General features: G+C 69.2%; 47 protein-coding genes and 9 pseudogenes (1 of these 56 running past the window's edge). 34 read left to right on the top strand and 22 right to left on the bottom strand.

Annotation, left to right across the window (positions count from 1 at the left end):
- Both ACWDVG_RS25565 and ACWDVG_RS25560 read right to left on the bottom strand, forming a co-directional pair.
- A protein-coding gene (locus tag ACWDVG_RS25565; protein WP_451702216.1) for an IS5 family transposase occupies positions 1–861 on the bottom strand; the annotation gives its coding sequence in 2 pieces (ribosomal slippage) (positions 1–523 and positions 526–861; 930 coding nt in all); it reaches 71 nt to the left of the window's first position.
- An 89-nt stretch (positions 862–950) separates the two neighbouring features.
- Positions 951–1,280, bottom strand: a complete 330-nt coding sequence (locus ACWDVG_RS25560; protein WP_451702215.1) for a hypothetical protein — start codon at positions 1,278–1,280, stop codon at positions 951–953.
- Between the two features lie 524 nt (positions 1,281–1,804).
- On the opposite strand from ACWDVG_RS25560, the gene ACWDVG_RS25555 reads away from it, so the two are divergent.
- From ACWDVG_RS25555 to ACWDVG_RS25540, 4 genes and pseudogenes are all read left to right on the top strand, one after another.
- A complete protein-coding gene (locus tag ACWDVG_RS25555) occupies positions 1,805–2,395 on the top strand; it encodes a TIGR02391 family protein (protein ID WP_451702213.1) in 591 nt (196 codons plus the stop codon).
- Positions 2,396–3,045: 650 nt separating this feature from the next.
- A pseudogene (locus ACWDVG_RS25550) lies at positions 3,046–3,714 on the top strand (hypothetical protein); the annotation flags it as partial.
- 242 nt (positions 3,715–3,956) lie between these two features.
- A complete protein-coding gene (locus tag ACWDVG_RS25545; RefSeq protein ID WP_451702211.1) occupies positions 3,957–4,358 on the top strand; it encodes a cupredoxin domain-containing protein in 402 nt (133 codons plus the stop codon).
- Positions 4,359–4,398: 40 nt separating this feature from the next.
- Positions 4,399–4,836 (top strand): hypothetical protein, encoded by a 438-nt coding sequence (locus ACWDVG_RS25540; protein WP_451702210.1) that lies wholly within the window; start codon positions 4,399–4,401, stop codon positions 4,834–4,836.
- Here ACWDVG_RS25540 and ACWDVG_RS25535 read toward each other — a convergent pair.
- The 10 genes from ACWDVG_RS25535 to sigK all read right to left on the bottom strand — a co-directional run bounded on the left by ACWDVG_RS25535 (position 4,805) and on the right by sigK (position 13,454).
- The gene (locus tag ACWDVG_RS25535) at positions 4,805–5,200 is read right to left on the bottom strand and encodes a DoxX family protein (RefSeq protein ID WP_451702209.1); all 396 of its coding nucleotides are present in this window, start codon (positions 5,198–5,200) and stop codon (positions 4,805–4,807) included. The two genes, ACWDVG_RS25540 and ACWDVG_RS25535, sit on opposite strands and share 32 nt — an antisense overlap.
- A 48-nt stretch (positions 5,201–5,248) precedes the next feature.
- Positions 5,249–5,860: an alpha/beta fold hydrolase gene (locus ACWDVG_RS25530; RefSeq protein WP_451702208.1), complete on the bottom strand. Its 612-nt coding sequence runs from the start codon at positions 5,858–5,860 to the stop codon at positions 5,249–5,251.
- Between the two features lie 146 nt (positions 5,861–6,006).
- Positions 6,007–6,837, bottom strand: coding sequence for a DUF1295 domain-containing protein (locus ACWDVG_RS25525; RefSeq protein ID WP_451702206.1), 831 nt, complete (start codon positions 6,835–6,837; stop codon positions 6,007–6,009).
- Entirely contained in the window at positions 6,834–8,120 is a 1,287-nt protein-coding gene (locus ACWDVG_RS25520; RefSeq protein ID WP_451702204.1) for a class I SAM-dependent methyltransferase, read from the bottom strand. The genes ACWDVG_RS25525 and ACWDVG_RS25520 overlap by 4 nt, the downstream gene beginning before the upstream one ends.
- Positions 8,117–9,451, bottom strand: a complete 1,335-nt coding sequence (locus ACWDVG_RS25515; RefSeq protein WP_451702203.1) for a class I SAM-dependent methyltransferase — start codon at positions 9,449–9,451, stop codon at positions 8,117–8,119. The genes ACWDVG_RS25520 and ACWDVG_RS25515 overlap by 4 nt, the downstream gene beginning before the upstream one ends.
- On the bottom strand, positions 9,448–10,206 hold the full coding sequence (locus ACWDVG_RS25510) for a DUF1365 domain-containing protein (RefSeq protein ID WP_451702201.1): 759 nt from the start codon (positions 10,204–10,206) through the stop codon (positions 9,448–9,450). The genes ACWDVG_RS25515 and ACWDVG_RS25510 overlap by 4 nt, the downstream gene beginning before the upstream one ends.
- Positions 10,203–11,468 (bottom strand): NAD(P)/FAD-dependent oxidoreductase, encoded by a 1,266-nt coding sequence (locus ACWDVG_RS25505; protein ID WP_451702199.1) that lies wholly within the window; start codon positions 11,466–11,468, stop codon positions 10,203–10,205. The genes ACWDVG_RS25510 and ACWDVG_RS25505 overlap by 4 nt, the downstream gene beginning before the upstream one ends.
- A gap of 126 nt (positions 11,469–11,594) precedes the next feature.
- Positions 11,595–12,077 carry a peroxiredoxin gene (locus ACWDVG_RS25500; protein ID WP_451702196.1) on the bottom strand — a complete coding sequence of 161 codons (483 nt, stop codon included), beginning with the start codon at positions 12,075–12,077 and terminating at the stop codon, positions 11,595–11,597.
- Positions 12,078–12,114: 37 nt separating this feature from the next.
- Entirely contained in the window at positions 12,115–12,864 is a 750-nt protein-coding gene (locus tag ACWDVG_RS25495) for an anti-sigma factor (protein ID WP_451702194.1), read from the bottom strand.
- Positions 12,861–13,454, bottom strand: a complete 594-nt coding sequence (sigK, locus tag ACWDVG_RS25490; protein WP_451702192.1) for an ECF RNA polymerase sigma factor SigK — start codon at positions 13,452–13,454, stop codon at positions 12,861–12,863. Before sigK ends, ACWDVG_RS25495 begins: the two co-directional genes overlap by 4 nt.
- 370 nt (positions 13,455–13,824) lie before the next feature.
- Between sigK and ACWDVG_RS25485 the strand changes: the two genes are divergently transcribed.
- On the top strand, positions 13,825–14,064 hold the full coding sequence (locus ACWDVG_RS25485; RefSeq protein ID WP_351852149.1) for a chaplin: 240 nt from the start codon (positions 13,825–13,827) through the stop codon (positions 14,062–14,064).
- Positions 14,065–14,214: 150 nt separating this feature from the next.
- Here the strand turns inward: ACWDVG_RS25485 and ACWDVG_RS25480 are convergent, their stop codons facing one another.
- A complete protein-coding gene (locus ACWDVG_RS25480) occupies positions 14,215–14,625 on the bottom strand; it encodes an ATP-binding protein (RefSeq protein WP_451702190.1) in 411 nt (136 codons plus the stop codon).
- A gap of 369 nt (positions 14,626–14,994) precedes the next feature.
- Between ACWDVG_RS25480 and ACWDVG_RS25475 the strand changes: the two genes are divergently transcribed.
- The 3 genes from ACWDVG_RS25475 (at position 14,995) to ACWDVG_RS25465 (ending at position 19,441) form a co-directional block, all read left to right on the top strand.
- A complete protein-coding gene (locus tag ACWDVG_RS25475) occupies positions 14,995–17,052 on the top strand; it encodes an MMPL family transporter (protein ID WP_451702188.1) in 2,058 nt (685 codons plus the stop codon).
- A 76-nt stretch (positions 17,053–17,128) separates the two neighbouring features.
- Positions 17,129–18,703 (top strand): molybdopterin-dependent oxidoreductase, encoded by a 1,575-nt coding sequence (locus ACWDVG_RS25470; protein WP_451702187.1) that lies wholly within the window; start codon positions 17,129–17,131, stop codon positions 18,701–18,703.
- Positions 18,704–18,787: 84 nt separating this feature from the next.
- Positions 18,788–19,441: a fasciclin domain-containing protein gene (locus tag ACWDVG_RS25465; RefSeq protein WP_451702185.1), complete on the top strand. Its 654-nt coding sequence runs from the start codon at positions 18,788–18,790 to the stop codon at positions 19,439–19,441.
- A gap of 149 nt (positions 19,442–19,590) precedes the next feature.
- Here ACWDVG_RS25465 and ACWDVG_RS25460 read toward each other — a convergent pair whose 3' ends face one another.
- Positions 19,591–20,460, bottom strand: coding sequence for a DUF4394 domain-containing protein (locus ACWDVG_RS25460; protein ID WP_451702182.1), 870 nt, complete (start codon positions 20,458–20,460; stop codon positions 19,591–19,593).
- Positions 20,461–21,474: 1,014 nt separating this feature from the next.
- Here ACWDVG_RS25460 and ACWDVG_RS25455 point away from each other — a divergent pair.
- The 8 genes and pseudogenes from ACWDVG_RS25455 to ACWDVG_RS25420 all read left to right on the top strand — a co-directional run bounded on the left by ACWDVG_RS25455 (position 21,475) and on the right by ACWDVG_RS25420 (position 31,907).
- On the top strand, positions 21,475–22,989 hold the full coding sequence (locus ACWDVG_RS25455) for a DUF4331 domain-containing protein (protein ID WP_451702222.1): 1,515 nt from the start codon (positions 21,475–21,477) through the stop codon (positions 22,987–22,989).
- Positions 22,990–23,081: 92 nt separating this feature from the next.
- On the top strand, positions 23,082–24,422 hold the full coding sequence (locus ACWDVG_RS25450) for a tetratricopeptide repeat protein (protein WP_451702180.1): 1,341 nt from the start codon (positions 23,082–23,084) through the stop codon (positions 24,420–24,422).
- Entirely contained in the window at positions 24,419–26,041 is a 1,623-nt protein-coding gene (locus ACWDVG_RS25445; protein WP_451702178.1) for a nickel/cobalt transporter, read from the top strand. Before ACWDVG_RS25450 ends, ACWDVG_RS25445 begins: the two co-directional genes overlap by 4 nt.
- 374 nt (positions 26,042–26,415) lie before the next feature.
- A pseudogene (locus ACWDVG_RS25440) lies at positions 26,416–26,763 on the top strand (MBL fold metallo-hydrolase); the annotation flags it as partial.
- A gap of 236 nt (positions 26,764–26,999) precedes the next feature.
- Positions 27,000–27,487, top strand: a pseudogene (locus ACWDVG_RS25435) (transposase); the annotation flags it as partial.
- Between the two features lie 408 nt (positions 27,488–27,895).
- The gene (locus ACWDVG_RS25430) at positions 27,896–30,103 is read left to right on the top strand and encodes an ATP-binding protein (protein WP_451702175.1); all 2,208 of its coding nucleotides are present in this window, start codon (positions 27,896–27,898) and stop codon (positions 30,101–30,103) included.
- A gap of 41 nt (positions 30,104–30,144) precedes the next feature.
- A complete protein-coding gene (locus ACWDVG_RS25425; RefSeq protein WP_381409211.1) occupies positions 30,145–30,816 on the top strand; it encodes a DNA-binding transcriptional response regulator in 672 nt (223 codons plus the stop codon).
- Positions 30,813–31,907 carry a ComEC/Rec2 family competence protein gene (locus tag ACWDVG_RS25420; RefSeq protein ID WP_451702172.1) on the top strand — a complete coding sequence of 365 codons (1,095 nt, stop codon included), beginning with the start codon at positions 30,813–30,815 and terminating at the stop codon, positions 31,905–31,907. Before ACWDVG_RS25425 ends, ACWDVG_RS25420 begins: the two co-directional genes overlap by 4 nt.
- A gap of 157 nt (positions 31,908–32,064) precedes the next feature.
- On the opposite strand, the pseudogene ACWDVG_RS25415 reads toward ACWDVG_RS25420, so the two are convergent.
- Positions 32,065–32,544 (bottom strand): annotated as a pseudogene (locus ACWDVG_RS25415) (NAD(P)/FAD-dependent oxidoreductase); the annotation flags it as partial.
- A gap of 15 nt (positions 32,545–32,559) precedes the next feature.
- Here ACWDVG_RS25415 and ACWDVG_RS25410 point away from each other — a divergent pair.
- Together ACWDVG_RS25410 and ACWDVG_RS25405 are read left to right on the top strand one after the other, a co-directional pair.
- Positions 32,560–32,939, top strand: a pseudogene (locus ACWDVG_RS25410) (pyridine nucleotide-disulfide oxidoreductase); the annotation flags it as partial.
- Positions 32,940–33,010: 71 nt separating this feature from the next.
- Positions 33,011–33,538 carry a hypothetical protein gene (locus ACWDVG_RS25405; protein WP_451702170.1) on the top strand — a complete coding sequence of 176 codons (528 nt, stop codon included), beginning with the start codon at positions 33,011–33,013 and terminating at the stop codon, positions 33,536–33,538.
- A gap of 39 nt (positions 33,539–33,577) precedes the next feature.
- On the opposite strand, the gene ACWDVG_RS25400 is transcribed toward ACWDVG_RS25405, so the two are convergent.
- From ACWDVG_RS25400 to ACWDVG_RS25390, 3 genes and pseudogenes are all read right to left on the bottom strand, one after another.
- Entirely contained in the window at positions 33,578–33,934 is a 357-nt protein-coding gene (locus ACWDVG_RS25400) for a hypothetical protein (RefSeq protein ID WP_382920284.1), read from the bottom strand.
- A 118-nt stretch (positions 33,935–34,052) separates the two neighbouring features.
- Positions 34,053–34,799, bottom strand: a complete 747-nt coding sequence (locus ACWDVG_RS25395) for a TIGR02391 family protein (RefSeq protein ID WP_381409207.1) — start codon at positions 34,797–34,799, stop codon at positions 34,053–34,055.
- A 51-nt stretch (positions 34,800–34,850) separates the two neighbouring features.
- Positions 34,851–35,054, bottom strand: a pseudogene (locus tag ACWDVG_RS25390) (N-acetyltransferase family protein); the annotation flags it as partial.
- Between ACWDVG_RS25390 and ACWDVG_RS25385 the strand changes: the two are divergent.
- Together ACWDVG_RS25385 and ACWDVG_RS25380 are read left to right on the top strand one after the other, a co-directional pair.
- Positions 35,049–35,560: pseudogene (locus ACWDVG_RS25385) on the top strand (flavoprotein); the annotation flags it as partial. The pseudogenes ACWDVG_RS25390 and ACWDVG_RS25385 overlap by 6 nt on opposite strands.
- Before the next feature lie 296 nt (positions 35,561–35,856).
- Entirely contained in the window at positions 35,857–36,264 is a 408-nt protein-coding gene (locus ACWDVG_RS25380; protein ID WP_382920287.1) for a hypothetical protein, read from the top strand.
- Positions 36,265–36,444: 180 nt separating this feature from the next.
- Here ACWDVG_RS25380 and ACWDVG_RS25375 read toward each other — a convergent pair whose 3' ends face one another.
- The gene (locus tag ACWDVG_RS25375; protein WP_382920289.1) at positions 36,445–37,713 is read right to left on the bottom strand and encodes a PIN domain-containing protein; all 1,269 of its coding nucleotides are present in this window, start codon (positions 37,711–37,713) and stop codon (positions 36,445–36,447) included.
- 736 nt (positions 37,714–38,449) lie between these two features.
- Here ACWDVG_RS25375 and ACWDVG_RS25370 point away from each other — a divergent pair.
- Both ACWDVG_RS25370 and ACWDVG_RS25365 read left to right on the top strand, forming a co-directional pair.
- On the top strand, positions 38,450–38,683 hold the full coding sequence (locus ACWDVG_RS25370) for a DUF397 domain-containing protein (RefSeq protein ID WP_451702167.1): 234 nt from the start codon (positions 38,450–38,452) through the stop codon (positions 38,681–38,683).
- A gap of 93 nt (positions 38,684–38,776) precedes the next feature.
- Positions 38,777–39,706 (top strand): Scr1 family TA system antitoxin-like transcriptional regulator, encoded by a 930-nt coding sequence (locus ACWDVG_RS25365; protein ID WP_451702165.1) that lies wholly within the window; start codon positions 38,777–38,779, stop codon positions 39,704–39,706.
- 17 nt (positions 39,707–39,723) lie between these two features.
- Here ACWDVG_RS25365 and ACWDVG_RS25360 read toward each other — a convergent pair whose 3' ends face one another.
- Both ACWDVG_RS25360 and ACWDVG_RS25355 read right to left on the bottom strand, forming a co-directional pair.
- Positions 39,724–40,530, bottom strand: a complete 807-nt coding sequence (locus ACWDVG_RS25360) for an SAM-dependent methyltransferase (protein ID WP_397998467.1) — start codon at positions 40,528–40,530, stop codon at positions 39,724–39,726.
- A gap of 857 nt (positions 40,531–41,387) precedes the next feature.
- Entirely contained in the window at positions 41,388–41,654 is a 267-nt protein-coding gene (locus ACWDVG_RS25355) for a hypothetical protein (RefSeq protein ID WP_451702164.1), read from the bottom strand.
- Positions 41,655–42,280: 626 nt separating this feature from the next.
- Between ACWDVG_RS25355 and ACWDVG_RS25350 the strand changes: the two genes are divergently transcribed.
- Both ACWDVG_RS25350 and ACWDVG_RS25345 read left to right on the top strand, forming a co-directional pair.
- On the top strand, positions 42,281–43,036 hold the full coding sequence (locus tag ACWDVG_RS25350; RefSeq protein WP_382920302.1) for an HNH endonuclease family protein: 756 nt from the start codon (positions 42,281–42,283) through the stop codon (positions 43,034–43,036).
- Positions 43,037–43,346: 310 nt separating this feature from the next.
- Positions 43,347–43,526, top strand: coding sequence for a hypothetical protein (locus ACWDVG_RS25345; protein WP_381409198.1), 180 nt, complete (start codon positions 43,347–43,349; stop codon positions 43,524–43,526).
- Positions 43,527–43,649: 123 nt separating this feature from the next.
- Here ACWDVG_RS25345 and ACWDVG_RS25340 read toward each other — a convergent pair whose 3' ends face one another.
- A complete protein-coding gene (locus tag ACWDVG_RS25340; protein WP_451702161.1) occupies positions 43,650–47,549 on the bottom strand; it encodes a hypothetical protein in 3,900 nt (1,299 codons plus the stop codon).
- A 520-nt stretch (positions 47,550–48,069) separates the two neighbouring features.
- Here ACWDVG_RS25340 and ACWDVG_RS25335 point away from each other — a divergent pair.
- The 10 genes and pseudogenes from ACWDVG_RS25335 to ACWDVG_RS25290 form a co-directional block, all read left to right on the top strand.
- A pseudogene (locus ACWDVG_RS25335) lies at positions 48,070–48,417 on the top strand (MBL fold metallo-hydrolase); the annotation flags it as partial.
- A gap of 486 nt (positions 48,418–48,903) precedes the next feature.
- Positions 48,904–50,442, top strand: coding sequence for an integrase (locus ACWDVG_RS25330; RefSeq protein ID WP_451702158.1), 1,539 nt, complete (start codon positions 48,904–48,906; stop codon positions 50,440–50,442).
- A gap of 77 nt (positions 50,443–50,519) precedes the next feature.
- Positions 50,520–52,160 (top strand): hypothetical protein, encoded by a 1,641-nt coding sequence (locus ACWDVG_RS25325; protein WP_451702157.1) that lies wholly within the window; start codon positions 50,520–50,522, stop codon positions 52,158–52,160.
- Positions 52,157–54,277, top strand: a complete 2,121-nt coding sequence (locus tag ACWDVG_RS25320; RefSeq protein ID WP_451702156.1) for an integrase — start codon at positions 52,157–52,159, stop codon at positions 54,275–54,277. The genes ACWDVG_RS25325 and ACWDVG_RS25320 overlap by 4 nt, the downstream gene beginning before the upstream one ends.
- Complete coding sequence (locus tag ACWDVG_RS25315) at positions 54,277–54,678, top strand: hypothetical protein (protein WP_451702155.1); 402 nt, start codon at positions 54,277–54,279, stop codon at positions 54,676–54,678. Before ACWDVG_RS25320 ends, ACWDVG_RS25315 begins: the two co-directional genes overlap by 1 nt.
- Before the next feature lie 125 nt (positions 54,679–54,803).
- On the top strand, positions 54,804–55,475 hold the full coding sequence (locus tag ACWDVG_RS25310) for a uracil-DNA glycosylase (protein WP_451702153.1): 672 nt from the start codon (positions 54,804–54,806) through the stop codon (positions 55,473–55,475).
- A gap of 349 nt (positions 55,476–55,824) precedes the next feature.
- A complete protein-coding gene (locus ACWDVG_RS25305) occupies positions 55,825–56,082 on the top strand; it encodes a hypothetical protein (RefSeq protein WP_451702151.1) in 258 nt (85 codons plus the stop codon).
- 41 nt (positions 56,083–56,123) lie between these two features.
- Entirely contained in the window at positions 56,124–56,294 is a 171-nt protein-coding gene (locus tag ACWDVG_RS25300; protein WP_451702150.1) for a hypothetical protein, read from the top strand.
- Between the two features lie 40 nt (positions 56,295–56,334).
- Positions 56,335–57,025: pseudogene (locus tag ACWDVG_RS25295) on the top strand (transposase family protein); the annotation flags it as partial.
- A gap of 172 nt (positions 57,026–57,197) precedes the next feature.
- Positions 57,198–57,626, top strand: coding sequence for a hypothetical protein (locus tag ACWDVG_RS25290; RefSeq protein ID WP_451702148.1), 429 nt, complete (start codon positions 57,198–57,200; stop codon positions 57,624–57,626).
- Positions 57,627–57,671: the final 45 nt, after the last annotated feature.

Genomic DNA, 57,671 nt, shown 5'->3' with positions numbered 1-57,671 from the left:
AGCGAGTGGCGACCGCCCGGGACTGCTTCAGGCGGTTGATCGCCCGCTCGACGGTGTTGCGCTTCTTGTAGCGGTCCTCATCGAAGCCGGGCGGCCGTCCACCGCGTGCGCCCTTGCGCAGGCGGGCCGCCTGGCTGTCGGTCTTCTCCGGGATGGTGTGGCGGATCCCCCGCCGTCGCAGGTACTCGCGGATGGGGCCGTTGCTGTAAGCCTTGTCGGCCGCAAGGCTGTCGGGCTTCTTGCGCGGCCTGCCCAGGCCAGATCTGGGCACTCGGATCTTCTCCAGGACCGGCTTGAACTGGGTGCAGTCTGCCCGCTGACCTGGCGTGACGAGCAGGGACAGTGGGCGGCACCGGCCGTCTGCGCTCAGGTGGAGCTTGCTGGTGAACCCACCCCGCGAGCGGCCCAGGCCCTCACCTCCAGCACCACCTCCACCAGGCGGGCAACGAGACTCTGCCACGGCGTCTCGGCCTGGTGTTCCATCCCTGCGGCCCCCTTTGCTCCTGGGGCCGGAGGCGGGTCGGTGCGGGCGCCGGCCGCATGCTGATGCGCACGGACGATGGTGGAGTCGACCGAGATGTCCCAGTCGATCTCGCCTGCGGCGTCGGCCGCGGCCTGAACCTGCTGGAGCAGACGTTCCCAGGTGCCGTCGGCCGACCAAAGGCGGTGGCGCTCGTAGACGGTCTTCCACGGCCCGAACCGCTCGGGCAGATCGCGCCACTGCACCCCGGTCCGCACCCGGTGCAGGATTCCGTCGATCACCTGCCGGTGATCCCGCCACCTGCCACAACGCCCGTTGCTGACCGGCAGGAACGGCCGCAGCCGTTCCCACTCGGCATCACTCAGATCACCCCGCCCCATGTCCCAGGAACGACTCGGGCACGGAGTAGTCACATGATCGGCCGGACAGGTCCTAGGTCTGGCAGGGGCCGGTCAGGGCCGACGCGTGGTTACTGCCGTCCTGCGGCGGCGCACGCTGCCGAGCAGAACTGCGGCGGCACCTTTGGGCCCGTGCCGATCTGGAGCGCCGCACCGCAGGCACAGCGCCCGCCGGCGAGCTTCTGGATGCGGCGGTGTGCCGCTCGGGCCACCCGTTCCAGCCGGAAGTTCTCGGTGTCCATCGCGTAGTGCACATGAACGGCCTGCTCGCCGCAGTACACGACGTCGACCATCTCGGGCTCGTCGTAGGCCGCTTCGATCAGAGCCGTCTTGACCGGAAAGTAGGCGCCCTGGGCGACGGCGGCCGCGATCAGTCGGTCTCCCTCCTTTCCCGGCGGCACGGCGTCGGGGCGACGCGGGCCCCGAAGGGCCTTGGCCGATTGCGGGAGACGGCGTGGGCGTCGTCCTGCGGCGGGTGGCAGTGCGCGTCCAGCAGAAGGCACCGTAGCGCAACGGCCGGAGGTCACGCTGTGAGCCGCTCCATCTGGTCGTGGCAACCGATCGACCGCGACTCCTCAGCGGCCTGACCATCGACGGGCTCGGCCTGATGCGCCCTCCAGGCACGGAGTTGATCTGGCTCTTGGGCGTGGTCGGAGGCCGCATTGGCCTTGCAGGCCGGCACGAGTAATGAGCATCGGGACGCCGGACGGCAGTGCCCCATGGGGAGGAGCCGGACGAAGTCGGAAATCAGACAGTGGGCGTCCGCGTTGCCGCGTAACGTGCATCCATGTTCACGTACGAGCCGCCGGTTCCGGCGGACCAGCTCCGGAAACTTCCCACTCGGGATGCCGCGCTTCTCCTGCTACAGAACCTTGCCAAAGGCGGCGGCGATCTTCAGTACGCCGGGCTGATAGGCGGTGCCCGCATGGCCTTCCAGGAGGAGAGGGACGTCGACCTGCTGACAAACCGGCTGTCCGACGCGTGGAGCTGGCTGGAGGCCCACGCGCTGTTGTCCCGAGTACCGCGCCAGTCCGAGAACTTCCGGCGGCTCTCCCGTGACGGCCGGGAGCTGGCGGCGGACCCGAAGAGCCTGGCCCGGTTCGAAGCCCGCACCCGGCTCGCCGGTCCGCTCCATCCGGACCTGGAGAAGACGGTGCGCACCAACTTCGACCTCGGGGACTACGAGACCGCGTGCTTCGCCGCCATGAAGGCCGTCGAAGTCGCCGTCCGCGACGCCTCTGGGCTCGACAACTCCCTCGTCGGCGTCGCGCTGATGCGCAAGGCGTTCCAACCGCACCAGAACGGCAAGCCCGGCGGCCCGCTGGCCGACGCCGGCGCAGAGGGCGGCGAGCAGGAGGCCGAGTCCGCGCTGTTCGCCGGCGCCATGGGCCGCTACAAGAACCCCTCCAGCCACCGCACCGTCGACTTCGCCGACCCGATCGAGGCGGCCCAAATCATCCAGTTCGCCGACCTGCTGTTGCGCCAGGTCGACCGGGCCCGGGCCAGGAACAGCTAACGAGGAGCACTGGAGCCCGCATCGTCCAACCAGCCCGGAGACATGTGGTGACCTGGTGGCTTCCTGCAGTCGTGATTATGGGGTCGGCAGGCGGCGGGCGAGGTCGGGGGCGAGTTGCCCGGCTGCTTGGCCGAGTCCGAGGGCGAGGTCTCGCCGACGGGGGATGCGGCGAGACCTCGCCCTCTCATGCTACGTCGTACATGCCCCGCAGACCTCTTGTCCTGACGGTTTGTTCGCTATGCACACAAACGGGAGATGACTGGCTTGACCTCAGGGTTCGTGGGGGCCGGGGGTGCCACCTGCTCTGATGGGAGCCGCGCGCAGCACACAGCCGCGCTGCCGAGTAGCTGGCCGCCCTCTGCTCCGTCCGGGCCTCGAAGTGCTGACTGCCGTGCCCGTGGAAACGACAGTCGGCGCGTTCATCCCTGACCCCCGGGGCCAGCACTGATCGTCTGGACGTATGCGGCTGTATCAGGCGAAGGTGAAGGGTGCGAGTTCAGCCTCTGCGATGCGCTCACGCGTGAAGAGTGGTGCGACCAGTACCCAATCCTCCTTCGGGGGCGCACCGAATGATGGGTGAAAGGGACTGAACGTCCGGACGCGATCCGGCCTCGTGCCGGTGAAACCTCCCCGGAAGGGGATGCATCGCGATGACAGTCAAGCGCTCCACCCGTCTGACCGCCCTCATGGCCCTGCCCGCGGCCCTCACCCTCGCCGTGGCAGCCCCGGCACTGGCCCATGACACCAACCACGCAGGTCAGCAGACGCAGCACGGCCGGAGCTACAACGTCGACCTGCGGCAGCTGAACGACTCGGGCGCCCGCGGCACCGCCCAGCTCACCCTGCAGGGCCGCCAGCTCACGGTGAAGATCAAGGCCCAGGGTCTGGTCCCCGGCCAGCCCCACGCCCAGCACATCCACGGCTCCACCACCGGGCACGACTTCACCTGCCCCGACGCCAGCGCCGACAAGAACGGCGACGGCATCGTCACCACCGCCGAGGGACTGCCCGCCTACGGGGACATCAACATCTCCCTGACCACCAAGGGCGACACGACCAAGGCCAGCGGACTGGCCGTCGACCGGATGCCGGTCGCGGACAAGAACGGCAACCTGTCCTACTCCCGGACGATCGCCGTCTCCCAGGCCGTCGCCGACAACATCACCCGCCTGCACGTCGTTCAGCACGGCATCGACCCCAATGGCAACGGGGTGTACGACTTCGGCAAGGGCAAGAGCGAACTCGACCCCAAGCTGCCCCAGGAAGCCACCGCCCCCGCCACCTGCGGCACCATCGAAGGCCACTCCGGCGCCTCCATGGGCAACAACTACTAGCCCTCCGGCAAGAAGGTGACGCCAACGGGCACAGCCGTAAGGGCTGTGGCCGTTCCGCCCGAACGACGGCCTCGGTGGCTACTCGACGCCGAGGCCGTCACCATCCTCAGCTGAAGACCTCGACCGCTTCCGGTTTGCGCGCCGCCTCGGTTGTTCGAGGAGCCTCGTTCGGAGAATCCGGCCTCTGTGCCCGTCGGACGTCTCGCCAGCGCACCCAGGAGAATCCCATGCTTGTTCCTCTCCGCTCCCGCACACCACACATGGTCCTGCCGATCGCGGCGCTGTGCATGCTCATCGTCCTCGTCGGCTGCTCCTCCTCCGGCGGGCCCGCGCCCACCTCCCCGTCGCCCTCGGCACCGTCCTCCACATCGGTCAGCGAAGAGCGCATCGTCATCAAGGACTTCCGTTTCGAGCCGGTCGACCTGGCTGTCGCACCCGGAGCCAGGGTGTCCGTGGTGAACGAGGACTCCGCTCCCCACACCGTGACGGCCAAGGCCGCCGATGCCTTCGACACCGGCACCGTCAAAGGCGGCGAGACAGCCACGTTCACCGCACCGCCCGCTGCCGGCACGTACCGCTACGTCTGCAGCATCCATCCGTCCATGACCGGCACCCTCACCGTCCGCTGACCCGCGCAGGCCGCGCGGCGTCTCACCATGGAGCGATCCCATGCACCACGGTCCGATGCGGTCGAACAGCACACACCGGAAACTGCACGCCGTCGCCCGTCTTCTGGCCGCTGCCGGTCTTACCGCAGACGCCTACCTCCACGCGCGTCTCGCCGAACGCTACGACGCCGTCAGCGCCACCCTCAGCCAGGGCACCCTCTTCAGGATCGAAGCCGCCACCGCCGCACTCGCGGCGCTGCTGCTCCTTGTCTGGCGCCGCCCCCTGGCCGACGCCTTCGCCTGGACCGTCGCCGTCGGCGGACTCGCGGCCCTCCTGCTCTACCGCTACGTCGACGTCGGCGAACTCGGCCCCCTGCCCAAGATGTACGAACCGGCCTGGTTCACCGACAAGAATCTCGTCGTCATCGCCCAAGTGCTCACACTCCTCGCCACCTCAGTGCTCCTTCTCACCCGTCGTCGCCGACGAGGCCACGCCTGACGTCCGGCATACCGGCGTGGCGGGCCCAGAGAATCAACGGAACCTGGAGGGGAAGCCGCGCGTAGGCGACGGCTCTTGCGGTCGTCGAGCGGTGACGCCAGTCGTAGGCCATCTTGACGTTCGCCGGGAACACTCCGGCGAAGAAGAGGGCGGTCGCGTGGGCGCTCGCCCTTCGGGTCGCCGGCAGTGCGAGACCGGCTGCCAGAGCCAGTTCGACCACGCCGCTGGCCGTGGTCCAGGCCCGGGGGCCACCCGGCAGAGAGCGCGGCACGATGGCGTCGAACTGCCGGGGCGCGGCAAAGTGAGCGAGGCCCGCCGAGGCCATCAGACCGGCGAGCAGAAGCGCGGAACGAGCAGGGGACATGGGGTTCCTTCGGTCAAAAGGGCGCCGGGGCAGGCGTCCGGGAAACGTTCAGTGGCTGCGGCGCAGGCGGATCGGGTGACGTTCACCGGCGGACGGGATGAACATGGCGGCGTCCAGCGGTCCTGCCCCCCACATTGTCTCCGGGGTGGAGGTACAGGGCGGGGAATCCAGACCGAGGGCTTCGGCTGTGCTGCGGGCGGCAAGGGTGTGCCAGAGGCGCGAGCGGCTGATCATGGCGTGGCGGCCGGCGGGCATGCGGATGCCTCGGACGCGGGCCCCGGCCACTTCGGCGCGGTGGAGGTAGGCCCACGTGTCGGTGGCCGAGGTGATCCGGTCGGCCGGATCGTGGAGGGCGATCACGGTGCGGTGCGCCAGGTGGGTGGCCGGCTCATCGGGAGGGCACCAGGGAGCGAGTGCCACGACGCCACGGACGTGCGGATCGTCGGCGGCGCGCAGCGCGGCCCGGGCGCCCATGGAGTGCCCGAGCAGCACCACGGGCAGAGGGCCGACCAGGTCGGCGAGTTCGGCCAGGGCCCGGCGCGTGTCGTGGACGGGGTCGGCGCGCTCTCCGTTCCAGCCGCGCATCCGGTAGCGGACGTACCCGATGAGGACGTCGGCGTGGCGGGGGTCCTGGCCGAGTACCCGGGCGAAAGCTTTCATCCGCAGGTCGGGCAGGTTGAGGGCAGACGGGGGTGCGAGGGAGTCGGCACGTCCGCCGTGCAGGAGCAGTACCGCACTTGTCGCAGGCAGAAACCTGGGCTCGGGCAGGTGGAGAGCGGGGAAGGCGCTGCTCCGATCGGATCCGCTCATGTCATACGCTCCGGCTTTCCGGGAACGGCTTTGCGGGGTGGCAGGGGGAGGAACCCGCTGGTGCGAGCCGCATACGCGGCGTAGCCGGGGCGGTGGGCCATGTGCTTCTCCAGGAGGCGCTTGCCGCTGCCGATGGTGAGCAGCAGGGTCATGAGGACCGGGGAGACGAGGACGGCGAGGGCCGGCTGCCAGGCGGTGCAGGCGAGCAGGTACAGGCCCCACCAGACGAGGCTGTCGCCGAAGTAGTTGGGGTGCCGGGTCCAGGCCCACAGGCCCTGGTCCATGATCCGTCCCCGGTTGGCGGGGTCCGCCTTGAAGCGGGCCAGCTGGTGGTCGCCGACGGCCTCGAAGACGAGACCGGTCGCCCACAGCGCGAGCCCGCAGTACGCCAGGGCGTCCAGGGGCGCGGAGCTGTAGGAGGCGGCCTGGACGGGGAGGGAGATCAGCCAGACGAGGGCCGCCTGGCCGAGGTAGACGGTGCGCAGTGCGTAGAGGGTCCGGTTTCCGGGCGCCTTGTCGAGGAGGTCGGTGTAGCGGGGGTCCTCGCCGTGGCCGCGGGAGCGGTGGGCGATGTGGGCGGCCAGCCGCAGCCCCCACAGGAGGGTCGTCGCGGCGACGAGCAGGCGTCGGCCGTCGTCGCCGTGACCGTCGGACAGCAGCCAGGAGACGGCAGCGACCGCGGCGAAGGCGAGGCCCCAGGCGATGTCGACGATCCGGTGCAGTCCGCGGCGCACGGCGATCGCGAAGGTGGCGAGGAGCACCGCCCCGGCCGTCGCCGCGGCGGCGGCGAGGTTGACGCCGAGGGCGCCCCAGTCGGTGCCGGTCACGCCGGGACCGCCTCGGCGTACCAGGCGGCGGGGGTCGCCGGCATGGCCGACGCCCCTTCGCGGGTGGGGCGTACGGCGAGGATCTGGTCGACGCCCATGCGGCGTTCGGCGAAGGCGAGCGACGCGCCGGCCAGATAGAGGCGCCAGACGCGGGCGGTGGTCGTTCCGACGAGGGCCTCGATGTCGCTCCAGCGCTGTTCGAGGGTGGCGCGCCAGGCGTCGATGGTGGTCGTGTAGTGCTCGCGGAGCGATTCGACGGAGCGGGCCTCCAGACCGGCGGTCTCCAGCACGTCGACGGTGCGGCCGACGGGGCGCATGTGCATGTCGGGTGCGATGTACGTCTCGATGAAGGCGCCTCCGCCGGGTGCGTGGGCGCCGCGGGACATCTGCTGGATCAGGAGCCGGCCCTCGGGGCGCAGCGCGTCGTGCAGCTTCGTCGCGAAGGCGGGGTATTCGGCGTCGCCGACGTGTTCGCCCATCTCGACGGCCGCGGCCGCGTCGTAGCCGCCGCCGTCGATGTCCCGCCAGTGCCGCAGCTGGACGTCCACGAGGTCGGACACCCCCTCGCGTGCGGCCCGCGCGGTGACGAACTCGTGCTGGGCGCGGGACAGGGTGACCGCGGTGACGCGGGCCTTGTGCGCGCGCGCCGCGTGGATGGTGAGGGAGCCCCAGCCGCAGCCGACGTCGAGCAGCCGGTCCCCGGGGCCCAAGCCGAGTTTGCGGCAGATCAGGTCGAGTTTGTCGCGCTGCGCGTCGGCCAGGGTGTAGGCCGGATCGTCGGGCCGGGTCCAGTAGGCGCAGGAGTACGCCATCGTCTCGTCGAGGAGGAGCGCGTAGAAGTCGTTGGAGAGGTCGTAGTGATGGCTGATGCCCGCGCGGTCCCGCGCGACGCTGTGCAGGCCGCCGGTCAGGCGGGCCCGCCCGTCGGGGCGCTTCGGGGGCGGGCCGACGGCACCGAGGCGTACGGCGAGGGCGGTGGCCGCGGTCATGCCCGCGGGTCCGGGGCGTGCCGCGGGCCGGTCGCGGACGCTGCGGCCGGCTCGGGAGAGGGCGTCGGCGAGGTCGCCCTCGACGTCCAGGTCGCCGGTGACGTACGCCTCGGCCAGGCCGAGCTCGCCCGGCTGCCACACCAGGCGGCGCAGCGCGCCGGGCGAGCGGAGGACCACCAGGGGCGCGTCGGCGGGGCCCGTCAGGCTGCCGTCCCAGGCCCGGACGCGCACGGGGAGCGGCCCCGGGAGGAAGTGGCCGAGGAGGTCGGCGAGTCGGTCGGCGGCGGACTTCATCGGGGGGTTCCTTCGGTGAGGAGGAGCTGGCGGACGTCGAGGTAGCGGGAGCGGAATCCGGCTTCCGAGTAGGCGAGGTAGAACTCCCACATGCGCTGGAAGACCGGGTCGAAGCCGAGGCCGGTGACGGCGCCACGGCGGGCGGTGAACCGTTCCCGCCACAGGCGCAGGGTCTCGGCGTAGTGCTCGCCGAAGCCGTCGTCGGCGACCGTGCGCAGACCGGCGGCGGCCGAGTGCGCGGCGATGGCCTCGCGGGAGGGGATCAGACCGCCGGGGAAGACGTACTTGCTGATGAAGGTGTGGGTGGCGGCGGTGTGGAGCATCTGCCGGTGGCCCATGGTGATGGCCTGCAGGGCGATCCTGCCGCCGGGCGCGAGCGCGCGGCGCAGGGCCCTGAAGTAGGCGGCCCAGTACTCCGCGCCGACCGCTTCGATCATCTCGACACTGATCACGGCGTCGTACCGCCCTTCCGCGTCGCGGTAGTCGCGCAGCTGGACGTCCACCCGGTCGGCGAGTCCGGCCGCCGCGATCCGCTCGCGGGCCAGGGCCGCCTGCTCGGCGGAGAGGGTCAGGGTGGTGACTCGCGCGCCGCGGGCGGCGGCCCGCAGGGCGAGTTCGCCCCAGCCGGTGCCGATCTCCAGCAGCCGGGTGCCCTCGCCGACGCCGGCGAGGTCCAGAAGCCGGTCGATCTTGCGGTGCTGGGCGGCGGCGAGGGACTCGAAGCGGGCGGGGAACGCGGTGAAGACCGCGGAGGAGTAGCTGAGGGTGGGGTCGAGGAAGGCGGCGAACAGGTCGTTGGAGAGGTCGTAGTGGCGCTGGATGTTGGCACGGGCCCCCTCACGGGTGTTCCGGTCCCAGGCGGGGCGGGCGGACACCCATAGGCCACGCAGCCGGCGCAGCGGCGCGGGGACCAGCTCGTCGACGTGACCGGCGAGCGCGGTGAGGACGCCGGCCAGATCGTTGCTGTCCCATTCGCCGGCCATGTAGGACTCGCCGAAGCCGATCAGCCCGTCACGCCCGATGCGCTGGTAAAAGGCATCGGAGTCGTGGAGCGTCAGGTGCGGGCCCACCGCCGAAGGACGCGTACCGGCCGGAGGACCGGTCAGGGACAACTTGTCCAGGGCCCGGCTCACCAGGTACCGGGCGACGGCGGTCCGGGCGGGGCCGGCCGAGGGGATCCGGGCGACGTCCGGCCAGTGGTCGGCGTCGACGTCCGCACGGCTGAGGGGCGCGGCGGTCGCGGGGCCGCCCGGCGGCGTCTGTTCGGGGACGTCGAGGGTGCGGCCGGCGAGCCGGGAGCGGCTTTCGGAGGTGAGGGCGGGGCGGGTCACGACAGTGTGCCTTTCTGCGGGGCGGAACGGGGGCGCGGGTGCACGGGGAGTCCGCGCAGCAGCAGGTGAACGCCGTGGCGGCGGATGCCGGCCGAGACCGCGGCGGTGGACCAGGGTCTGCGCGCGGCCGCGGCCAGCAGCGCGGGCACGGTGGCGGGCCGGCGGCGGCCTCGGACGACCGCGGTGAAGGCCCTGCCGTCGTCGTTCTCCAGGTGGATGGTCAGGGCCAGGCGCTCCCCGGGCAGCGGCAGACGCATCCGGTAGCGGCCGTCGACCGCGAAGAACGGCGAGACGTAGAAGGTTTTGTCCACCACGGCCTCGTCCGTCCGCAGCAGGTAGCAGTGGCGCTGCCCGTAGGTGTTGTGGACCTCCGCGACCACGCACACCAGGGCGCCGGCGGGATCGTGGCACCAGTACACGCTGAGGGGGTTGAAGACGTACCCGAAGACGCGGGCGTGCGCCAGCATCACCACGCGCCCGCCGCCCAGGTCGATGTTGTGTGCGGCGAGGAAGGCGTCGAGCCCGGCGCGGAGGGAGCCGGCGGTGCCGTCGAAGTGGTCGCGGGCGTCGAACCGGGCGAGCGGACGCAGTGGCCGGGGCAGCACCGGCAGGTGGTCGAGGTCCACGCACCACAGGTAGGTGTCGTGGCGCAGCGTGTGGTGCAGCGGCGTGCGGCGGACGTGCGTGATCACGCAGTCGTACAGCGCCGGCGCCTCGACCGACGTGAACGCGGCGGTCGTCCCGGTCCTCGTCACCAGCTCACCCCCAAGGAGCGGGCCGCCTCCACGCCGGAGCGGCAGCCGTCCTCGTGGAACCCCCAGCCGTGCCAGGCCCCGGCGTACGCGGTCACACCGGTGTGGAGGCGGGGGAGCTCCTTCTGCGCCGCGACCGACGTGGGCGTGTAGACGGGGTGCTCGTAGACCATCCGCTCCACGACCCGGTCCGGGGCGATGCCGGTGTCACCGCCCAGGGTGACCACGTAGCCGGAGCCCGCGGGCAGACGCTGGAGGCGCTCCATGTCGTAGCTGACGTGTACGGGGGCGGTGGAGGGCTCGCAGCCGGTCATGCGGTAGTTCCAGCTGGCGCGCGCCTTCGGAGAGCGGGGCAGGAGGGAGGTGTCGGTGTGCAGCACGGTGGGGTTGTGCGCGTACGTGAAGGCGCCCAGGAGCCGCTTCTCGTCGGGGGTGGGGTCCGCGAGCATGCGCAGCGCCTGGTCGGGGTGCGTGGCGATGACCACGGCGTCGTACGCGTCGGTGGCGCCGTCGCCGGTGGTGACGAGGGCGCCCCGGCCCGTGCGCCGGACGGCGTCGACCGGGCTGGAGGTGCGGATGCGGTGGACGCGTTTGGCGGCGGCGGTGACGTAGGCGGTCGAGCCGCCGGTGACGGTCTTCCACTGCGGGGAGCCGGTGATCGACAGCAGACCGTGATGGTGCAGGAAGGCGAAGAGGTAGGAGGCCGGGTACGACAGCGCGGTGCGGGCCGGGCAGGACCACACGGCGGCGACGAGCGGCAGGGCGAAGTGGCTGACGAAGTAGGGGGAGAACCCGCCCTCGCGCAGGAAGTCCCCGAAGGTGACACCCGCGTGAGTCCCCCGCGCGAGCAGCCGCCGGGCACCCCGGTGGAAGACCGGCACCTCTGCCAGGAGCCGGAGGTACCGCGACCGCAGGGCCGCACGGGAGGCGAACAGACCTGCCGCGCCCCGGGCACCCGCGTACTCCAGCCCGCACCCGTCACACCGCACCGACATGCTCATCTCGGCGTCCTGCGTGCCGATCTCCAGCTCCCGGAACAACCTCAGCAGGGTGGGGTAGGTGCGCTCGTTGTGGACTATGAACCCCGAGTCCACAGCGAGTGCCTGACCGCCGGGGCCGGGCAGCTCACGGGTGTGGGCGTGGCCGCCGAGCCGCCCGTCCGCCTCGTACAGGGTGACCTCGTACGAGGACGCCAGGACGTAGGCGGCCGTCAGGCCCGCCACGCCGGCGCCCACGACCGCCACCTTGCGCTGTTCGACCACCATCGCTCCCGCCACTCGACACGCCGCCCGACTGCTGCGTTTCACCCGTACTTCGCAGCAGACGGGCGATCGGATTGGCGTGATGTGTGACCGCGAGGTGGAAGGTCCGGTCGAAGAGGTGTGCCCGGTTCAGCCGGTGAGACCGGCGAGATGCGTGCTCAGCGTGACGGCGGGCGGGTAGCTGGCGCCTATGGCGGTGACGTGCTTCCAGTGCAGGCGGCCGTAACCGTTGACGATGAACACCGACCGGCGCAGGTCGATCAGGGGTGCGCTGATCCCGAAGGACTTCGCCACCACACGCTCCTCGTCGGACAGCAGGGGCATGCTCAGCCTGCGGTTGCGGGCGAACTTCTCATGACTGTCGAGCCCTTGCGGGCTGATGCCCCACACGGTGGCACCAGCGGACTGGAGTTGGTCCAGGCCGTCGGAGTAGGAGCAGAGCTGTGCGGTGCATACCGGTGTGTCGTCGCCGGGGTAGAAGACGAGAACGAGCGGCTTGCCGCGCTGCTCGCACAGGGTGTAGTCGCGGCGATGGAAGGTTTCGCCGTCCAGATGTCCGCCGGGCAGGCAGAAGTCGCCGACGATGTCCCCGATCTCCGGGATGCTTGCCATGAAGTACCTCGATCGCTGATCGATGCGGAGCGCCCGGTCAGGCGGGCAGGGCCATCAGCAGCAGCGGGTCGGTGGTGGGCTGAGGGGATCCTCCGTCGGGTTCAAGGGTGAGGCCGACGGCGCCCGCGTCGGCCGGGTTCCCGGCGAGGATCACCGTGCCGTCGTGGTCGATCAGACCGGCCGGGAGCATCGTGCCGTCGTGGTCGAGCCACAGCTGATAGGTCTTCCCGGCACCGGGCGACGGCAGGTTGGCGACGGTGAAGACGGCCTGGTTCCGCTGCTCGGAGGAGACGACGGTGGTCAGGGCCCCGTTGGCGGCCTTGCCGTGAACGGTCTGGGCGTCCGGGGCCGCCAGGACGGCACTGACCGCGTCGAGCTGCTGCTGGGCCTGGCGGGCCTGCTGCTCCAGCTCCTGTCCGTTCTGCATCTGCCAGACCGCGACGCCGCCCAGTGCGACGGCGGCCACGCTGGCGGCCAGCGCCAGGGATACGGCACGGCGGCGCAGAATGCCGCCGAGGACGGGCGCCGCACTGGCGGCGGGGACGCGCGGGGGCAGCTGACGTACGCCGTCGATGGTGGCCATGACCTGCGCCTTCGCGGCCGGAGGCGGCGGCTGGGCGACCGCGGCCGCCAGGCGCGCCGTGGTGGCCTCGAACTCGGCTGCTTCCTGCCGACATGCCTCGCAGGTCTGGAGGTGGGCGTCGAAGTCCTTGCGCTCTTCGTCGTCGAGTGCGCCCAGGGCGTAGGCGGCGGCGAGGGTGTGGGCGTCGGTGGTGTGGTGGTTCATGTGGTCACCCCCATGCAGTCGCGGAGCCGGATGAGCCCGTCGCGCATGCGTGTCTTGATGGTGGGCAGAGGCGTGCGCAGGGCTTCGGCGACCTCACGGTAGGTCAGCCCCTGGTAGTAGGCCAGGGTCACGGCCTGGCGCTGGAGTTCGGTCAGGCCGCGCAGGCAGCGCCGTACCTGCTCGGACTCCAGCCGGGTCTCGACCTGTTCGGCGACCTCGTCGAAGGCGGTGGTGTGCTCGCGGGCGGCCTGGGCTTGCTCGCGGTCGGTGGCTGCCTGGGCGGAGCGGACCCGGTCCACGGCCCGCCGGTGGGCGATCGTCGCAGCCCACGTGGTGACGGAGCCGGCTTCGGGCCGGTAGCGGGCCGCCTGACGCCACAGGTCGATCATGACCTCCTGGGCAACCTCCTCCGACTGCGCCCGGTCGCGCACCACTTTGAGGACGATGCCGAACACCAAGGGTGTGAGGGCGTCGTAGAGGGCGGAGAACGCCTGCTTGTCACCATGGGCCACTTTGCCCATGGTCTCGGTGAGGTCGCTGGGGGCGGCGCGGCCGTTGCGGCCGGTGTCGAAGGGAAGCGGCTGGTTCACCTGCACCGCTCCGGTCGTGGTGAGAAGGCGAAGGGGCGGCCTGGGCCGGCCGTCGGGGGGCGGGGCGTCCATCGCATGCCGGTCCTTGTGTCGTCGCTCGATCGTGCCGGGCCGCCCGGCGGCGGCCCGGTCGCGAAACCTGTGGGTGCTTCGTTGATTCTTCGTAGCGGACCGGCGGGTGGATGGGTGGTGCTTCGTCACCCGCGCCATCGTCGAGTAACTCGTTCGAGGGAAGGCGGGCGCAGGGGCCAAGCCGGAGGGCAGACGGCGGCGAAGACGGTGCGTGAGGTGAGCGGAGCGACGTTCTCTCGCTCTCCTCACCGGCCGTGCGGGTTGCTCGGCCGAGGCACCTTCATGGGAGGTAGTTCACATGGTTCGTATGCGGAATGGTCTGGCGGTGGCCCTGGCGGCCGGTGCGGTGGTCATCGGTGGCGCGTCGATGGCATCGGCCGATGCCGGTGCCCAGGGCGTGGCCGCCCACTCGCCGGGAGTGGGCTCGGGCAACCTCGTGCAGGTTCCCGTTCACATCCCGGTCAACGCGTGCGGCAACACCGTCAGCGTGATCGGGCTGCTGAACCCGACCTTCGGCAACACCTGCGTCAACGCCTGATCGAGCACCGCGAGAAGACTCCGGTCCGCCGCCTTCAAGACGGGGTGGCGCGGACCGGTGATCCGCCCGGAAGGCAGTGTGCTCCGAGCGGGTCGGCCGCGGGCGGCTGTCGGCACAGCCGCCCGCGGTGCCACGGCCTTTGCGACTGGGCTACCAGGTCAGGACCGCGATGAGCTGCTTGCCCCGGTCGGAGCGGCTGACGAAGAGGTCCGCCCCCAGCGAACGAACGATCCTCAGCCCCCGGCCTCCCGTCTCCTTGCGCCGCCCTTCTCGATGGCTCCCGGCCAGGTCCGCCGTCCCGTCGCTGACGGCGATGCCCGCCTGGCCTCGTTCCAGGCTCAAGGTGAGCGCGTAGGGTCCGGCGGCGTGGAGCACCGCGTTGCCGACCAGCTCCGAGACGATCAGTACGAGATCATCGGCGACCTCGCGAGGGCAGGCGTCCGCCTCCTGTTCCAGGAGTCGTGCCACGGCTTGGCGGGCCTGGCGGGCCGCGCGTTCGTCCGAGAGGAGCGGCAGATGCAGCGTGACCGGACATCCGCAGGGAGCGGTGGCGGTGTCCATGATGATTCCTCGCAGTGAGCGGTCTTCGTCACCGAAAACGGTTGAAGGGGAACGTCGTGGGGTTGTGATGGTCCCGTGGAATCCGCGCCTGGTTGCCCATCGTCACAGTCCAAGGGTCCGGGAACCCAGTGGCTGACGCTGAGGCCGGCCATTCAGTGCTGCTTTCAGTAACGATTCGTGACGACTGCCGCGATGGATTGCCGGAATCCGGGAAAGTCCCGAGCCGCCGTCCAGGTGATCTCCAGCGCTCCCTGCCATCCCTGCCCCGCTGCCGTGCCGAAGCGGATGAGGACAGCAATCAGGTGCCGTGCTCCGCTGCCGCCGGCGCCCGCAGCACGCCCCCGGCAGCAGTACATGAGGGATGGCTTCGTGCTGAGGCTCAACCGTGCAAGGCCGTACGTCGTGTTGCTGCTGTGGCTGATCCTGGCGGTCGCCGCCGGCCCCTACACCGTCCGTCTCGGCGAGGTCGCGCAGACCGGCGGGGACGTCACGTTGCGGGAGCCGACGGAGTCGGCCCAGGTGGAGCGGCTGCTGAACCCCGCGGGGGCGCAGGCCGCGCTGCCACTGGCCGTGATCTGGACTTCCCGCCCGGAGGGCGAACGGATCACGGCGCGCCAGCAGCAGGCGGCGCGTCAGATCGTCGTCCGTCTGTCCGGAACCGCCGGAGCTCCGGTGCTTTCCCAAGACGGCCGCGCCATGACCGCGGTGATCGGCGCCGAACCCGACGGCGGGGCCGCCCGCCTGGCCGCCGTCGCGAAGGCGGCGGCCTCGGTCGGCGGGACGAGCGTGCACCTGGCAGGACCCGCGGCCGCTCAAGCAGACCTCGACGCAGCCTTCTCGCAGACCGACGGCACCCTCCTGGCCGTCGCTCTCGGCGGAGTCCTGTTGATCCTGCTGCTGGTCTACCGCAGCGTGATCATGCCCCTGCTGGTGATCGTGAGTTCTCTCCTGGCCCTCGCGGTGGCCTGCGCCGTCTTGTACGCACTGGCCCGGCCGGACTGGCTGTCCGTCGACGGCCAGACCCAGGGCATCGTGTTCGTCCTGGTCGTCGGTGCCAGCACCGACTACGCCCTCCTCCTGGCCGCCCGCGCCCGCGAGGAACTCACCGAACAGCCGGACACCCGCCGGGCGATGACCGCAGCGTGCCGCGCCACCGCGCCGCCCGTGCTGGCCAGCGCCGCGACCATCGCCTGCGCCATGATGACGCTCGTCCTCAGCGACCTGCCCTCCGAGCGGGCCCTGGGCCCGGCGGTGGCGATCGCCATGGCGTGCTGCACCGCCGTGTCGCTGACCTTCCTGCCGGCCGTACTGGCACTGTGCGGGCGGCGCGTGCTGCGGCCACGAGCGGGAACACCGGGAGACTGGTGGGCACGGCCGGCCCGGGTGCTCGAGCACCGGCCGCGCCGTGCCTGGGCCGGCTGCCTCGCCCTCCTCGCCGCCGGAGCGGCTATGGCGCCGCTACTCGCCCCGACTGGCGTCCCCCTCCACCAGGCCCTGCCGGCCCAGGCCCCCTCGGTTGCCGGGCACACCGTCCTCGTACGCCACTTCCCCGCCGGCACCGCCAGCCCCCTGATCGTCCTCGCCCCTGCCGCCCGGTCGGCCGAGGTCCGCGACCGGATCGCCTCAACACCGGGCGTAGCGGCAACAGCCACCACGCCGGCCGAGACCGGTGGGAGGGCGCAGATCCTGGCGACGCTGTCGGACAGCCCGGACAGCGCCCCCGCCCGGGACACGGTGGCCCGGCTGCGCGGCTCGCTGGCCGGGACCGGGGCACTGGTCGGCGGACAGAGCGCCCAGCTCGCCGATCTGCACCAGGCATCGGTGCGTGGCCATCGGCTGATCATGCCTCTGGCACTGGCCGTGGTGCTGGCCGTCCTGATCGTCCTGCTGCGCTGCCTGCTGCTGCCACTGCTGCTGGTCGCCGCCGCCTGGGTCAGCCTGTTCACCGCGTTCGGGGCCTCCGCGCTCCTCTTCCAACTGGTGTTCGGCAGCAGCGTCACGGAGCCCGCCGTGGTGCTGTTCTCCTTCGTCTTCCTCGTCGCGCTGGGGGTCGACTACAACATCTTCCTCGTCCACCGGATCCGCGCCGAAGCGATTAGGCACGGCACCGCGGTGGGGGTCCGCCGGGGGCTGGTGACCACCGGCGGCGTTATCAGCGCCGCCGGACTCATCCTGGCCGCCACCTTCGCCGCACTGACCGTGATGCCTCTGCTCTACCTCGCCCAGATCGGCTGCATCGTCGCCCTCGGCGTCCTCATCGACACCCTCCTCGTGCGCCTCTTCCTCGTCCCCGCCCTCATCCTCGACCTCGGCCCCCGCACCTGGTGGCCCACCCACCTCCCGGGCGACCGCCGCCCGCCCGCCACAGCCTCCGCTCCGCGCACCCGTACCCCTGGCCGCGCCGCCGCCTCCACACACACGCTGTAAGGCAACACCGGCAAGGGATTTCACTCTTTCGAGGGTTGGACCAATCCGCCGGGCGGAGGATGCCGAATGCAGCAACGTGAGCAGCCTCCGCAGCAAACTCGTCCGCGCCGCACTCGGCGCACTGGCCGGACTCCTGGCCGCGTTCACGGCTCTGGCCGTGGCCGAGCTGGTGGCCGGACTGGTGCGGCCCGCGGCGGGGCCGGTGACGGTGGTGGGCGGCGCGGTGATCGACCGGACGCCTGCCGCGGTGAAGGACTTCGCGATCCGCACGTTCGGGGAGAACGACAAGATCGTTCTCCAACTGGGGATCCTCGCGATTCTCGCCCTCATCGCCGTCGGCCTCGGCATCCTGGCCATGTCGCACCGACGCGCCGGTGCGGCGGGGGTGTTGCTGTTCGGGATCGTCGGCGCTGCCGCGGCTCTCAGCCGTCCCGACTCCACCGGCACCGGTGACGTGCTGCCCTCGATCGCCGGAGCGCTGGCGGGAGCTGTGGCTCTGTACGTGCTGGCGACCAAGGCCGCTCCCGTTCACGCCCCGGACGGGCAGCCAGGCACTGTGGGGTGGAGCAGGCGCGGGTTCCTCGCCGCGGCCGGTGTGACCGCCGTCGCCGCTACCTCGACAGGTGCGCTGGGCAGGTACTTCACCGGCCGGCAAGGCCAGGGCGCCGTCGCCTCCCGGGAGAACCTGGTGCTTCCCAAGCCGGCCTCCCCGGCCCCCGTGGTCCCGGCCGGTGTTCGGCTGAAGGTGCCCGGCATCACCGCCTTCACCACCCCCAACGCCGACTTCTACCGCGTCGACACCGCCCTGACCGTGCCCAAGGTCGACGCCGGAACCTGGCGGCTGCGCCTCCACGGCAAGGGGGTCACCCGTCCCCTCACCTACACCCTCGACCAGCTCTTGGCGCGCCCCCTCATCGAACGCGACATCACCCTGACCTGCGTCTCGAACGAGGTCGGCGGCCCCTACATCGGCAACGCCCGCTGGCTCGGCGTCCCTCTCGCCGACCTTCTGAAGGAGGCCGGCGTGATCCCTCCGTCGCGGGGAGGGAAAGCCGATCAGCTGGTGGCGCGCTCCGTGGACGGCATGACCCTCGGCTCCCCGGTGGAGGACGTGATGGACGGCCGCGACGCGATGCTCGCGGTCGGTATGAACGACGAGCCGCTCCCCTTCGACCACGGCTTCCCCGTCCGCATGCTCGTCCCCGGCCTGTACGGCTACGTCTCGGCCTGCAAGTGGATCGAGGACATCGAACTCACCACCTTCGACGCCTACGACCCGTACTGGGTCAAGCGGAAGTGGGCCCGCAAGGCGCCGATCAAGACCCAGGCCCGCATCGACACCCCCAAACCCTTCGCCCGCCCCACGGCCGGAACGGTCACCGTCGCCGGTGTCGCCTGGGCGCAGCATCGCGGCATCACCCGCGTCCAGATCCGCGTCGATGACGGGCCGTGGCAGGACGCCGACCTCGCCGCACAGGCAGGCGTCGACACCTGGCGCCAGTGGTCCTACCGCTGGAACGCCACCCCCGGCGGACACAACATCACCGTCCGCGCCACCGACGGCACCGGCCAGGTCCAGACCGAACAGCGCACCCGGACCATCCCCGACGGAGCGAGCGGCTGGCACAGCGTCTTCGTCACCGTCCCCTAGACCACCCGGACGCCTCAAGGCACTCACCGGGCAGCACGACCAACCCCCTCGATACCCAGAGAAAGTCCCAAGGAGTAACTGGTCATGAACAGCATGAAGATCCGCCGTACCGCGATCGCCGTCGTCGCCGCAGCCGCGCTGCCTTTCTCCCTGGCCGCGTGCTCCGACTCCGGCAGCGACACCAAGGCCGCCCCCAGCGCGGGTGCCGAGGACGCCGCGAAGACGACGGAGGCGAGCACCCCCTCCGAGGCGCCGATGACCGACGACCAGCCCTTCGGCCCCGCCTGTGCCGGGGTGCCGAAGGAGGGCGCGGGCTCCTTCGACGGCATGGCCAAGGACCCCGTGGCCACCGCCGCCTCGAACAACCCGGCCCTGTCCACCCTCGTGACCGCGGTCAAGCAGGCCGGACTCGTCGACACCCTCAACAACGCCGAGAACATCACCGTCTTCGCCCCGACCAACGACGCCTTCGCGAAGATCCCGAAGGCCGACCTCGACAAGGTCCTCGCCGACAAGGCCACCCTCACCAAGATCCTCACCTACCACGTCGTCGGCCAGAAGCTCACGCCGAAGCAGCTGGAGAACGGCTCCTTCGAGACCCTTCAGAAGGGCATGATCACCACCAAGGGCTCCGGCGAGAACTACACCGTCAACGACGTCTCCAAGGTCGTCTGCGGCAACGTCAAGACCGCCAACGCCAACGTCTACATCGTCGACACCGTCCTCATGCCCAAGTAGGCCATCGCACACGGTCCGCAAGCCACGGTGGCCCTGCACCCGCCCTCCTCGGAAAGGTGCAGGGCCACCGGCATGACCCCTGGCCCGGCAGCCGGGCCAGGAGCCTGGGCACAGCAGGATGCCGCGCCCGGGCCGGCCGCGGGAGGGGGCTACTTCTGGTGGATGGGCAGGGCCAGGTCGGTGACCTGGTACCTGGCCGGGAAGGCTCCCTTACTGGTGGCCTTGCCGGTCAGCACGTCGACCGCGTAGAGGCGGTAGGAACCACCGTTGCCGATGGCCGCGAAGCCGTGGTTCGTGCCGGCGGCGGGGTTGTAGTAGATGTCGAATCCGGCGTCCAGGGCGGCGTCCACACCGAGGTTGCCGGTGGGGGCCAGGGTGCCGGCGTTGGCCGGGGACTGCAGGGAGATGCGGTCGGCCATCGTGTCCAGATCGAACAGCGTCGTCGCGGTCGCCGCGTTCAGATCGTTGTTGGTGTAGGCGGCGCCGGTCACTCCCATGGCGGTCGACGGCGGCATGGTCGGGTTCGTCAGGGTGCCGTCGACGGTGGTCGTCAGCGGGGCGGCCGCGTCGTCGATGTTGTGCCGCAGGTTCTGCCCGGTGTTGGAGATGACCCGGAGCCGGTTGGCGGCGGGGTTGAAGTCCACGCCGAACGCCGCTCCGGCCAGGGCGACCGTCAGCTGGGAGACCTTCGTGGCCTTGGCGCTGGTGGTGTTCAGGGTGTACACGCCGCCCTTGTCGCCGACGCCGTAGAGCTTCTCGTTCTGGACGCGGAAGTCGATCCCGACGAGCTTGGTGTCCCCGGACAGCCCCGAGACCTTGCCCAGCGACCAGGTCTTGGAGGGCTTGTGGACGTCGAACTCGACCAGGCGCTGGTCGCCGGTCAGGCCGATGGCGTGCAGGGCCTTGTGGTCGCGGGCGGGCGGCGTCTTCGAAGCCGTGTCGGACACCGCCAGCGCGGGCGCTGCGCACAGGGCGGCCAGGACGACTGCGGAAGCCGCGGTCACGGTCCGGTTGCGCATGATCACTCCTTCATCGGAGCCTGGGCCCAGGTGGCTCAGGTCTCGCGGTGAATTCGCCGCCGGCGCCGCCGGGGATAGGCGCCCGGGGCGGACGCCACCCGCACGGCCCAAGGGCATTGCCTGGGGCTGCGCCATCCGGGTGAGACCAGCCGCGCGCCGGTCCGCCGACGGGAGGATGCGACGCTGCCGGCGGTGACGGTGTGGTCGTGGCTGGAGACGAGACATGGCGGCCCACGGACTGTGCGGGACTTGAGATCTGCTCCCATGGGAGCGAGGTGCGCGGGCTGCGGCTGCTGGGCTGGCAGGAGGCCCTGCCCCGCTCTCTTGCAGCCGTCCTGGACACCCGGCCCGCGCAGGCCGCGCGCCGGCCCGAGGGAACGAAGAGTCCGGCCGCCACAGACACTGTCCGGTCCTGGATGTGCGAGGACCGGTTCCTGGGCACAACGCTGCCGACGGGCCGATGACAGCAAACGGCCCGCGTGCTCAGCGGCTGCCACGACGGACAAGCGCCTTCGTTCCTTCGCCCTATGGACCCAGAGGTCATCTATGCAGCAACGACAGCTGAACGGACACACTCACCACCAACGCTGCACTGTTGCAACTGAGTTGCAACAAGCGATTGTTGGCTCATTCGGGCTAAGAGCGGCACTGCGTGTCGCGCCCGCCTTGAAGCCGGGACAAGAAATCCTCTGGCCTGCACAATTGTCGCTCCTCGCGGACCCGGGCACGTCGGCGGCGGGCGACGGGCAGGCGCGCGGCGATGTCCGGACATGGTTTCCTTCGCCCTGCGCAGCCCTGCGCGATGGTGTGTCCGGACCTGGTCAGTCCCCGTTGCCTTTCCTGACCCTGCCCGGACAGTGCGAACTCCCCCGTTCGCCGCGGTGCCGACCGCCACCCGACAAGCCCCCTAGCGACACCGACGCCCGCCCTATCAGGCCGGGCTTGGTACGCACCTTGCTGGGAAGGAAGCACCTCTTCGTGAAGGCAACCTCCACGGCGTCCGGCCGCCGCCGGATGCTGGACCACTCCCTGCTCGTCCTCGGCTCCGGCGCCCTCGCGACCGCCATGGCCGTCCTCAGCCTCGGCCCCGGCGTCAGCTCCGCCTCCAGCCACCGCGAGGCCCCGCTGATCGCCGGCGACCCGCGCGCCGACAACACCGACGTGTACGCGTTCACCAGCCCCGACAAGTCCGACACCGTCACGCTGCTGGCGAACTGGATCCCCTTCGAGGAACCCAACGGCGGCCCGAACTTCTACGCCTTCGGCGAGGACCTCCGCTACAACATCAAGATCGACAACACGGGTGACGGCAACGCCGACGTCACCTACACCTGGCGGTTCAAGAACCAGACCCGCGACGCGGCCGACCAGTTCCTCTACAACACCGGCCAGGTGACCACCCTGGACGACCCGGACCTGAACTTCCGGCAGGTCTACGACCTCACCGAGACCCGCGGCAGCAAGACCAGGGTCCTGCTCGCCAACGTGCCCGCCGCACCCTCCCGCGTCGGGCCGGCCTCGATGCCGAACTACGCCTCCCTGCGCGCCCAGGCCGTGCGGAGTCTGCCCGGAGGCGGGAAGGCGTTCGCCGGACAGGCAGAGGACCCGTTCTTCGCCGACCTGCGGGTCTTCGACCTCCTCTACGGCGGGAACCTGTCCGAACGTGGGCAGGACACCCTGGCCGGCTACAACGTCAACTCCGTCGCCCTGCAGATCCCCAAGAAGTACCTGGCGCTGAACTACACCCCGTCGCGGAACCCGGTCGTGGGCATCTGGTCGACCACCGACCGCAAGGGCGTACAGGTCTCCGACTCGCGTACCGGGCACGGCGACAAGTGGAAGCAGGTCTCCCGCCTGGGCAACCCGCTGGTCAACGAGGTCGTCGTCCCGCTGAAGTACAAGGACGCCTTCAACACCCTCAACCCCGACCAGGACCGCACCGTCCAGCCGGTCGTCGACAAGGTCCTCGACCCGATCCTGCCCAAGCTGATCCAGCAGGTCTACGGCGTCCCCGCCCCGCCCGCCCCGCGAAACGACCTCGCCGAGATCTACCTCACCGGCATCTGCAAGGCGTGCGGGCCGATCCAGGCAGACCTCAACGCCCACCGTCTCAACCGTGACGCCAACCTCCGCCGCATCGTGCCCGCCGAGGAACTGCGTCTGAACATGGCAGTCCCGCCGACCGCGAACCCGAACCGGTACGGCGTCCTCGCCGGCGACCTGGCCGGGTTCCCCAACGGACGCCGTCTGACCGACGACGTCATCGACATCTCCCTGCAGGCCGTCGAAGGCGCCGCCCAGACCGGACAGCTGGTACCGGCGCTGGCCGACGGCGACAAGGTGAACGCCAACGAGGTCCCCTTCGGCGTCTCCTTCCCGTACCTGGCCCTGCCCCACACCAAGTCCGTCAACAGCGGACCGTCGGGCATGGCCATGAGCAAGGAGAGGTCGGCGGCCTCCCTCGGCGGCGTGGGAGCCGTCCTGCTCGCGGCGGCCGGATGGCGGATGCGCCGCCGCAACCGCGCCTGATGTGACGCCACCGCACCATCAAGGCTCCCGGGGCCGGACCACGCCCGGTCCGGCCCCGGGAGCGCGTCACTCACGCAGGAAGACACCCTCCGATGACCCCTGACCCACTCACGCCCGCCCGCAGCCGACGCCGACTGAAGAAAGCGGCCATCACCCTCGCCCTGGGAACCGCGATGTTCGCCGCCGGAGCCGTACTCATCCAACCCGCCATCCCTGGCACACCTCCTTTCCCCGCCTCCGCACCTACCGGCACAGCCGCCCGGCCCGCGGCCCCGGCCGCGGCGCTCACCGCTCGCCTGGAGCGCCTGCCGGGCGACTGGAACACCTGGACGGCCCTCGGGATGGCCCGCATCGAGCAGGGCCGCACTACCGCTGACCCCGCCCTTTATGCCGCGGCCGAGAAGGCCCTGCGCCGCTCTCTTTCCGTGCAGCCTGGCGGCAACAGTGGCGCCGAGACCGGCATGGCCGCGCTCGCCGCCGCCCGCCACGAGTTCACCGCCGCCCGCACCTGGGCCGAGAAGGCCATCACCAGCGACCCCTACAACCCGGCCGCGTACGGGGTCCTGGCCGACGCCCATACCCAGCTCGGCCACTACCGCGACGCCGAGCGGACCGTGCAGAAGATGAACGACCTGCGCCCCGACGCAGCCTCCCTGGCTCGCGCCTCCTATGTGTTCGAGCTGCGCGGCAGCACCGGGCGGGCGGCGGAACTGATGCGGCGTTCCCTGACCGCGGCCACCACCGACAGCGAGCGCGCCTTCGCCCACGCCTGCCTGTCCGGCCTCGCACTCGAGGACGGCGACGCGCGCCAGGCGCTCAGCGAAGCCGAACGAGGACTGCGAAAAGCACCGGCCGACCCCGCGCTCCTCGATGCCCGAGCACGCGCCCGCGCCGCCCTCGGTCAGACGAAACAGGCACGCGCCGACTGGCAGCACGCGACGGACATCGCACCCCTGCCGCACCTCCTGCTCGCCCTCGGCGAGACGCATCAGGCTCTCGGACACGACGAACAGGCCGAAGCCTCATACGCCCTGCTCAGGGCACAGGAAACCTTGCGTACCTCCGCCGGCGGCTCGCCGGACACCGACGCCATCCTCTTCGAAGCCGACCACGGCAGCCCCGTGCGCGCCGTGGCGATGGCCGAGCAGGCCCTGCGTACAAGGCCGTTCGTCGCCGTCCACGACGCCTACGCGTGGGCCCTGCACCGCGCCGGACGCAGCCAGGAGGCCCTCGCACACGCCGACCAGGCCCTCGCGCTTGGCACCCGCAACGCCCTGTGGCACTACCACCGGGCCGCGATCCACCACGCCCTGGGCAACAACCAGGCCGCCACCGCCGATCTACGGTCGGCACTCGGTCAGGCTCCCGCACTCAACCCGCTGCACGCCGCCCAGGCGCGTGCCCTGTCCAAGCGAATCGGCACCCAACCATGACCCCAGCCCACCGCACCGCCGCCACAGCCGCCGCCCTGCTCACCGCCGCCTGCAGCCTGACCACCCCCGCCGCAGCAGCCACGCCGGCCCACCCCCTGGGCAACTTCACCGTCAACTACCACACCGGCCTCGTCCTGCACCCAGACCGCATCGACGCCACCGTCATCGTCGACCGCGCCGAAATCGCCGCCCTCCAAGAACGCCCCCGCATCGACACCGACCACAACAACACCCTCACCAAAGCTGAAAGCACCCGGTACGCCCGCACCACCTGCACGGCACTGGCCGGCCAGCTCACCCTGGGCACTCCCGCAGGCCCCGCCCGATGGAACTCCAGGGCCGCGCAGCTCACCTGGGAACCCGGCGAAGCAGGACTCAAGACCAGCCGACTCACCTGCGCCTACACCGCTCCCACCCCACTGGAGCGCGGCGGCGTCATCAACGTCGAGACTCACTACGACACCACCCGCATCGGATGGCGGGAGATCACCGCCAAGGGCATCGGACTGCGCATCACCGGAACCGAGCTCCCCGCCACCTCACCCACACAAGAGCTGCGCCGCTACCCGCCGGACCCGCTTGCCGCACCACTGGACCAGCGCACCGCCGAACTGCACACCACCCCCGCCGACGGCACCACCAACACCCCCGCACCTGCAGCCGGCCCCACGGGAACAACCGCCGGCCGGATCGCGAACTGGTTCGACACCCTCGTCTCCCGACACGAACTCACCCTCCCCGTCGGCCTCCTCGCCCTCCTCCTCGCCATCGTCCTGGGGTCCTCCCACGCCCTCCTGCCCGGCCACGGCAAGACGATCATGGCGGCCTACCTCGCCGGACGCCGCGGAACCCGGCGCGACGCCGTCACCGTCGGCGCGACCGTCACCCTCACCCACACCGCAGGCGTCCTGATCCTCGGCCTCGCCCTCCCCACCGCCACCCACCTCGCAGGCGAAACCATCCTGGCCTGGCTCGGCCTGACCAGCGGACTCATCGTCACCGCCATCGGCCTATGGCTTCTGACACGAGCCCTCCGCCACAAGCCCACCCACAGCCACCACCATCACCCCCACGGACACAGCCACCACCATCATCACCAGCACAGCCACCCTCACGAGCACGGACACGAGCACGGGGGAAGCCACCATCCGGCTCCTTCCACGGCGACCCATACCGGCGCGCCTGAATCCGCTGCTGCCACCACGCGCACCCTCACCGCTCCAGCCCAGGCCCCTGCCTCGCACAGAACGCACGAGCATGCGCGGATCGAGCACACACACGCTTCTCGTCCTGCCGGGAAAGCAGGCCTGATCGGCATGGGCGTCGCCGGGGGGCTCGTGCCCAGCCCCTCCGCCCTCGTCGTCCTCCTCGGAGCCGTCGCGCTCGGCCGCACCGCCTTCGGCATTCTCCTCGTCCTCGCCTACGGCCTCGGCATGGCGGCCACCCTCGCCCTCGCCGGAATGCTCCTCCTCCACGTCAAACATCGCATCAAGAAGGCTGGCGACCGCCCCCGGCTGCGCTGGCTCGTAGGTACCGCCTCACGCATCGGACCGGTGGCCACCTCCGCCCTGGTCGTCGTCGTGGGGCTCGGGCTGGCCGTACGAGCTCTGGCCCCCTGAGGCCGTCCCGGTTCCGCCGCGCTCCACGCACTGCAGAGGAGACCCGTACGCCCCGGCGGCGACGCCCGCACCTGTCACCGACTGCACCTCGTGTGGCGGGGAGCGACTCAGCGCCTGTCGCTATACGGCGGCCAGCTCAGGGCCTGGAGCGGCAGCCTGAGCGCGTGATCTGAGAGAGATCGTGAACGCGATCCCCTATGTCGACCGCAGCCGGATCCCGCGCCGCTCTGGAGAGGTCGGTCCTGGGACCGATGCGTCGTCTCCTTGGGCGCTTGGTCCCTCGGGGCACCGTGTGATGCCGGCCGGTTCAACGATTTCGATGTAACGCGTTGTGGCCCAAGAACCACACGGACTATACGCCGATGCCTGGGGCGTGGCCAGACATTCACATGACGCCTGCGCAGGGGGTTCAGGCCCATCTTGACCTGCAGGGAGGTGCTCCGGCTGGTGTGATGCTGCCGATCCACTGGGGCACGTTCAACCTGGCTCCGCATCCGTGGGCGGAGCCGGGGGAGTGGACGAAGGACGCGGCGGAGGAGGCGGGGCAGGCGGTGGCGTTCCCCCGTCCCGGTGAGCCGTTCGAGCCGGCGGGGAAGCTGCCGGCGGATGCTTGGTGGCGTGGGGTGTCTCAGCCGATCGCTCGTCCGTGGCGCCGGCCAAAGCGGGCACAGACTCCTGTCGATGCGTCCGAGCGTGATCTCGATCTGGCGGGTGATCGGTGACGTCGGGTGAGGACGAGCTGGGCAGGGTCGTGGCCCTGCTGGTTCGCCTCTCGGGCGAGGAGCGTGATCGGGTGCTGCGGACTGTGGACGGTCCGTCCCGGCCGCAGCTTTCGGTGAGTGCCCCACGGTTCGTACCTCTGCCGACCGGGGCGGGTTCGTCCTCGGTTGTTGTCCGAACGCGCGTTGTGGGTGCCTGAGACGTCATCTCATTTGGCAGGGTCGGTCGGCGGCGGACTCTGGTGGGGATCGTTGAACGGCTGGTGCCGGACGAGCTGTGGGAGCTGTTCCAGCGAGTGGTGCCGGAGGCTCCATCGCGACCTCAGGGGGTGGCCGGCGCCGGAACGGTGACAGGGAGGTGCTGGCCGCGATCGTGTTGGTGGCCATGTTCGGCTGCACGTGGCAGCAGTTGCCGTCCGCGTCGTTCGGGTCCTCGGGAGCGCCAGCCCACCGGTGCTTCTCCGAGGGGGCGAAGGCCAGGGGGGCAAGCTCTACCGCCTGGTCCTCGACGAGCTCAGGGCCCGAGGCGAGGTGGACTGGTCCCGCTGCGCGATCGACTCAGTGAACATGCGGGCCGTGAAAAGGGGGACCTGGCAGGTCCGGCTCCTGTGGACTGGGGCAAGTGCGGCTCGAAGATCCACTTGATTACCGAGCGGACGGGTCTGCCCATCTCTCTGTCGCGATCTCGGCGGCGAACCTGCACGACAGCCAGGTCCTGAGGCCGGTGGAACTCGCACAGGGCGAGTCCCAGGTTGGGGACCTGGACCTTGACGGCGAGCGGTGGCGGCGGACGAGGAACTGGAGTAGGTCGCTCGCCTCTGGGGCAGTCTGATCTGATCTCCTAGGAACGCGAGCGAGCAGTTCTGGCCATAGGCGGTCCACCACGCGATGAGCCACGGGAGCGTCCTCAGAAGCCTGAGCTGCAACCTTCGCGAAAGGATCTTCTTCGGTCGTCGTGCGCACGACGACCGACGTGGCAGGAGATCATGCTGCATGACCCTGCTGTCACCCGATCAGGCAACGGTTCAGCCTGGCTGGGTGGGCTTGCTATGACGTAACGTCAGAAAGCTTTGCTTCCAGTGTCATTGTGTAGCTAGCATGCTTGAACCCTACTGCTGACGAGAGGTGGCGCCGGTTGGCCAGGCATCATCTGCGCTTCGCGCCTCAGATCCTCACCCGTCTCGGAGAAGAGCTTGTTCCGCATCCGGACATGGGGATCATGGAGTTGGTGCGTAACGCGTACGACGCCGACGCCACCGAGTGCAGCATCGAGTTGGTCAACCCTGCGCGCCCTGGCGGCTCGATCATTGTTTCGGACGACGGTCACGGTATGACCGATGCCGAGCTCACCTCCGACTTCCTGCTGATCGGCAGATCCAGGAAACCGTCGTCGCCGTTCACCAGGAGCGGTCGAAGGCGGGTCGGCGAGAAGGGACTCGGGCGTCTTGCGGCGCTGCGCCTGGGCCGGCGCGTGAAGGTCACGACACGATCCAAGGCTACCCCTGGGGTGCAGTACACCCTGGCGATCGACTGGGACGAACTCGACTCCGCTCACGCGGTGGAGGACGTAGCGCTCGAACTGCGCGACGTCCCGCCTCACGCTCGCGTGGGAACTCGTATCGAGATACATGATCTCCGGCAGGGGCTGAGCGTCGCCGATGTCGAGCGACTGACGCGCTCGCTCACACTGCTCACGGGCCCGTTTCAGACAGAGTCGACCTTCAAGATCCTCTGGAACCAAACGGCGTTCGGATACGAGGACCTCACCTCGGCCGTGACGGATGAACATCTGCAGTGGGCCGAGTTCCACCTGTCGGGGCGGCTCGGTGCGGATGGCAGCCAGTCGGCGGAACTCCGGGACCACCAGGGGCATCTGATCGGCACCGCAACGGCGGTCGACCTTCGGTCCGTGGCCGCAGGAGGTCGACGCCGAGCCACCGCCGACGACGGCCAGCGCCTTTTCAGCAGTTCCCCTGCGGCCAAGTTCGACCTTTGGATGTTCAACCTTAACCCGAGGCATTCGGTCGCCCTGCGTGACTCGATTCAGCCGACATCGGAGATCAAGAGCTGGCTCGCAGACGTCGGCGGTGTGCACCTGTATCACCACGGACTGCGAGTCCAGCCCTACGGCGACCCTGACGACGACTGGCTGAGCATCAACGTCCGCCGTGCTGTGCTCTCCGAATTCCGGCCCTACACGAACAACTCCGTAGGGGCTCTGGTCGTCAACGACCCGGAGGATCGCCTCCAGCCGAAGACGGACCGCAGCGGTTTCGTCCAGAACGCTGCCTTCGGTGAGCTACGTGAGTTCGCCCGGACCGCGATCGAGTGGGCGTCACAGCGCCGTCGCCAGATTCGCGAGGCCGAACGGCAGGAACAACGCAAGCGAGCGAAGGCGCAAACTGCCGACGCCGAGGCCGAATTCACTAAGGCCAAGAAGGATCTTGAAAAGCAACTCGAGGACAACCAGGGCCGTCTGGACGGCAACTTCGACCGTGCGTCGGTTCAGCGCATCCTGACCACCTCACAGCTCCTCGCGGACCAGCGTCTGCGAGAGATCAAGGATCTCCACTCCGAGCTGCTCCTCTACCGGGCTCTCGCCACCGTGGGAACGAGTACCGCCGTGTTCGCCCATGAGGCGCAGCAGCCCGCTGATCGCATCCTCCAGGAAGTGCGCACAGTCGACCGGAGGGTGCGTCGGGACCTCGATCCGGCAACCGTCGACGACCGCTACAAACCGTCTCTGAGTGCCATCGCGGATGGGGCTCGCACCTTGCAGATCTTCGCGAAGCTCCCCCTGGAACTCCTTGTCCGCAAGAAGCGCGATCTGACATACGTGGACATCGACGAAGTGTGCCTGGCCACATTGCGGCTGTTCCACAACTTCCTAAGTGACCGCGGAATTCACGTCACCCAGGATCTCGACTGTCAGAAACTTCGCGTACGAACCTATGAGGCTGCGGTCGAATCCATCGTCTCTAATCTGCTCGTCAACTCCATCCACGCGCTAACGCGTACGCACGGCGGTTCTGAGCGCAGGATCCATCTCGCGACGTGCTCCTTCGTCGACAAGGACACCGAGTGGATTCGCCTCATCGTGGATGACTCGGGCCCAGGGATCCAGGATGCCTCGACCGAAGAGATCTGGGTTCCCGGATTCACGACGCGAGACGGCGGGACAGGCTTGGGTCTGACCATCGTCCGTGACACGGTCGGTGACATGCTGGGGCGTCAGAAAGCCTTCAAAAAGGGCCCTTTGGGAGGAGCTCGTCTCCTGATCGAGTTCCCTGCCTCGACGTCAGCCCCCGCCGCCGGGAGCGCGAGCGAAGACCGTGAGGAGTGACGATGGCTTTGCACCTTGAGGGTGTGCACAGGGTCGGTATCGTGGACGATGTGCAGGCCGACGCGGAAGCCCTTGGTCGGCTCTTCGAAGACTTCGACATGCAGGCTCTGATCATGCCCCGGCCGCAGCCCCGCGCCACAGCGGAGGAGTATCTGTCGACGCTGCCCTCTCTAGACGTGCTCGTCTGCGACCACCAGCTGAGCAACAGCTGGCCGGTCGCGTTCACGGGAGCGGAGCTCGCTGCCCGCGCCAACAGCCGCCCTCACAAGCTTCCGGCGATCGTCATGAGTTCGCATGTAGGTACCCACGAGGCATCCTCGATCCACCGTTGGCGGGCCGACATCCCCGCGGTGGTCCCCAAGCAGGCCGACGAAGAAGAAGTCCTTGGCGCCGTCCGATACGCCTTCGAAGAGGCGGCCGGCAAGTGGTCACGAGAGCGGAGCCGGTTCCGCACCCCGGTCGAGGTCCTCGCCGTGCACCCCGCAGGCGAAACGCCGTACGCCGAGGTGCTGGTCAGCGGCTGGAGTCTGACGCAGGTGGCGCACCTGCCACTCCTGCGCTTCGAGGAGGACACCGGGATGCCGGCCGATGCCCTGCTGCCAGGAACCTGGTTGCGGGCCGAGGTCAACTGCTACGCCCCGCGGGCTGAGGACCTCTGCTTCGCACACATCTCCCTGGCCCCCCAACTGTCCGAGGAAGTCCGCACCCTGTGACCGTTCCTTCTATCCCCCGTCAGAGCGCATCTCCCGAGGACGATCTTGCGGTCACGATCCTGGATGTTGGTCATGGCAACTCCGCCATCGTACGAGACGGGAAACGGTGCGCGGTTGTCGACGCCGCGGACGAGACCACACACGCCGAACTCGAACGACTAGGCTGCACGGACCTTGAGGAAGTCATCGTCTCGCACGTCGACAACGATCACATCGCGGGAATGAACAGGCTCCTCCTGGACCCGCGATGGTCGCTCGGCCGCGTCCGGGTCAACGCTGACGCGTCCAAGGACACGCGGGCGTGGAGGCACCTGCAGGAAACCCTGCAGCTCGTGGCAGACGACAAGCGCATCACGGGCATCCTGCCGGTCTCCACGGATACGGGCCTGCCCATCCGCGTGGGCCGGGCGGAGCTCGAAGTGTGCCATCCTCGGTCGCTGATGGCGCTCTCGGGTCCGCGCACGCGCAATGCCCGGTTCGGCACGGTAACGAGCAACACCATGTCCGCCGTCATCCGGATCCATCTCGACGGTGCTGCGGCCGTACTCCTTGCCAGCGACATCGACGGCATCGGCTTACGGGACATCTTGGATCGCCGGAGTCAGCAACTCTGCGCAAATGTTCTCGTCTTCCCGCATCATGGCGGCCTGCCCGGAGCTATGAATCCGGTGGAGTTCGCCCGCTCGCTCACGTCCGCGGTTAACCCGCGCGTGGTGATCTTCTCGATGGGGACAAGCGGCCGAACGGCCAATCCGCGACCTGAAATCATCGAAGGAGTACGGGCGGCGGCCCCCGACGCGCACATCGCCTGCACGCAACTGTCGGCCCACTGCCACGAGGCAGGCTCTCCGCCGCCATCCGAGGGGCATCTTTCCAAGGCGATGGCCCGTGGCCGCTCGGCGAGTCGATGCTGCGCGGGCAGCATAGTGATCACCCGCACCGAGAACGGCTTCGAGTATGCGCCGCCGCTGTCTCGTCATGGCGATTTCGTGCTCGCATTGGTGCCAGGGACGGGGACAGGAACATTGCCGTTGTGCCGCGCGGGGGCGCCGCCAATGCTGAATCCTTCGACAGGCAACAGCGTCAGATGACAGCAGGTGGAAGAAGTCAGCTGTATCTCGGCCCACACCGTCTTGGTGGAACGGAGCGGAGTCCAACCACACCCGAGTGGGCGGCTCCAAGCCGCCGCCATTTGCATCCCGCCGAATCCTCGCCCTCCTCGAGGGCGGTGAGCGCGGCCTGAGGCCACCCAGAACAAGCGTGTCGAAGGCGTCCCGGCAGCATGCCGTTGGCTTGCTTGATCTCGGCGATCTCGCTGTCGAAGGCGAAGGAGATCTTGTCGTCGGCGAAGGCCCGATTCTGCATGGCCCTGGAGGCGCGCAGGGTGGAGCGGCGGTGGACGACGGTGACCGAGCGGGCGAAGCGGGTGAGGAAGGTGGCCTCCTCCATGACGGTGTTGCCGCCGCCGACCACGACGATGTCGCGGTCCCGGAAGAAGAACCCGTCGCAGGTCGCGCACCAGGACACGTCCCGGCCGGAAAGCGCCTCCTCGCCCGTGAGGCCGAGCTTGCGGCAGCCGGAGCCGGTCGCGAGGATTACCGTCTTCGCGCGGTGGACGCTGCCGGCGGAGTCGGTGAGGAGCTTGATGTCACCGGTGAGGTCGACCTCGGCGATGTCGTCGTCGATCATCTCGGCACCGAAGCGTTTGGTTTGGGCCCGCATGTTGTCCCAACGAATGCCGCCGACACTGGCGGCGTTGCCTCTCTAGGCGACATCGTCGCCGTCCTGTCCGTCCGCGCGGCCCACGACGCCGGACTACTCAAGACCCAGCCGATGTTCGACCGGATCACGCCCACCAGGACCGCCTGGGCCGACGGCATGACCGCGGAGGCGGACACGATCATCCGGTGCACCGGCTTCCGCCCCGACCTCTCCCACCTCGCCCCACTCAGCTTGCGAGGACCTCGCGGCCACATCCGCACCACCGGCACCAGGCGATCGGCGAACCTCCCCTCCACCTGCTCGGCTACGGCGACTGGGCCGGCCCCGCCTCCGCCACCCTCATCGGCATCGCCCGCCCCGCCCGCGAAGCCGCCCGCGCGATTGCCGCTCTGCTCCGCTGACCAGCAGTCTCAACGACATCCCTGCGTTTGTGAGACGCGTGGGCGTCAGGCCGGAGGCGTACGTTCGCAGCATGGACATGCGAGATGCCCCGGGGTGGGTGGGAGCAGGTCTGGGGCTGGCGGCCTTCGTCGTCAGCCTGCGATCGGTGAAGCACAGCAAACGCGCGGCTGACGCTGCTGAAGGTTCGGCTACCGCTGCTGAGCAGTCGGTGGTCGAGACACGTCGCTCGAGCGATGCGGCGGAACGCTCCGCGACAGCCGCCGAAGAGACTCCTGCCGACCAGCGGCGCGAGGCGGCCCAGCGGCGCAGGCAAGAGGACGAGGCCAACCGGCCGCGTGCGGAGTTCCGCATCGAGCACCGCGACAAGGCCGTCTGGGAGCTGATCAACCACGGGACTGCCGCTGCCGAGAACGTTCGATGTCTCGATGCTCCCGGCGCTCGGGACGAATGGCCGCCCGGCCTCTCCACCGCGGCGGGGGACGTGTACCCGTTCATGATGGCCGGGTCCATGCAGGAACCCATTCCCTCCGTCCTTCGTGTCGTCTGGGAGGGACAGGACGAACCGGTCCTGCTGCGCGTCCCGCCGCGCATCGGGTGAGGGCCGGCCGCACCCCGAAAGCAGGTGCGGCCGGCCGGTTCATCCCTGGTTGCCGAGAGGCATGTGCCGGGCCTCTCGGCGGATGCGTACGGCGATGGCCTGAGCCTCTTGGGCTCGGGCGGCGGCTTCGCCCGGCACGTGGGCGGGGAGGGGCTTCGGATTGCCCCGCTCGTCCAGGAGGAAGTCGGCCTTGTGCGGCAGGGGGCGGATCATCGCCCCGTCGTAGCAGTCCTGCCACGAGGTCGAGTAGCCACTCGGCGGGCAGACGAAGTCCGCGTAGACGGTGGCCAGCAGGTGGTGGATGGCTTCCGGATCCGGCCCGCCGAGTACGGCCTCGTACGGGTCGGGAAGCACGCGGGCGATGAAGCTCGCAGCGGTGACGCGGGAGTGACGCATGGCACCTCTTTTGTCGGCCCCGCGCCTTGTCCACAGTCTACGGCGCGGCGCCGACACCGGTCCCCCCATCCGGTCCGAGGGCCGGAAAGCTGATCGTGTTACCGGCCAGGACCAGTTCTTAACTCGACTTTGATACCTCGGACTCGTCCACCCAGCGGGCCAGGACGCTGAACGCCGCCAGCTGTTCCAGCGCCTCGTGCTCGGGCAGCTCCGGCAGACCGTCCTCATGACTGTTGGGATTGCGGATGCCGGCGTAGCAGCCCTCGGCGAAGGCCATGGCGCCGCGATGGATGCTGCGGAAGGTGTCTCCGCCGTCATCCTCCATCAGGCGCAGGCGGTGCTCACCGTCCTTGGGCGGGGCCAGAGAGAAGGCGTTCTGGAAGAGCTTCGTCTCGCTCAGGTTCCGCCGCTCCACCTTGTTCTGCGTCTCGGCGTTGACCTTCCTCGCCGCAGCGGTGACCGCCTCGCGGAAGTGACCACTCTGCCACAGCGCCCGCGCCCCCTGCCAGACCCACGGGTGCATGGTCGCGGCGCTGAGCTGAGGAGCGTTGTCCCCCAGTCGTTCGCGGATTTCCGCATCCCGCTGGAGTGCCGCATCGGCGCGCTGTGCAGCTTCCCGGTGCTGGCACCAGCGGTTGACCTTCTCGTTGCGCTTGGAAGGGATCTCGGTCTTCCAATGCGGCAGCACCCGGTCAAGGATCTTCTCCACCACGTGAGCGCTCGCGATTATGTCGCTCTGCGATCCCCTGTTGGACAAGCTGCTGCTGAGGACCATCACGCCGGGCGGGTCGGGCTGCCGGTACAGCTCGGTCAGTTCCAGGAAACGGGCGAGCTCTCCGCGCGCCCAGTCGATGTCGAGAGTCATCACGCCATCATCCACACACCCACTGACACTGAAACCCGCCTGGCACGCGGGTCAGGAGACGGCAGGGCTGCGCCGCTCGACAAGCATGACGCCCCGCCACGCGCCGTGGTGTCGGCCGATGCGCTCGCGGGTGCCGATCACCCGGAAACCGGCCCTCTCGTGAACGGCCAGGCTGGCGGCGTTCTCGGGGAAGATGCCGGACTGAATGGTCCAGATCCCGGCCGCCTCGGTGGAGGCGATGAGTGCACCGACGAGGGACACGCGGATGCCGTCACCTGCTTTCGCACCGAGGCCATCGAGCGCGACGGGGACCGGCCCATCCTGGTGGCCGAGGACGGACGACGCCTCGAGCCGGTCAACGAGGTCATCGTCCTCACCGGCTTCCGCCCTGACCTGTCCTTCCTCGACGAGCTCCGCCTCGGCCTCGACGAACGCCTCCAGGCCCAGCCGCCCTGGCCCCGCTGATCGACCCCAACCAGCACTCCTGCGGCACCGTCTACTCGCACGGCGCGAAGGATCTCTCCCACCCAAAGGAAGGCGTCTACCTGGTCGGCATGAAGTCCTACGGCCGCGCCCCGGCCTTCCTCGCCCTCACCGGTTACGAGCAGGTCCGCTCCGTGGTCGCCGCCCTCGCCGGCGACCACGAGTCCGCCGAGCGCGTCGAACTCGCCCTGCCCGAGACCGGGGTCTGCGGCGGCGCCGGCCTCTGCGACCAGGCCGAGAGCACCGAGGCGGCCGACGGCTGCTGCTGCGCCCGGCCCCGGCGCCGTCCTGCGGTTCGTGACCGCACTGAACACTGCGGCGGACGGGACCGCGACCGGGACGGGGGTCCGGTCGCGGCCCCGCGCCGTGCTGACCTCGCGTACACCTCGGTCCAGTCCCGGCGCAGCGGCAGGCCGACAGCGGCGGCCTCCCGGTATGGGCGTAGCTTCGGCGGCGGCCGGACAAGCGGGGGTGGACGTCGGTAGGCATGTTGTCCTGATCCACCCCCGACCCGGCTTCACCCTGGGATGATCAGGTCGTTACCGGACAGCAGCAGTAGGTGAGGGGGAGCGCGGTGTGGGACTTCGCGGAACTCAGCGAGGAGGCCGGCAAGCTGGGAGGCCCTGCTGCCCTACGGGCTGCTTACATCGAGAAGGGGTTCCAGAAAGCCGTTCAACTGGCTGCCCAGAGCATCCGGCAGGGGCGGATCCAGGGGTTCGTCGGTGGTGTCTTCGCCTTCGGTGTGTCAGCGGCCGGGTGGAAGGCGTTCAAGGCATACCGCGACCGCACCGAGGCCGCGGCCCCGGCCGCTGATACTGCGCCTGCGGCGGAGGAGGTCGTTCTCGCGGAGGCTGAGGCGGTGATCGCGACTGCCGAGGCCGCGACGGTGATCGATGAGCCGGAGCCGGACCCCGCCGCCGAGTCCTCGCCCTCGGCCGCGGCCCAGCCCGCCCTTGCGGCTGGCGAGCAGCCCAGCGCATAGGGAGGACGTCGTCGCCCGCCTCGGCCGCTCCCCGGACCGAGGCGACGCGGTCGTGATGGCCATGGGCGGAGAACCTCGCGCACTCCGCCGTCCAGGCCCCCACTCGACGCAGCGGCCGGCCGACGTCCGCCTCCCGGTACGGGGGCAGCTTCGGCAGGGGGGAGGACGCCGGTAGCCCGCCTACTCCTTGCCGTCGGGCTCCTTCGGCAAGTCACGGACGGCCTCCGCGATCCGGTCGTTCAACTCGCGGGACGTTGCGCCGTCGCCGAGAGCGCTGCTGATCGCCTCCTCGACCGGCGACAAGTCGGGGCCCAGCTGCTCGACGAGACGGGCCAGAGTGACCTGCATCGCCGGAGAGTTGATCAACGAGGCAAGGTGTACCTTGCCCAAGAGCCGCAGGGTCTCCTCCGTCGTCTCGGGGAGCGCCGGCACCTTGGGAAGGTCCTCCTCCGAGATCGGGCCCGGCCGCCGGAAGTCGAGAACAGTCATGGCCTGGTCCGCAGCCGTGCTCAGCAGGACCCGAGTCTCCCAGGCATACGCCCGCTCCTGCACGGCACCACGAACCACAGTGTCGTCCCGGAGTAGCCACCGCACCCAGGCTGTGAAGTAGTGGTGGCTGCCGACCTGGCGGCCACTCACCTCCAACACCTTGTCCAGCGCCACCGCGTTCGGCGACCAGTTGGCGGTGGCCCCGTGCATCCTGCGCATGTCGCCGTTGGTGGCCGAGGGCAACGGTGTGCCGGTGACGATGCGGTAGCGCCTGGAGGCGCTCCTCGCCGAGGCCAGGACCGTCGAGTGGCTCTCCTCGGTGTCCACGAGCGCACGCACGTCGTCGGCGCTGGCCTCCACTTCCGTGGCGAACTCGGTGACGACATCGTCAAGCGACGTGAACAGGTGGAACCGGTGCTCCATGCCGGCGATGTCCTTCTGCATTTCCGGCAGGAGTCGGCCGTCCTCGGACATGTCCGAGTCGTTGCTGACGAAGTAGACGGTCTCGTCCTCGTGTGCCTTCGCGTACTCGACCGCCGTCAGCCAGATCGCCGCGTCCCGGGCCCCGGTCTTGTGCTTACCGCTGTTGACGGTCTTGCACGGGGCGATCTGGTTCGTCTCCCGGTACAGGGCTTCCTGGTAGGCCGTGTGGGACGTCTCCAGGACTTCCGTGACGGACAAGTACTTAACCCGCCAGTGACTGCGCACGCGCTCGGCGGGCCACCGCTTGGGGTGGTTGACGTGTTCCCAGGGGGTGGCCTTCCGGAGGTCTTCCACCGCGTCCATCGCAGCCTTGTGCTTCTTGGCGTAGTTCAGAGCCTCCTGCGCGGCGATCTCCTCCACGGCGATCCACGGCGTGCCCACGCGCTCTACGCGTGCGGCCCGGATAGCGCGGAGGACGTCCGCGACGGGACCTCGCAGAGAGACCCCCTTGATGATGTTCGCGTCCAGGATGATCAATGCGGGGCGCTCCCGTGTTCCTCGGCTCCGAGTAGTACGGCTCCACCCTCTCAACTTCTGATCACTCGGGGAGGAGGAATTCCGGCACCGGCGGCTAGGGCTCCTCGGCCAGCAGCTCCAAGGGCACGAACGTCACGCCGTGGACTGCGTACTCCGGGCCGGGACCGTAGATCACGGTCTCCCGGCCTTCGTGAGTGTCCACCTCAAACTGACACAACAGGTGCCGTACCGGCTGAGCTCTTCCTCGTCGTCGACGTCGTTGAGGTCGAGGTGAGGTGGTTCAAGGCCCGTGTACATGGCAGCTCCTGGGTGGCGCCGGTCCCTTCACTGTGCCCTCGGCTCCGGAGGGGTGCATCCTGAGGGCTGTCGAGCGCCCCCTGGCCGGTGGCGAACCTTCGCCTGGCTCCACTGTCAGCGGCGCCCGACGCCGTCCGGTGAGGGCCTCTACGTTCCCTGATGCCCCGCGGCATTGAAACCACCATCTGCCTTCGGCCATTTTGTTGAGCCATCTCGGCTCACCCTCTGAATTCATGTCATTATCATATTTTTTCTTTCCGGGTCGCTAGAAGAGCCCTTTCGGGGGACGGCGGCAGTGCCCTGCGGAGGCTAGACTTCCGATCACTTTCGCGGGGGCGTGAAAATTTCGCAAGCTAGCGAAAGTGCAGGAGGGGCGACTCGGGAGAAGTCGCTTGGGCAGGACATCGCTGCTGTTCAGCGGCAGGAGGAAGGGTGAGCTGTGAGTGATATCGCCAACGGAATCGGTGCCGGCGAGCTGGTGGGCGCACGCTGGGTGAAGGCCAAGGCGAGCGACGGGATCGGTGAGTGCATCATGCTTGCCAAGGTCGGAGAAAGTGTCGCCATGAGCAACTCTCGAGATCCCGAAGGGCCGGCCCTGATCTTCACGAAGAGCGAGCTGTCTGCTTTCCTTGACGGAGCCACCAAGGGTGAATTCGACTGGATGACTGACTGAAATTCTCTGGCCACGGGTTGCGGTGGGCCGATCGGGCGAATAATGCTGCTCGCGGGACGGTGAGAACGCCGCCCACGCACGAGGAGTAAACACATGTCCGGTCAGCTCGCTTTCCTTCCCGGCGGGCAGGGGAAGAAGCCGTCGAAGACCGCGTCACACCCGGTGGCGCGGTCTGTCGGCGCGTTGATGCGCTTCCACCGCCATCAGAGGGGCTGGAACCAGGCCGAGGCCGTCCGGGCAGTGCCCGTGATGGGGTCAGTGCCTACGCTGAGCAAGTACGAGACCGGAACCACGAAGCAGGACCCCGTGAAGGTCGAGGCGTTTCTGCGTGTGTGCGGCGCGCCGCCCTGGGTGCTGGAAGAGGCCGACCGGAGCCTGCGGCGGATCGACAACTCGCCGGCCTGGGCCATCGCATCGGACGTCGTCGACGAGCCTTTGGCCGGCCTCTTCGCCATGGAAGCCATCTCCAAGGTCATCCGCACCTATCAGGAGAGCGGCATCCCCGGCATGCTGCAGACTCGCGCCTACGCCAAGGCGCTCATGATCGACTATACCCGAGCCCAGTCGAACCCCGAGCGCCAGCGCATACTCCAAAGTCTGATCGACCGACGGCTCAACGTGCGCCTCCAGCGCCAGACCTTGCTCGAAGAGGACGATGCCCCCGTCTTCGAGGCGCTCATCGCCCAGCACGTGCTGACCATGGAGGTCGGAGGCCGTGTGGTGCTGCGTGAACAGCTCCGGCACCTGTACAACCTCGCGGAGAACCGGGGGCGGATCCACGTGCGGATCCTGGCCGGCGTGGGCGGAGCTATTCACCCCTCGATCATCCTGCTCAAGCCGCATGAGGAATCCGTCGGCCGCGCGGTCTACCTGGAAGCCAGGAACCGCGGCGGCGAGCTGCTGGTCGAGGAAGACGACGTCGAGATGTACCAGGCGGCCCTGGACGACCTGTGGGAACAGGCTCTGGACAAGCGGGAGTCGATGAAGTGCCTGGCCGATCACATCGACAGGCTTGTGGACTAGCGGCCCGCCCCGAGCCGCTACCTGATCCTTGCCACCCCGCCGTATTCCACCCACTCCTGGCTTCGCTGCCGGGGGGCCAGGTCGCTGTCGGGCCTCCACAGGGAGACTTCGCAGGGCTGCTCGGCGCCGATCAGCTCCAAGCCCTGAAAGAGGCGGGTCACCTCGCTTATCGAACGGACCTGCCCCCACTGGCCGCCGGTGATCTCCGCCATGAAGTCAGTGATCTGTGACCGGAGCTCCGCGTCGTCGCTCGCGAGCTGTGAGACGACCAGGTAGCTGCCGGCGGGCAGCCGCTCGGCCACCCGCCGGATCAGCCCCCACGGGTCGTCGCTGTCAGGGATGCAGTGCAGCACGGAGACGAACAGAGCGGCCACCGGCTCGTCTTCTCGTAGCAGCCGTTGCACCTCAGGGGCCTCGAAGATCTCGTCCGTGTCACGGAAGTCGGCCTTCAGCACGGCCGTCGTGTGGGGGTCCTCGGCAAGCATCCCGCGCCCGTGGGCGTAGACGATGGGGTCGTTGTCGATGTAGACGACCTCGCTCGACGGGTCGACCTCCTGGGCGACCTGGTGGACGTTGGGTCTCGTAGGCAGACCGGACCCGTGATCCAGGAAGCGGCGGACGCCGTGCTCGCGGGCAAGATGCCGCACCGCTCTGACGAGAAAGGCCCTGTTCACCTGGGCCAGTTCACGTGTACTGGGCGCCATTTCCAGCAGCGTCTCACACGCTTCCCGATCGACCTTGTAGTTGTCGGTCCCGCCGAGAAGATGATCATACATCCGTGCAACGCTGGGCTTACTGATGTCAAGGATGAGCTTGCTCCCCACACTTTCCCGGCCGCGCGCGCCCCTGTGGTACGCCGGTTTTCCGAGGGTGGAAGCGCCATGCTAGGAGGCCGGTCCGACCCACGGCTACCCGCTTTCGCGGACTCGTGAAACTTCTGGAAGCTGATGGGGCACCGGCTTGGCTGGAAGTGCCCCGGCGCACAACTTTCCAGGTCAGGGCGCATCCGACGGTGGCATATGCGAGACGTGCTGGAAGGCGGCGGCCCTTCGCAAGGCGCTGCGCCTGAGCAGTTCAAAAGCGGTGGGGGTGATTCCCATTGCGTGGCCCGCCTGCTGTGCGGACAGGCCGAGCCGGTGATGCAGTACGAGAGCGTCCACCTGGCGCGAATCGAGGGTTAGCTGAAGTGTTCGCATGGTGAGCGTCCGACTGGAGGCCGTGGTCGCGCCGAGCAACCTCCAGGCCAGGGCGGACGGCGCCGGGCTCCGCAAGGCGGTAGACCACTGGGCGCGCAGTTCACCGAAAGCCGCGCGTGCCGCCTGCTCCCCCGTTGTCGGGTCGCCCGTGACAATGCCGGCATACCGGCGGTAGACCTCCCAGTGCTCGCAGCAAAAGGCGGCGTAGGCCGCAGCAGCGCCAAGAGCAGGTTTGACTCCGGGCAGCGGAAGGTCGGGCCATGCCTCCAGCCCGCTGTCAACAGCGCCAGGTCGAGAGGGAAGAAGCCGCATCCCCGTCATGGTTGTCTCGCAGCCGGTAGGCCGCGGACGTCCGCAACGAGATGGAGGAGTCCGCGGCAAGGTGAGCCCCGAGCCTTGCCCGCGCGTGGAGCAGGGCTCGGGACGGGAACGGCTGCCGTCTCCATCGAGACGACAGCCCGCTTCGACCAGAGAGCGACAGGGCGTCAGGCGCGACGTCGGACCCGCAGACGGACGAACCCGCTGCGGTCCATTGCGGCAGCGCAGGTGATGCCGAGCAACACCTGTGAAGGCGCGGGCTGCTCCCAGAAAGCGGGAGCGACGATGGCGCCGAGCGTCAGGAGGGAGCTGAACCGAAGAGTCGTCATGCTGACGCTGGCTACGCTGGTTTGCAGGATGGTTGAAACCGGAATGCTAACCTCGGGCGCTGCCGGGAGAATTCGCGTGAGCTTTCGGCGGACGTGCTGCATCATGCCCTTTTCCTTACGTCGGGGTGTGGTCCGGCGCGGCGGTGGGGCCTCGGGGCTGACGCCAACCAACCCGGGGCCCTTTCCGTGCCGTCTCAAACGCTAGCTTCGAAGACTCAGGACCTGAGCTGAAGGAAAATCGCGAAAGTGGAGCCAGGAACTCCATACATGGGCAGCGGTGAGGTGCGGTGAGGCTCCCTAGCGGGCAATCCTGAGCGCATCAAAGCCGAGAAGGGTCATCAGTGATCGAATATGGCCGGAAAACCCTTCGTAATCCGAAGAAACGCCGGTCATCTCTTGCGGCGATCTTCACTCTTTTGGGTGGGATCGGCGGGGAGTTGCCGACGGCTCGGAAAGTCGCGCTGATCTCGTGCGCGTAGTGCTGGAAACACCTGACCTCCAGCACGTCCGATGGGTATGAGCTTGCGCTAACACTGCTGCGTCATCGGCTCGGTCATCTGAACTTCCGCGCCAGCTGCCCCCGCAGCTGGACGCGGCTGGCGGACCGAGTGTGAATGCGGTCAACCTGGCTCCAAGCGTGATCGTTTCTGCGGTGAATCTGTCGCTCGGACGGCGGACGAATGTACCGCTACCGGCATGTCGCAGCGGTCGGGTCGGCAAGCTCTGCGTTCGTGATCAAGAACTTGCTCCGCGGGTCCACCGCGCTTCTGCTTGCCCTCGGCACCCTCACTCTTCCCGCCACGGCCACCGCCACGCCGCTCGCCCCCGGCCCGGCGGTCGCCGACAGCACCACCCTCCCGCAGGCAGCCACTGGCGCCCCGGCTCCCCTCGCCGGCGCAGGTGCGCTGGAGCAGGTACTGACACTGTTCGACGCCATCGACCGCCTCCCCATCGCCGCCGAGCATCGCGAGGGGTACGACCGGCGCCTGTACAGGCACTGGAACAAGGGCCTTAACGCGGCCGACGGGTGCAACACCCGCAAGGAGGTCATCCTCGCCGAGGCCGTCGAAGCGCCCCAGGTCGGGGAGCGCTGCGCGCTGACGGGCGGGTCCTGGCTCAGCAAGTACGACAATGTCACGGTCACCGACGCCGCCCGCCTCGACGTAGACCACTTCGTCCCGCTCGCCGAGGTCTACGACTCCGAACAGGCCCCGTGGAGCCCGGAGCGGCGTGAGGCGTACGCGAACGACCAGGACAGCCCCGACACCCTGATCGCCGTCACCGCCGCCTCCAACCGGTCGAAGGCCGACAAGGACCCGGCCGAATGGCTGCCCTCGGACGCCACCTACCACTGCGCCTACGCCGCGACTTGGGTCGGCACGAAGCTGCGCTGGGACCTGGCCGCAGATGAGGCGGAGCGGGAGGCGCTGCTGGGTCTCGCCGAGGACTGCCCGACGACCGTCGTCGCGTACGAGCCTGCCGGGTAGTCGTTGGTGGAGGCTCGTCGTGCGGTGTACGCCAGCACCGTACCCGCTGGTTTCTGCGTTGATGAGGTGAGCCACGCCGTTGCCTCTGCGTGGAGCGGTGGCCCTGCTGGCTCGTCTCTCAGGTGAGGAGCGTGATCGTGCGCTCCGTGCTCTGGACGACCCATCCCGGCGGGGGACTTCGGTGAGTGCCCAACGGTTCGTACCCTTGCCGCCCAGACGATGCCGTCCTAAGGAGCGCGGAAGAGCCCGCCACCCGATTAGGTGGCGGGCTTCGTCGTTACCCGCCAGCCGCCAGCGGGGTTGTCTGTCCGTGGATGACTTCGCTGACGCCGACTTTCCGTCCGCCCCTCGCCTGCCGCTGCTGACGGCGGCGGAGGCCCGTGAGGCGGTGGGCTACCTGCAGCTCCTGGAGCAGTTGGACCTCACGCCCGCGGGCGAGGCTGCCGGCCAGCTGGCGGCGGATCTGGCTCGGCGGCTGCCTGCGGACTAGGCAGGCTCACATCTCGGACCAGGGCTCACATTCCTGGATGCACTCGGCATGCTTCCACGCGCAGCAGTTGCCGCCGCGCGGCGTGCCTCGATCGACGAATTCCGGGCTAGTGGCGGTTCCGGATCAGGTGGGGTAGCCGGTGCGGCTGCGCTGCTGCATGCCCCGGAAGGCCGAGGCGGAAGTGTCAAGGCGTTCCAGCGCGGTGGTGGCGAACGCCTGCACCAAGGCGTCGGGGTGGGACTTCAGCTTCTCCACAGCCTCCCGGCGAGGGCGGATCACGGCATCCAAGTCGGTGAAGACGGCGTTCACCGCGGCCAGCCCGTGCAGGATCAGCTCCTGGCTTTCAGGGGCCAGGCCAGCAACCAGGAGCTCTGGGACAACCTGTACCCAGGTACTGCTCGACCAGGCCAGGTGAACCGCCTTCGCTGCTCGACGGCGTGCGCTCGGCGGTCCGTCGGCCCACTCGACTAGTGCTCGAGACCAGGCGTCGGTGTCCTTGCCGATCGTAGTGAACGTCTCACACAGTGCGTCTTGGACGGAGTCGTTGAGGGTGGTGGCCGGTGCTGTCGACCAGCGCTGCTCGAAGGCGGCTGTGATCTCGTCACGCACCGCAATGTCCAGGCTCTCGAGGTGCTCCGTCCAGGGAGCTGGCACGCGGCGACCGCTGAGGACATGTCCTGCCAGGACCTGGGCAAACCGCTCAGGCGACCGGCGAGCGATTTGGATTACTCCGTGGCTGATGAGGCCCATGCTGTCGTTGTTAAGGAGGCCGGTGGTGTCGGTGGTGAGCCCCCGCTTCAGCACGGCCACGCAAGCGTCCACCGCTGCGGGGTCTACCGGTGTGTTGGAGTGGAGCACCGTGCCGATCGCCTCCAGTACCGCAGGAACCGCCTGATCCGGCCCTTGGGTGCCCAGCAGGGCCAGGCGCTCCAGCCGGTCCTCGGCTGATCGCGTGCAGTGCCACATGTGCCGGGCGACCTGTGTGCAGATGGCTGCCGGCTCAGTGGCCTCGGTTCCGGTTGCCGCGTCCGCGAGAGCGCGAAGGAGTTGCGCTTCCTGTTCGGGGTGATCGTCCGCCATCGCGAGTGCGAGCCCCGCGAGCCTGGCGTCACCCGAATGTTCCGAAACCCACTGCCAGACCCGGTCCGTGTGCTGGGTCGCCAGGCCGGCCAGCAGCGCAGCATCCCCTGGCAGTGGCCCGCTGGCGATGCGGTCCAGGACGGGATCAGCGTCAGTCGCGCTCTCGCCTACCGCTGCGGCGAAGGCCGGGAGCACCTCGTGCGCCGTACCGAAGCAGGAGGGATCGGCGGCTTCCAGCAGGCCGATGGCCTGAGCGGTGGTCAGCTGACCGGCCAGCGTGATGGCGGTGGACTTCTGAGTTGCGACGTCCTCGGCCCAGGTGGCGGTGAAGGTGTTGGGCGGCTGAACGACGAGGAGGTGCAAGAGCCCCGGGTCGCTGAGTGCCGCCACGGCGATGGGCTCGCCGTTGGCTGCAGCTCCTGCAAGGTCGGTCCGGCGGGTGCCTGTTCCGAGCGCGGCCTCGACTGCCCGTCGCCGTACGGACAGCGGAAGGTCCGTCCACCGCGCGGCGATCTTCTCGGCAAACCTTGAGGCGGCCTCCATCAGGATCTGCTCGGCGTGCGCGGGCAGCGTCTGGTGGTGGTTGCCGGGCAGGCCGCGGCCCGCGGCCTGGCGCAGCTGCTCGGGTACGGCGACCAGCGCGTTGAGGAGGTTCAGGTGCTCGGGCTGGTGCAGGGCCGGTTCGGCGAGCAGCGGTTCGAGTAGGTCGAGGGCCTGGTCGAGCTGGTGCCGGGTCTCAGGAAGGTCAGGAAGCGCTGCGGTGCTGATGCTGAGAGTGTTTGCCTGCTCGGGCGTTCCGCGCTGCACGAGCTCAACAGTGACAGTCAGGTAGGGCTGCAGGGCCGCGAGGAGGACACGGGCGACGGACTCGGGGCCCCGCTTGGCCGCATCCGCGGGGTCGAGTCCCAGTGGTGGTTCGTCGGTGCGGTCGCGGACCCAGCGCGAGATCGCGCCGAGCAGAGCGCCTCGGCGGTCCATCAGTACTTGTCCGTTGTGCCAGTTGCTTGGACCTGTCCATGCATGGAACGTGCGCAGCAGGGTGTCGGGCTGGTGGCCGCCGAAGACAGGCCGGGCGGCATCCACCAGCCAAGCGATGTCCAGCACGGATGCCACGGCCGCCGGGGTGGTCTCGGGGTTGGTGCGCGCTGCCAGTCGGGCGAACTCCTCACACAGGCGGTCCAATTCGAACCGATAGTAGGCGACGGCATCTGTGTCGCCCCAGAGCTGCTCGGAGGCCGGCACCGGCCATCGCCGGGCCAGCCGTTCGGTGAGCTGCGGGAGAAGTGTCGGATCAGCGGGGGCGGCCTGGGAAGCGAGGCGAACGACGCTGGCCCAGTGGCCGAGGTGGGCGTCTTCGGGGAGCAGGCCGAGCACGAAGGTGGTGATCGCCGAGGCAGCGGCCTGGTTGCCGCTGTCGCGGGCTGCGGCGGCCAGCACGCCGATTTGCGGGTCGAGCCGCCGCGTCGCGGCTTCCAGAACGTCCGCGTGCTCCTGCGGGGTGAGCCCTGGGGCGAGACCCGAGTGGGTGGCCAGGCTGCGCAGGGCTGCGTTGGTGTCCAGCCGGACCATGGCCCCCGGAGTGAGGGCGTCGGCCAGGACAACGGCGGCGGCAAGGTCGGGGCGGAAGGTGTAGGGCGGTGTGTCCACCAGCCCGGCGTCGGCAAGGTTGTCCAGGATCCGGTCGAGCCGGTCGGGCTCAGATGGCAAACCGGAGACCGCGCCGTGGAGAACGGCGATGTCCTGACCTCCGTGGTGCCCTGCCAGGTCGCCGGCCTTGGTCAGCAGAGAGAGGCCGACCGCGACCGTCCGGTGCAGGCCAGGGTCGTCCAGCGCCCGGAGCCTGTCGGCGACCAGTTCCCGTAGAAGGTCGGAGGCGTCGCCCCAGTCGAACTTGCCATTGGACAGGGCCACCTGGCAGGCGGTGTGGGCGAGCAAGGGATTGCCACCGGCCAGGGTGATGACGGCCTGTCGGAACTCCTCCCTCTGAATCCCGTGGTCCGTGATGATGGTGTCGATCTCCGGGCGGTCCAGCCGGCGAAGCACGACCGGGGCGCCGACGTGGTTCTCGGCTCCGGCGGCGTAGAGCGTCCGGTCGCGCTGGCCCGGGCGAACAGTGAGGACCAGTCGGACCCGGTCGAACCGCTGGTCGGCGAGCATCGCGGCCACCGCGGACAGGCTTTGGCTGCGATGGGCGTCGTCGACCACGAGGATCAACGGAGCGTCCAACCCCACCTCTGTGAACGAGTCAAGAGTGAAGGGAGCCCCAGAAGGGACGACCAGGGTTGTGGCGACGGACCGGGCCGTCTCGATCGCGATCCTGGTCTTCCCGCAGCCGCCAGGGCCCTCCACCACGACGACCCGGTCCTCAGAAGACTCCGGGGCGAGGCGGGCGCGGAGCTGATTCCCGATTTCGGCAGTGCCGCGGAGCTCAGCGGCCATCCCCGGCACCGTGCGGGAGAGCCGATTCAGGTACACCTCCGCAGTGGCCAGGGCCCTGGGCCGGCGCGGGCGGACTCCCAGCTCGGCCTCGGCCACCCAGCGCAGGTCGTCCGACTCAAGCTCGACGACGAGATCGCCGAGGTCGATGATCTCCAGGTTCACGCCGAAGTCGTTCTTCGCCCGATCCCTCTGTTTCTTCTTCGAGATGTCGTTCGTCGAACGGTTCGTCACGAAGATGGCCGGCGCGGTACGTCCGTGCTGCTTGTGCTTCTCCAACTCGATGGTGAGCTTCGTGGTCCACGTACGCTGCATGCTGACCCACAGCGCGACGTCGATCTCGTCCTCGAACAAGGGGCGATCGTAGCCGTCGAGGCCGGTGTCACCGGTGGCGCTGGTGAGGCGGAGAAGGGGGTAGCGCTTCCGGAGTACTCGCAGGGCCACCCGTTCCAGGGCCCGATCGTCCGTGAGCTGTTCCAGCGCCATCTTTGCGGTTTCGTACAGCACCCCTCGCCCCCTCCGCCTCACTGAGACCTGTGCGGGACCATTCTCCTCCCCCTCGCTGCCGGACCCTCTGACACGGAGGATGCGGGTGAGGTGGTCTGAGTCGAAGCGTCGCGAAGCGTACGCGAACGATCAGAGTGCTGCGGCGTCGCTGGTTGCGGTGACGGCACGCTTGAAGGGGGTGAAGGCCGATCGGGATCCGGCGGAGTGGGTGCCTCCGCTCCCCGAGGCCTGCTGTCGGTACGCGGGGGAGTGGATGGCGGCGAAGCTGCGTTGGAGACTTGTCGCCGACCAGGTCGAGGCGGACGCGCTGAAGGCGTACCCGACCGGGCGGCTGTCCCGCGCCCTGTATCCGTTCGCCTCGCGGCGGGTCGTACAGGCGTTCACGAAAGCGCGCTCACAGGGGGAGGAGGAACGGCCGATCAGTACGCGCCGACGGGGCGTCGGGCCTCTGGTGACTCCAAGAATCAAGAACGGCTTCTGGCCCAAGAACCACACGGACTATACGCCGATGCCGGGCGGGTGGCCAGACATTCATATGACGCCCGCGCAGGGGGTCCAGGCCCATCTTGACCTGCAGGGAGGTGCTCCGACCGGTGTGATGCTGCCGATCCATTGGGGGACCTTCAACCTGGCGCCGCACCCGTGGGCGGAGCCAGGGGAGTGGACGAAGGACGCGGTCGAGGAGGTCGGTCAGGCGGTGGCGTTTCCTCGTCCGGGTGAGCCGTTCGAGCCGGCCGCGAAGCTGCCCGCGGATGCTTGGTGGCGTGGCGTGTCTCAGCCGATCAATCATCCGTGGCGTCGGTCGAAGATGGCGCGGATTCCTGCCGAGGCATCTGCGCACGATCTCGACCTGGCGGGTGATCGGTGACGTCAGGTGAAAGCGAGTTGGACAGGGTCGTGGCCATGCTGGCTGGTTTTTCAGCCGAGGAGCGCAATCGTGCACTGCGTGCTCTTGACGGTCCGCCCAGGCGGGAGCCTCCCGCAAGTGCCCAACGATTCATGCCGTTGCCTACCAGAGCGAGTTCATCCTCCGTCACTGTGCGAACACGAATCGTGAGTTTATGAGCATGTATCGGAGGAGCCTCACTGGGTTGGCGACGGGGCTGATCCTTCGCCCTTCATCGGATCGTCGGTGCAGCTGAAGCGCTGAGCATTTCACCTTCCCGCTCCCCATGCGGGTGAGCGTGAAGGTGGCTGCAGCAATTGTGTCATTGGCATAGCCGCAGCAGGAAATAATCCCGGCACCCCGCGGCGTTAGCGTTCGGCAATCGTTGAGTGGGGGTGGCTGAGCCTGAAACTGTTCGACGCGACTTCCCTGATGATTCTGTGGGTTCACGCATCAGGGAGGCGTCGGTTGGCCGAGTGGCAAGTGGTGTGGGTACCGGATCCGGGCCGCTGGGGTGTCCTCCCCGATGAGGATGTTCTCGGGGTTCGGGACTTGCCGGCAGCGGTGGCCCGGATCGGTCTTCGGCCTGGTGATCCGGTGTTCGTGGGGCCGGACGGCACCGTCGATGCGGGGCTCCTGGAGTTCGTCTTGTCCGACTCGTTCCGGCGCTTGGAGCGGGAGACGAAGGGGAACTACGCGACGGACATTCGGCCGCTGTTGACTTTCCTGTCCTCGCGCGGGGTTTTCTGGCGAAGGGCGAGCCGCAGGGATCTGGCGGATTACCGCGACTGGCGGTGCCGGGCGGTGGAGAACCCGAAGCGCATCGGCGGGACGAAGTGGAACCGGGAGGCAGCCGCATTCACCAAGCTGTTTCGGTGGGCGGGGGTTGAGCCGCTGCCTGTGGACGTCGGACGGCGCGAGGACCGGGCTGCGGACTCTGTCAGCTCCAACGTGCTGTGGCTGACGCCGCGGACGTGGCGTTTGTGGTCGGACATCGGGCTGCGCGGCCACCTGGGCCTCGGGTTACCGGCGGCCGGGTGGGAGTCGAGGACCGAGCTGCGCAACACCAGCTTTGTCCAGCTGCTGCTCGGCTCCGGTCTGCGGCGCCAGGAGGGCGGCTCGCTGCTCACCTTCGAGGTGCCTGTCGAGAGGCTGCGCCATGGCCGGTACTGCCACGGGCAGATCGCCGCGGCCGTCACCCGGGCGAAGGTGGGCCGGGTCTTCTACGCCACGGTGGAAGCGGTCGGGCAGGTCGAGGCGTACATCGCCTCGGAGCGCGCCTGGGCCGTCCAGCGCGCTCAGCAGCAGGGCCGGTACGAGCGTCTTGCCGAGTTGAGGCTGGTCACGGGAGTGAGGCGGGGCCGCAGGCCGGTGGTGGAGTGGGTAGACCGGCACGGTGTCGCAGGCCGGCAGGAACTGGGGCGTTTGGGGTGGCGGGAGCGGCAGTTGCTGTTCGTCGACGGCCCGGACGGACCGGAGCCGGCCTGGCTGTGGCTCACCGAGCAGGGCCTGCCGATGGCGCCGGAGCGGTGGAACGGGGTCTTCAGTCAGGCCAACCAGCGCTGCGAGCAGGTCTTGCTCACCGCCCCGGAGAGGATGGTGGGACGCGGTCTGAGGCTGGCGGAGGTTCGTGGCCGGAGTCCGTACGCGACGCCGCTGGCCGCCCGGCATTCGTACGCGCTCTACATGCTGGTCCTGCTGAACACGCTGCTGGAGTCCCGGCTCGGGTTGACGAAGGCGGATCGCCGGGATTTCGCGATGCTGTTCGGTGATCCGTGGTGGTTGGTGAAGACCCTGCTCGGACACGCCGATGTGGAGACCACGAAGCGCCATTACCTTGCTCCGGTCGCGCACCTGGAGCTGGAGTCGGTCCTGGCCGCAGGATGCGCCGAAACCGCTGGGGTGCGTCCTGCAGAGGACCTGGACGGGGTGTTCGCCTGCCTTGCCCGCGAGTCGCAGGGTATCCAGGACATCGACATCCTGCTGGCCGAGCGGGCGGACGGATGAGCAGGCGGGGGCGCCGGGCCACTATGCCTCCGGCCGGACACCGCGCTGCCGAGCCGCTGGCTGCCGACGAGCTGGTGGTGACCATCGCCTCGGGCGAGGACACATACTGCCGGTTCGACTTCGCCGGCCTGCCTGTCGCCGAGCCGATGCAGCGTTCCCTGGCCCGTTTGTTCGCCACCAGGTCGGCCCGGTGGAACAGCCTGGAGACCGCGACGGCCTACTGGGCGGCGCTGGGAGCGTTCGCCCGTTTTGTCGCCGAGCAGCCAGACGTGGTCGAGGACCTGGACGGTCTCACCGCCGCGATGCTCAAGCGGTGGCGGGCCCGGAACATTGCCACCAGCGGGGGCATCAGCCTCATGCGTCACATCAGGCCGCTGTTGAAGCTGGACGAGCGGCTGGCCGCCGGGCCGGTTGCCGAGGAGCTTCTGCGGCGTCTGCCCACCCATCCCTCGAAGCGCCGGGCCTTCGACGCCCAGGAGCAGCACCACGTGGTGCTGGCCGCGCAGCGGCAGTTCCGCGCTGCGCTCCTGCGGGTGCGGGATAACGCTCGCCTACTGGACCGCTGGAGGTCCGGTGAACTGCCCCGGGGCAGTCGCGAAGCGCGGCTCGGTGCGCTTCTCGACCACCTGGCCCGTACCGGCCATCTCCCCGACCACGACCGTGCAGTGAGCTCCGAGCGGAGGCTGGTGGGCGGTACGAGCTGGGAGGACACTTGGGGCCGGCTGTATCTGGACCGCTCGGAGCTCACTGCCCTCGGCGTGCTGCTGACTCACCGATTCGGCTGGAACCTGTCCGTCTACGAACGTCTGCCCGCACCGACCACAGCGCCGTCAGCCGGTACGGGCACGGCGCCGGTCTACCGGATCCAGGTGGAGAAGCGGCGCCAGGGCGGCGGCCGCTGGTTCTTGACGGAGAACGTGGCCGACACCGGCCCGAGCTCGCCCGGGCGGCTGATCGCCCAGGCGCTGGAGGCCACCGCCTTCGCCCGCCGTCTCGCCGCCGTCCTCGCTCCGGGAACGGACCGGCTGATGGTGGCGCGCCGGAACCACCCCAGCAAGTCGCATCGCGACCCGCTCAGGCCCGCCTTCCTCGGCCCGCTGATCGTCGGCATCACCGACGGCGACGCGCAGAAGTGGGGCAAGGCGAAGGGGCTGTCCGGGTCGCCGTTCCAGCGCAGCCGCCGCGCAGCGGTTATCCGCGAGGGCCGCCCGCTCCAGCACGCCCCGGGCACGTACGAGAGCGTGTACGTACTGCCCGACGAACAGGTCCAGCACACATCACGGGACGTCTTCACCGAAGGCGCCCACGAGGCCCTGGCCCAGGCGCGGGCCGCTGTGTTCGGCGGCCGGCTCACCGGCGCGGCCGATCCCGGCCACACCGCGACCGCCACCGCCGACTGCGCGGACGAAACCTCCAGCCCCTGGCCGGACGGCGCCGGGGGCTGCGCGGCGGATTTCCTGCTGTGCCTGGGCTGCCGCAACGCTCACGTCCACCCGGGCCACCACCCGCGCCTGGCCTACCTGCACCAGGAACTGCGCAGTCTGCGCTCCGTGCTGCCCGCCGAGGTCTGGCACGCACGGTGGGCAGAGCACTTCGCCCGCCTGAACGACCTGCGCGACAAGACCGGCCCGCCCGCCTGGGATACAGCCAGCAGCCGGGCCGACACCGACGACCACACCCTGGTCCACCTGCTGGTGAAGGGAACCCTCCGGCCATGACCACCGCCCAAAGCGCCGACGACGACCCTTACACGCTGCCCATGCCCACGCCGGAAACCCCGGTGGTGCTGGCGAAGTGGATCAGCCCCGGCAACACCCACCCCAACTCCACCTACCAGGAACCCGTCTGGTCGCTCGCCCCGCTCATCGACAACCCTGCCAGCGCGCTGCCCCGCATCTACTGGAAGAACTGCTCACCCTCGCTGCGCGGTCAGCTGAAGCTGACCGCCTGGACGATGATCAACGGCTGGCTGCGCCCCACCTACCTCCACACCCGCGGCGTGCAGGCCAAGGCCCGCACCTCAGCCGGCGATCTCTACGCCACCTGCACCGAGTGGATGAAGCTCGCCCGCTGGCTCGCCCAGCAGCACGTTACCGACCTGGCCGGCTGCACCGACACGCTGTGGCGGGCCTACGCCCACGAGCGCCTGGCCACGGTCTCGCGCGCCACCGGGGCGCTGACCTGCGCCCGCCTGACAGACCTGTGGGCCTTCGACCGGCTCTCCGCCGCCCCGGCCGGTATCGCCCGCCCGCCGTGGGACACCGAAGGGGTGGACGACTTCCTGCCCGCCGTCGGCGGCGCCCGGGCCGAAAACGCCACCGAGCCCCTCGACCCGCAGGTTCTCGGGCCGCTGCTCATCTGGGCCATGCGCTTCGTCGACGACTTCGCCGGCGACATCCTCGCCGCCTCGGCCGAACGCCGCCGGCTGCTCGGTCTCGCCCGCACCAACCAGGGAACCCCGGCCACCGCGGCCGCCCTGGAAGAGTTCCTGCTGCCACTGGTGCGTGACGGCGGCCCGCTGCCGGCCACCGCGGGTACAGGCCGGCCGCTGCTGGCCAGGTCCTACGTCGGCGCGGTCACCGGCGCCAGCAGATGGCAGGTCCTCCAGTTCGTCGAGCAGTACGGCGTGGGCGATCTTGTGGCGCAGAGACCTGGTCCCTGCCCGATGAACGTTCCCGTCCGAGGATCGCTCGACGGCAGGCCCTGGCGTACGGCCATGGACTTCCACGATGTGCCCCAGCTGATGCGCCACCTCAGCACAGCGGCCGCCATCGTGTGCCTCTACTTGACCGGCATGCGTCCCCAGGAGGTCCTGAACCTGCGCTCCGGATGCTGCCCCGACCCCGAACCCGACGACACCACGGGCCGGCACCTGATCCGCTCCCGCCACTTCAAGAACGTCACCGACACCGACGGCCATCACCTCTCCGCCGGCGAGATCCGTGCCGTCCCCTGGGTGGCCATCACACCGGTCGTCAACGCCATCCGCGTCCTGGAACAGATGGTGCCCGCCGGGGAACTCCTCTTCAGCGCCGCCCACCACAGCGGCCGGCCCGGCGGGTCCCTGCAGACCGGGGGCCTGAACCTGCGGATCAACGACTTCACCACCTGGGTCAACCACGAGGCCACCGCCCGGGGCCTCACCGGCCAGCACATCCCCGACGACCCCCACGGCCCCATCAAGGTCAGCCGCTTCCGTAGGACCCTGGCCTGGCACATCGCCCGCCGCCCCGGCGGCCTGATCGCCCTGGCCATCCAGTACGGCCACATGCGCACCGTCCTGGACGCCCGCACCTCCAGCCGCTACGGCACCCGCAGCCGCGGCGGCATCCACACCGTCCTCGACGTCGAGACCGCCCTGGCCGCCGCCGACACCGCCGCCCGACTGCGCGACCAGCTCGCCACCGGCGAACGCATCTCCGGCCCCGCAGCCAGCCGGGCCCTCACCGCCGCCGCCCAAGCCCCCCGCTTCGAAGGCCGTATCGTCCCGCGGACCTTCGTCCACAAAGCCCGCGCCTACCTCGCCCGCGACGGCATCGTTCTCTACGACAACCCCGACACCCTGCTGATCTGTGCCTTCCAGCACGACACCGCCCTGTGCAACCCAGGCCCCGGCACAACCGGACCCCGCCAATACGACTGCCGCCCCGGCTGCGGCAACACCGTCCGCACCGACACCCACGCCCGCCTACTGCGCCAGCGCGCCGCCGAACTCGACCAGCTCGCCGGGCACCTCCCCACCCCGCTCGCGAGGCGCCTGCACACCAACGCCGACCGGCTCCGCGACACCGCCACCACCCACGAAGCCACCGCACAGAGTCCCGAGGCCCCGTGATGAACACCGACCACCAGGCCGAACGCACCCGCATCCGACAGGCCATGGACCGGCTCCTTACAGGCCAGGCTACGGTGTCCAACGGCGGCCTCACCTCCACCGCCCTCGCTGCCGAGGCTGGTGTCCACCGCATGGCTTTGATGAAGCGGCACGCTGACCTGAAGAACGAGTTCTTCGAACGTGTCCGCACCGAGACCGCTCAAATCCCGGAGGACGAGAAAAGGCTGCGCCGAACCGTCGCGCAGCTCAAACAGACCGTGGCCGACCGAAACGCCGAGATCCAGGAACTGCGCCAGCAGATCACCCGCCTCACCCTCGCTGCAGCAGTCCTCACCCACGACCGCCCAGCAGCACCTGCAGCGGACATCAGTAACGTCCTCCCCTTGCGAGGACAGTCCTGAGCAACGCGGAGTGGTGGCTGCATCGTCCCCTGAACACCAGAGCCGCCCGGAGCTTCCGTCGTTACTCGTCCTCCTGTGCCTGCTCCAGGAGCCCGCCGTCAGACATGCCCGGTAGGGTCCCCGCGATGGCGGAAGTCGGCACAGGAGGAAGCATGGCGAGGCAAATGCGCGAAGAGGCGTTCCGGATAGAGCAGGAGCAGGGGCGCTATGCCCCCCATGTACGTCCGGTCAACGAGATGGTCGACGCTTTGCGCGACCAGGACGGGCGTGGCTGGATGCCGCATGTCGCTCCCTGGCACGGGGGCGTGGAGGCGCGCGTCCTGTCGATCCTCCGGGACCCGGGCCCCAAGACGCAGGAGGGGGCCGGCTCGGGATTCCTGTGCGTGGAGAACGACGATCCGACAGCGGAGCTTCAGGTCCAGCTCTTCGAGGGGGCGGGGATCGCACCGAGAGATGTCACTCCCTGGAATGCCTACCCCTGGTACATCAACCGCTCGCCGAAGGTGGCCGAGATCCAGGCCGGCATCGAGGTCCTGAAGCAACTGCTGGAGCTGATGCCGAAGGTCGAGGTCGTGCTTCTCCAGGGCGGCGAAGCCCAGGACGCGTGGCGCCGCCTGCTCAAGACGCATCCCGGAGCTGTCCGCGAACGGAGTCTGAAAGTGGTCAGCACCTACCACCCGGGACGGCAGGCTCTCTTCACGCCGGACCCGGAGGAACGGGCCCGCCGCGCGCAGCACAGAGTCGACTCCTTCCAGACCGTCGGTGACCTGCTCCGTGGATCGGTCGGGGAGCCGTAGAACTCCACCGCGCCCACACCACTCGGGGAGGACCCGACGAGGCGCCAGACGAGCCGTCCGACACAGCGGACCGTGTCACACGTCGTACAGCTGTCGCTACCCGACCGGACGGCCCGCGAGGACACGTTCGACCAGGATCCGCCTGCCGTGAACGGTCAGCCGGGCATTACGGTGGGACACGAAGACCTCCGGTGTGGTGGAGCCTAGACACCTTCACCACACCGGAGGTCTTCGCCATGATCAAGGGCAGACAGGTGTCAACAACGCTCGTGATCAATACACCTAGCCCGTCCCATCTACAGGGCGGGGAAGATCAAGAAACGCAGAAGTTGCCGGAGAGGCGGGGACCGTGAAGGTGAAGAGGAAGGCGCTGCGCGAGGCAGAGATACCCGGCTGGGAGGTGCTGTACGACGCGGCCGATCCCCGGCATGCGGCGGCCGGCACTGAGTACCTGCGGCACATCGGCGAAGGGACCGCGCCGAATGTGTACGCCTTGTGGTGTGTGAAGCATCGCGTGGCGCGGGTGCTGGCGCACTTCCACGAGGACCGGGAGCTGATCTCCTCGGGAGTCTGGTGCGTCGAGTGTGTGAAGGCTGGCGGCCGGTGAGCGGGCAGGCCAAGCCAAATCCAGGAGGGGCATGCTGCCTGGTGATTTTCGTGATCTTCGTGATTGCCGTCGTCGCTGGCGCTTTCAGCGGGGACGACGAACCGCAGACGAACCGGCAGCGGTGCGAGGCGGAGTCATCGCAGGAGGTGTGGAGCTTCGACGACTGCAAGAAGATGTTCCCGGGTGAGCGCGGCATCAGCGGTTGGGACTAAAGAATGTTGCAGAAGGCGCAGTTCTGGGCATTTTCCCTGTATGGGTGGGGTGTTGCGGGCTGAGCCGGTGTGGGTGGAGACGTTCACGGGCTTGCGGATGGATCGGTTCGCGAGGCTGGTGCAGGTAGTGAAGGAGCGGGGCGGGAATGGCCCCTGGTGGTGGCCGGCCGTGGTGTCTGCCGCTGCCGGACCGGGTGCTGCTGGTGGCCGTGTACTACCGCACGAATCTCACCATGCGGCAGCTGGCGCCGCTGTTCGGTGTCTCGCCGGCCACGGTCTGCCGGGTCGTCCAGCGGCTGCGTCCGCTGCCGGCGATCGAGCGGGCTCCGCGGCCGGTGGCGGACACCGAACGGTTGTGGATCGTGGACGGCACTTTGATCCCGGTGCGTGACCGGAAGGTCGGCGCCTCATCCCGCAATTACCGGTTCTCGGCGAACGTGCAGGTCATCATCGACGCGGACACGGGTCTGGTGATCGCGGCGGCCCGGCCGGCGCCGGGCAACAAGGCCGACGCGCATGTCTGACGTGGGTCGGACCTGCCCGCCCTGGCGGCGGGCACGACCGCAATCGCGGATGGCGCCTACCTCGGCACCTGCCTGATCGTCCCGCACCGCAAGAGAGCCGGCCGCCTCCTCCTGCGCGGGCAGGAGGAGGACAACTCCGAGCACCGAAGGGTGCGAGCCCGTGTCGAGCACACGTTCGCCCGGATGAAGAACTGGAAGATAGGCCGTGTATCGAAAGTAGATCTTGGACTATGAATGATCATGGTTCATGGGACGGGGAGATCTCACGGACGAGCAGTGGGTAGTGCAGGAGCCGTTGTTTATAGGCCCACCTGCAACGATTCGCCAACGGTGCCGGATTTTCCGCACGGTTGACGACGGGACCGTGCAGCATCGCGGCATGGATGGAGCAACAATTATCACCACGGTGCTGCCCAGCGCCGTCGCCGTCGTCGCGATCGGGGGGTCCTACGCAGGCGCTAAGCGGCAGGCACAAGCGGCCGTCGAGGCGGTACGCCGGGGACATCAGCGGACCGCGTACAGCGACCTCATCCGGGCGGCCCGCACCTACTTGAGGGAAGCCCGGGGCGCGATGCCCGCGGCGGCGAAGCTGGACGAGAACATCGGCCAGACCGGGCACTTCGACGGGCACGGAGTCTACGACGCCAGTGCCATGCTGGACGAGACTGAGATCGCGCGGCTCTCGGCGAAAATCACGTCTGTGTCGACCGACATAGAGGCAGTCGAGGCGGCGGTGTCGATGGTGGAGCTGGAGGGGCCTAGAGCCTGTCGTCAAAGTGATCTTGGGTTGTGGATCATGGTGGGGTGATACGTCGCCATGAACTGTCCGATGCCGAGTGGGACCTGATACGCC

The sequence above is a fragment of the Streptomyces sp. NPDC003327 genome, assembly GCF_053589515.1.
Note: the sequence above shows the minus strand (reverse complement) of the source record. Positions and strands in the feature narration are given on the sequence as shown.

Excerpts from the sequence above, each read along its gene's own strand:
- ACWDVG_RS25405 (WP_451702170.1), top strand. The coding sequence starts at position 33,011 with ATGGACATGCGAGATGCCCCGGGGTGGGTGGGAGCAGGTCTGGGGCTG.
- ACWDVG_RS25555 (WP_451702213.1), top strand. The coding sequence starts at position 1,805 with ATGGCCTTCCAGGAGGAGAGGGACGTCGACCTGCTGACAAACCGGCTG.
- ACWDVG_RS25320 (WP_451702156.1), top strand. The coding sequence starts at position 52,157 with ATGACCACCGCCCAAAGCGCCGACGACGACCCTTACACGCTGCCCATG.
- ACWDVG_RS25400 (WP_382920284.1), bottom strand. The coding sequence starts at position 33,934 with ATGCGTCACTCCCGCGTCACCGCTGCGAGCTTCATCGCCCGCGTGCTT.
- ACWDVG_RS25495 (WP_451702194.1), bottom strand. The coding sequence starts at position 12,864 with ATGAACCACCACACCACCGACGCCCACACCCTCGCCGCCGCCTACGCC.
- ACWDVG_RS25290 (WP_451702148.1), top strand. The coding sequence starts at position 57,198 with ATGGATGGAGCAACAATTATCACCACGGTGCTGCCCAGCGCCGTCGCC.
- ACWDVG_RS25530 (WP_451702208.1), bottom strand. The coding sequence starts at position 5,860 with ATGAAAGCTTTCGCCCGGGTACTCGGCCAGGACCCCCGCCACGCCGAC.
- ACWDVG_RS25445 (WP_451702178.1), top strand. The coding sequence starts at position 24,419 with ATGACCCCAGCCCACCGCACCGCCGCCACAGCCGCCGCCCTGCTCACC.
- ACWDVG_RS25505 (WP_451702199.1), bottom strand. The coding sequence starts at position 11,468 with ATGGTGGTCGAACAGCGCAAGGTGGCGGTCGTGGGCGCCGGCGTGGCG.
- ACWDVG_RS25395 (WP_381409207.1), bottom strand. The coding sequence starts at position 34,799 with ATGACTCTCGACATCGACTGGGCGCGCGGAGAGCTCGCCCGTTTCCTG.
- ACWDVG_RS25365 (WP_451702165.1), top strand. The coding sequence starts at position 38,777 with ATGTCCGGTCAGCTCGCTTTCCTTCCCGGCGGGCAGGGGAAGAAGCCG.
- ACWDVG_RS25455 (WP_451702222.1), top strand. The coding sequence starts at position 21,475 with ATGCTGGACCACTCCCTGCTCGTCCTCGGCTCCGGCGCCCTCGCGACC.
- ACWDVG_RS25500 (WP_451702196.1), bottom strand. The coding sequence starts at position 12,077 with ATGGCAAGCATCCCGGAGATCGGGGACATCGTCGGCGACTTCTGCCTG.
- ACWDVG_RS25450 (WP_451702180.1), top strand. The coding sequence starts at position 23,082 with ATGACCCCTGACCCACTCACGCCCGCCCGCAGCCGACGCCGACTGAAG.
- ACWDVG_RS25485 (WP_351852149.1), top strand. The coding sequence starts at position 13,825 with ATGGTTCGTATGCGGAATGGTCTGGCGGTGGCCCTGGCGGCCGGTGCG.
- ACWDVG_RS25480 (WP_451702190.1), bottom strand. The coding sequence starts at position 14,625 with ATGGACACCGCCACCGCTCCCTGCGGATGTCCGGTCACGCTGCATCTG.
- ACWDVG_RS25355 (WP_451702164.1), bottom strand. The coding sequence starts at position 41,654 with ATGATGCAGCACGTCCGCCGAAAGCTCACGCGAATTCTCCCGGCAGCG.
- ACWDVG_RS25460 (WP_451702182.1), bottom strand. The coding sequence starts at position 20,460 with ATGCGCAACCGGACCGTGACCGCGGCTTCCGCAGTCGTCCTGGCCGCC.
- ACWDVG_RS25545 (WP_451702211.1), top strand. The coding sequence starts at position 3,957 with ATGCTTGTTCCTCTCCGCTCCCGCACACCACACATGGTCCTGCCGATC.
- ACWDVG_RS25520 (WP_451702204.1), bottom strand. The coding sequence starts at position 8,120 with ATGAAGTCCGCCGCCGACCGACTCGCCGACCTCCTCGGCCACTTCCTC.
- ACWDVG_RS25465 (WP_451702185.1), top strand. The coding sequence starts at position 18,788 with ATGAACAGCATGAAGATCCGCCGTACCGCGATCGCCGTCGTCGCCGCA.
- ACWDVG_RS25540 (WP_451702210.1), top strand. The coding sequence starts at position 4,399 with ATGCACCACGGTCCGATGCGGTCGAACAGCACACACCGGAAACTGCAC.
- ACWDVG_RS25310 (WP_451702153.1), top strand. The coding sequence starts at position 54,804 with ATGGCGGAAGTCGGCACAGGAGGAAGCATGGCGAGGCAAATGCGCGAA.
- ACWDVG_RS25535 (WP_451702209.1), bottom strand. The coding sequence starts at position 5,200 with ATGTCCCCTGCTCGTTCCGCGCTTCTGCTCGCCGGTCTGATGGCCTCG.
- ACWDVG_RS25315 (WP_451702155.1), top strand. The coding sequence starts at position 54,277 with ATGAACACCGACCACCAGGCCGAACGCACCCGCATCCGACAGGCCATG.